Genomic DNA, 57,671 nt, shown 5'->3' on the forward strand with positions numbered 1-57,671 from the left:
AGACTGCAAAAATAATTTGCAGTCAATTTATTCCTCTTTAGAGAAGCCTTCTACTCTCACAATCTTTTTTTGAAAATGATTCTTATCCCACAATCCCGCGCTCTTTCACAACCTCTTTAATATGTTCGACAGCGCGTGGATCCTCAAGTCCAGTAATATCGCCTGTAATCTCTCCAGTCGTCGCGACTTCTTTCAATAAACGACGCATAATCTTTCCGCTGACAGTTTTCGGTAATTCACTAACGACAAGCACTGTTTTGGGCAGTGCAATTTTACCAATATACTCCGCAATATTTTCTCGAACTGCCTGGTGTAACTCTTCCGTTTCCTCAAACCCTTCTGCCATCCGAACGAAAATAAACGGTACTTCCCCTTTAATGGCATCAGGAATACCAATTACCGCAACTTCTGAAACACCTGGAACTTCCAGTACTGCACTTTCCATCTCCATCGTACTTAACCGATGTCCGGCGACATTAAAGGAATCATCGGAACGGCCGACCACCCAAAAATGCCCATCCTCGTCAACAAGGGCGAGATCGCTCGTAAAATAGTTCCCTTTTACTTGACTGTAATATGAACTATAAAAACGATTTGGCTCTTTCCAAAGTGTACGGCATAACATTGGAAACGGTTTTCGAATAACTAAATTACCTAACACTCCAGGCTCAACAGGCTTCCCATTATCGTCAACTACCGCCACATCGACCCCTAAAAACTGAGCACTTGCAGATCCAGCCTTCATCGGTGATAACCAAGCTGCACCAGCAAGCGGGCATCCTGCTGTTTCTGTTTGGCCCCAAGTGTTGTTTACATAGATTTTTTTCTGTCCCAATACTTCATAGGTCCAGTTCCATGTTTCAGGATCGAATGGCTCTCCTACAAGTGTGATGACATCTAAACAATTTAAATCAAATTTTTCTAGCGTCTTATCGCCTAAACTTTTCAACATCCGTAATGCAGTTGGCGCAGTAAACAGCTTATTCACCCGATACTTTTCAATCATCTGATAAAAACGATCCTTGGAAGGATAATCGATTGCCCCCTCATACACTACTGTTGTTATTCCATTTGCGAGTGAACCAACAATCCCCCAAATATGCATCGTCAGCCACCCGATATCAGCTGAGCACCAAAAAACATCATCGTCATGATGATCCATATGGTATTTCGCATACATATAATTTTGAATCACAAAAGCCATTCCTGAGTGAACAACCCCTTTAGGCTTTCCTGTCGTCCCACTCGTATAAAAGACAATTCCTGGATCATTTGCTTCCACTCTTTCTGGTTCACAAATAATCGATTGATTTGAAACTAGATCATGCCACCAATAATCACGGCCCTCTTTCATCGGTATATCTGTTCCTAAACGATTCACGACAACGACCGCTTCCACAGATGGAATATCTTCAACAACCTGGTCTACTTTTTCCTTCAGTGTGATCACATTGCCTCGTCGTGGTGTTGCATCCGTTGTCACAATCACTTTCGGTTCAAAATTGATAAGACGATCCTTTAATGCGTTTTTAGAAAAGCCAGAAAAAATGGCATTGTAGACTGCCCCAATTCGGAAACATGCCAATACTGCAATAAAAGATTCTGCGAGATTCGGCAAATAAATGGCAACCCCATCGCCCTTCTTAACTCCCAACGATCTTAATGCATTGGCAAAACGATTTACTTCAGCAAGGAGCATATTATATGTATAAAACGTTGAATCTCCATTTTCACTCTCCCAAATAAGTGCCGTTCTGTTCCCAGCGCCATTCTCTATATGACGGTCCAATAGATTTATAGAAGGATTGCTAATCCCTCCTATGAAAAATTTAAAATCTGGAAGCTCACCTTGTAATGTTTCTGTCCAAGGTTCATACCACTCAAGCTCTCGTGCTACCTGATCCCAGAATGCAATCGGATCCTCCTGAGATTCTTTCAATAACTTATGATACGCTTCGCTGCTACCAATAGAAGTTGCACCTGATTTTTCCTTGTTCGGAAAAATAAGCTTACTATTATTTACGACTTGTAAAATCCCAGTTTCATCCACAAATAAAATCCTCCCTATCTCTTTTTGATTTTCAAGTAATTATTTATATTTTCTAATTATTATACGGAATATTACGAGTAATGCAAAGTCATGTTGCGATATTATTTAAGGTGGAGTACAGATTTTCTATATGAATGCTTTTCGTTAACAGGCGCCATCCATAATCGATTACTACGCTTCTACTACATTAACAAACTGTCGTGTCATACGGCAGTATCTTAGTTATATAATCTATGATATAAGTTAATGTTTTCTTTCGCTCGCCTAATATGATATTGGCCATAAGCTCCATATTCGTCTGGATGAACTTTTTGATCTCGGTCTGCTTTTTTCTCTTTATAAAACGACCATAAGCACCATAAATAGTCTTGGAAAATTTTATGTAGCATAATCCTTTGTTTCTCTTCGTTTGTTGGCTCACGTTTTAAATAATTTTGTAGAAAAAACATTTCTTCTTCCTCAGTAAATTGAACCGACAAAAAGAATGTTGCTATATCCCACAGTGGATCAAACATTCCACTATATTCCCAATCGATTAAAAATAGTTTCCCATTTTCACCGAGGATGATATTTTCACTTCCAGAATCGATATGGCATGGTACTTCTGTTACTTGAAAAGAGTCATAAACTTTTTTTAAAGCCAATACATCCTTTTTTAAAGTAAATAGCTTCTCAATGATATGTGTATTCTCCTTTTTGACCAGATTTTCATAATGAAAGATTAGAGTAAACAACTCAAAACGATTTTTCATTACTATCTTAGACTGATGGAGATGTTTAAATAAGGCAATAATTTGCTTGGTCATTTTTCTTTCCCTTGCAAATTGAGGGGTCATCAATGTAGGATCTTTAATTTTTCGAGTAATCTTTAGTCCGCTTTGTTCATCAAAATATATCAACTCCGGATTTATACCGAGTTTAGTTCCGAATATTAAATTATTTTTTTCGTTACGTCGATCAATCAGTTCTATTGTTCCCTTACCTGGAATTCTGACAACAAGTTCCTCTCCATTTACAGTAACAAAATAACTAATATTCGTTACCCCGCCAGGTGTTCTTTTTAAATCAGTAATAACGGAATCTGATTTTTTCAACGTATTCTTAATTAAATCTGACATTTTCTTTTTATCCAACCAAATCGCCCTTTCTGATTTTTAGGAGAATCCAATAAAAAAGAGCCTGAGTGGCTCTTAATGCTTTAAAAGTTCTTATATCATAAGGTTGAATTGCTCTTATTATATCATATCTTTTTTCTATCCTAGCAATGTCGACAATTGCTCAACATCTACGTTTCCGCCAGAAATAACACAGGCAACTTTTTTTCCTGTTTCATTTAATTTTCCATTCATCGCAGCTGCAATCGTCACGGCGCTAGAAGGTTCTATCACTTGCTTCATCCGTTCATAAATAAATTTTAGTGCCACACGTATTTCATCTTCACTTACCAACAACAGATCATCCAAGTATTTTTGCAAAACAGGAAACGTCATATCTCCTGGTTGGCTCGTTCGAAGTCCATCCGCAATTGTTGACGTCGGCGGGATACGTGTAATGGTGTTGGCTTTTAATGATAAATACGTATCATTTGCAGTATCTGGCTCTATCCCGATGACTCGTACATTAGGGTTCGATTCCTTCACCGCTGCCAGCACACCAGAAATTAATCCCCCACCTCCTACAGGAACTAGAATCATATCGACGTCCGGTACCTGTTGTAAAATTTCCAGTCCCACCGTTCCTTGTCCAGCCATAATGAATGCATCATCATACGGTGGAATAAACACCCCACCTCTCTCCTCAGCCAATTCTATTGCTCGCGGTATGCGTTCTGCTGACGTTGTACCACATTTTTCAATTTGCCCATTGTATGCCTGTATCGCTTCTATTTTACATCGAGTTGCATCTTCTGGAACAACAATACACGCGGGTATACCGAGCTGATTCGCAATATAAGCAACCGCTTGTCCATGATTTCCTGATGAAGCTGCCGTAATAAATGTTGCTCCTTCCTTTACAGCCTGTTTCACTTTGTTTGTTGCTCCACGAATTTTAAAGGATCCTGTTTTTTGCAGATGCTCTGCTTTTAAAAACATATTATTTCCACAAATGCCATCCAACTGTTCCGATGTAAATATCGGGGTCACCTTCGTAATATCTTTAATACGTTCTCTTGCTTCCTGTACGTTCGCTAATGTAATCACGATTTAACCTCCATTTTTACGTTGTTTTTTCTCACCTATTTTTCGTATTTTAATTGTTTTCAATCTACTTCTTTTCAAAACACATTTCACATATTAATTTGCCGTTATTGCTGAGGTATGCTTTAATTTCTGTCATTCCTTTTATTGTAGGATATTTCATTTTACATATACTTCTTCATTTCCTTTAATATCTTTTCCACAATCCGAAAAATTTGGCCTCATATTAAACATACCTTACTTCCAATACATCCTTCCTGTTGTTGAATTATATTGTACAACTATTCCCCTCTTTTTCAAAAATATAGGAAAACTTGAGCGTGACGGAATGACTAGTGTCTATTCGTTACACTTCTTTCGGAGATCCGCCGAGTTGTGGCATGATTAGCACTTATTCATTACACTTCTTGCAGAGATCCACCAAGTTGTGGCATGATTAGCACTTATTCGTTACACTTCTTGCGGAAGCCCACTGAGTTGTGGCATGATTAGCACTTATTCGTCACACTTCTTCCGCAGATCCACCGAGTTGTGGCATGATTAGCACTTATTCGTTACACTTCTTGCAGAGATCCACCGAGTTGCGGCATGATTAGCACTTATTTGTCACACTTCCTACGGTGATCCGCCAAGTTAGAGTATGATTACTTTCTCATATATAAAACGTACGAATATCTATGTTACAATAAATACTAATCAGATGAGGAGTTTATCACCTCGCTTCTGTTGCTGCAAAAAATGTTAGCAATATAAAAAGAGAGTAGGATAATTAGATGAAAAATGAGTCTGCCATCCAGTTATGGGAGGAATATAAAGAAATAAACCGACAAACACCTGAAGATTACGATGTATGGGCTTTTGGTAATTCAAAAGCAATGGCTGATGAGCTCGCTGAACTCGTATTAAGCGGAATCAAAACCGCAACCGCCTCTAATTATATTTTATATGAACTTGAAAATGAAAAACTGCCTTATCCAGGTCTTTTCAATATCATTTTAAATGGTAATGAAGAAGCAGTCGCCATTATCGAAACAACAGATATTGAAATTATTCCCTTTAATAAAGTAACAGAAGAGCATGCATATTTGGAAGGAGAAGGAGACCGATCGCTAGATTATTGGCGTGATGTACATGAAAAGTTTTTTGAAGAGGAGTTTTCTTCCATAAATCAGACCTTTGATGAAACGATGCTCGTTGTTTGTGAACGATTTAAAGTCGTGTATACGAAAGAAACCAATGAAAATTAAAATCGGGTTTACTATTTTCATATTGCTCGTTGTTATCTTTGCCTTTATCCTCATCAATGACAATCGAAAAGGAGTTGACCAAACCTATTTATTACCGCTGAATTACGAAGGCTGTGTCATCATCTATTATGATATAGAAAATGCTCCTCCTCTTGAAATTGTCGATAATATGATCACCTATGAAGTTCCAAAAGATGGGATCATTGAAACCTCTTCCCCGATGGAATTCGGCTGGGTGAGCAGAAATCATTCCGGCAGCTATCAGTTACATGCATTTTATATCGACAAAAACGGGAACAAAGTTAGAGAATTAACGCACGACGAGATGCCTTTTGGCGCGACAGGTTCCATGGAGAGTGAAGAAAAGGAGCAACATTATTATATGCAATTTTTTGGTCCAGATGGTATTGAAAATAAAGGATGCCCGGCGGCAGAGTTTTAACTGTTATTTCCTCATGATAAAGCTGAGGTGCCGCCCGGTTCCCTTATTCTCTCGGTGTGAGAATCCATCATCACTTTTATAAGTGCACGTAGAATCGATAAATATTTGAGCAGACCAAATACCTTCCATTTCACATTGCTTTTTCACTATTTTTTGATTATCGATATGGTATTTTTTCGTTTGTGCATTATACTTAATGAATTCATCCGCATAGCCAAGTGCGGCAAATTTCTTATTTACATCTTCATCTACTTCAAATTTTTCCTGATTGATCGCCGAACCGATATATACGAAGAATCCTTCTGGATTACAATTTTCCTCTTTAACCAAATGGTGAAACAATTTCCGCGTAATCTCTTTTACCGTCCCTTGCCAACCTGAATGAACTACACCGATTAAACCACACTTCACATGATAAAACATAATCGGAACACAATCTGCTGTAAAACTGGACAACACGATATTAGGTTCTATTGTGTACAAGGCATCTGTATTTTGAATCGCATCTTGCAATGACGTAGTCCCTCTTCCTTTATCTGCTGTTGTCACCTTAGCAAAATTTGCACTATGCGTCTGATTCGCACATACAAATTGATCCAGCTCAACATGTAGAAAATCAGCAAGCTTTTTACGATTGTTTATTACTTGTTCAGGATGGTCTGTTACATGAAGTGCCATATTATTCTCATCGGGTGCTATTAAGTCTTTTAATGTCATACCAGCAACAAAACGGTCATTTTGGACATAAAGCTTCGTTTTCATTTCATCACCTATTCCTTTAATGCTTATCTTCATTCTAACATGGTTTTAAGTATAAAAAGATATTGAATTTGAATGAGACCAACTTTTGTTAGCTAATCAAAGGTCAAGCACACCCAATACTAATACGGTTACTTATTTATATGGGTCATATACTAAATCTGCAATTTCCATTGGTTTTACTATGTCCAAATAATGTTTTTCACCTAACCAATATCTCCTTTGATACTTATTAAGTCTCGTTTCATAAGTCCCTATATATAAATCACGGTTTAATACTCTCTCATGTCTCAATTCCTTGGGGCAGTCTAAATAAATAACAAAGTCATAAAACGTTCTCCATTCTTTTCTTTGTAAAAATATACCTTCAATAAGAACGATGCTATCAAATTCTACGATAATATTTTTAGTCGTAGTTGAATCGGTAGTACTTTTATAAAAAGGTAAAATAATATTGTTGCAACTAGAATGTAGTGGCTCAAATAAATTAGTTATTAAGCTTTTCACATCCCATTGCAAATAATAGTATTCATACCATTCTGTCTGTCCAGTATGATATCGTTTATTTCTTTTAACAATATGGTCGTCTAGATGAAATGTTGCTACCTTGCAGTTATTATTAATTAATGCTTGTTTAATTCTTTTTAGAAAAGTTGTTTTTCCAGCCCCACCCAATCCATCTAATCCAACGATAAAAGGACGATGTATATGTGAACGTTTAGAAAATTGAAATAATATTTTTTTATCATCTCTTCATTCACCATTTACTCCAACCCCCTTAGCTTTTGCACCTCCTTAATTGCATATTAACATAGCTATCCAATCGACTTTTAAATATATTTTTTATTCATCGTTATTTTTATATAAGACATTGGTCATAATACAACTAGGAGGGAGAACAAATGAAACGAATTATTATTAATTTAGCTTCACTCGCGTTACTGTTAACAATCACCGCCTGCGGATATAATAATCAAGGACAGACAGGAACGAATACGAATAACGAGAGAAATGAAAATACGATTAATACGACAGAGGATGTCCGGCCAGATACAATGTCAAACGATGAAGATGCAACTTTTGACTATAATGCTACACAATACAATGACTATATGAAAGAAAAAATGGATGAGTTGAATTTTACCGCTATATCTATAGAGGTAAAATATTCAGACGGGAAAGAATTTGAAGCAAACATTGATCAAGACCGTAACGAGCCGATTGAAGCAGAGTTAGAAGATGAGTTAACGAATAATCACGTAACTGGAAAGGCAGCATTCGATCAGATTTATGTCAAAATAAAGGATTTAAATTTAAAAAGTGATAGCGAACAACAACATGTTATTGATCAAATTCTAAAAGCATTTGATTTACCTAAAGATTATTCGATCATTGATATAGATATTTTATTTAATGATGGGAACAAAATTGATATTGAAAAGAATAAGCAGTAGCACAACAGCTACTGCTTATTTCTCTTAATAGCACCAAGTTAGTGTTAAAACTTTATCATTACGACTAACTTTAGTTGTACTGATGTCACGTTCTTATTATAGTAATTGGGAACCGAATCTATTATTCTGTTGCAAGAATTATCGATTTTCTTAGTTTATCCGTTTTACTCTTTAACTGCTATATTAATCTCCACATCACCATTAGGATAATATTTTTCAAAATCATATGTATAAGCTCGTTTTAATTCTCCCGCTTCTTCCAGTTTCCAAATATGCTCCCAAGCCTTCAGAATACCTTGTTCATCGGAAGAATCCACGCGAAAAACATTATAATTCTCATTCTCAGGCAGTTCTATATCGTCGGAATCACTTTCTTTTACACAGACACTTAAAGAATAATCACCTTGATAATCACTTTCATAGCCATGATACACACCATATGTACTTTTATTATTATTCTCTAATTTAAATGAAGCTTCTTTCCAAAGTTCTTTAATTTTATTCATTATTTCAGGATCATTAAAGTTATTCGTACGAATACTGCTAAGTACTTTTAATTTCACAAGAACATTCCTCCCTTTTTAACCAATCAATTACTTGGTATATTACCATAAATAGGATTTAGTTGAAAGGTTATGCAGAAGTAAATTCAGATATATTCCAAAAATTATTCGTTAAAAAACTAACGAGTGTTAATGATATTACCTTCCTTGTCAATTTCTACATCAAAAGATATCGATTCAAGATATTGGAGCATATCTTGCTTCAAAGTCCCTTCGGCGGGAATGATCTGCCCATTATTGATCAAATACGGATCAAATGCAAGATTAATTTCCTTGCCTCTAAAAGTCGCTATTAGTAATCCGGATTCAGCAGTTCTCCCTGAAACATATGGTGGAAATAAAAAATTACCCAATGAATAAGCAACTGGCATACCGTCATAATATTCAAATCCCTGAAGCCAGTGTGGATGTGAGCCAACAATTAAATCAACACCTATTTCTCGCAATTCCTTTACATATTCAAATTGATAATCGGCAGGAATATTTGTTTGTTCCACACCCCAGTGAAAATAGACAATCACATAATCTGCATCCCCTTTTTGTTCCTGGATCGTCTGTTTTACCTCCTCCAAATCATACCCATTTGGTACACCAGGTTTTGTTTTTGTTGCCGCCCAAGTAAAATTTGGAAAATAGCGGACAAACGTAAAGAAACGAAACTTCTTACCTTTAAGAATTACTTCTTTAGATTGATAAGCTTCTTCTCTGTTTGCTCCTGCGCCAATCACTTCCATATTTGTTGCTTTTGCATGTTTAAGCGTATCAAGCAATCCCGGTTCCATATAATCTAATGTATGATTATTACCGATATTGAGCATTTTAAAACCGGCCCTTTCCATTGCTTCTAATGCTCTTAAATCGGAATTTATCCAGAATAATTGATCTGGATCTTTCGTATGAGGATTTTCCGTAAAAACAGTCTCCGCATTTATAAAAGAATAATCTGCATGTTGAACCGTATCTTTTACATACAAAAACGGATAATCATACCCTTTTTTTTCTAGAATCGGCTTCAGACCCCAATCAAACATTGTGTCACCTGCAAAGACAATCTTTATCTCTTCAGGAACTGCCAGTTTTTCTGGAAAGTCTTTTTTCTGTAATACTCTTTCAGACCCTTGTTGTTCAGAAACAGTCTGATTACTTTGCTTATCGGCATAACTTGTTAAAATGTTCATGTCGAATATAGAAATAGCTAGTAAAATAATGATGATAAAAGCAAGGCCCCGCTTAGTTTGATCTACTAATTTTGTTCTCACCCTTCTTTCTATCATTTTCTTTCCCCCAATTAATCTTTTCTCTTTAGGCATTCCTTGTATCGAAATTTTGGTAATACCTCAATCAACATAAGTATATGAAGGGATTGAAAATAAAGTACTTGAAATGAATTTGAATTAGGTTTCGCCGTACTTGAGAGTGTTAACAAGCATAGATCAATAGGCTACATGGACAACAAAAGGTTTCGATTATAAAAAACAATAATCAAAACCATTTTCTCGCTATATCTTTAAGATTTTTAAGTATGATCACTTAACTTTTTTACGCTAAAACTTTTGTACTTTATTTAAAAACAAACATGAACAGCCCCATGTCTACTGAACATGGGGCTGTTCAATTTAATTTTTCTGTTTTTACATTATTATTCTACTAATTCTAAATCAACTGGAACGAAGTCTTCTACAGGGTTTCCTGCTGCAACTTCTTTTACTACTTCAATTGCTTTTTCACTAATAAGTTTCGGTTGCTGAGCAACTGTTGCTTGCATGCGTCCTTCCTCTACTGCTGCACGAGCATCATCTGTTGCATCAAATCCTACTACGATTACATCATCTAGCATCCCTTGAGCTTCAAGTGCTTCAATTGCACCGAGCGCCATTTCATCGTTATGAGCAAAAACAGCAACGATATCATTATGGTTTTGCAAAATATTTTCCATTACGGAAAGACCTTCCGTACGGTCAAAATTAGCTGTTTGTTTTGCTGCTACTTCAATAGAGTCAATCCCATCAATAATATTGTGGAAACCTTCTCCTCTTTCAGTTGTCGCAAGAACTCCTGGGATTCCTTCAAGCTCAACCATTTTTCCGCCTTCATCGCCAAGTGCTTCGGAAATGAATACTCCTGCCATTTCACCACCAGCAATATTATCAGATGCAATATGAGCTTCTACTTCTCCACCAGCTGCACTTCTATCAATTGTAATTACTGGAATACCAGCATCATTTGCTGCTTCAATTCCTGCTACCACTGCTTCATCATCTGTCGGGTTAACTAAAAGAATGTCAATATCCTGCTGCAATAAGTCTTCAATATCATTGATCTGCTTTGAAGAATCATCTTGAGCATCGGCAATTACGATTTCAATTCCGTTTGCATCAGCTGCTTCTTCAGCTCCATCTCGTAAATCAACAAAAAATGGATTATTTAATGTTGAGATAGAAAAACCAACCTTTGTTCCTTCTGCTCCATCCCCTTTTGCTTCTTCCTGATTTTCAGTTCCTTCGTCCGACTCTTTGTCAGAACCAGAACCTGGTTGATCAGTTGAACATGCTGCAAGTGCAAAAATAAATACGAATGCTAAAATACTTACAAGCCACTTTCTCATACTTTTCTCCTCCTAAAAATTTTGTATATTTTTAATGAGTTTGGGTCATAAGCTAGAAAGAGTTATTGAAATACGAATGATTGCGCTTTTAATGGTCGCTACAGAAATATACTCCGCTTTCCGCCAGCGCTGATAAGCCCCTTTAGGCTTCGCCTTTCAGTGTCTTATCAAGGCTTTTCTTTTGGCAGGAGTCTCCGTATATTTCTTTTGCTACACTAAAATATTGTTCGTGTTTCATATCTCCTATTTTGTTCTGTCCCAACCTCTATTAAACAAATTTGGAAATGTATAAAGATTTAAGACAAAAGGTAGATCTATTAATTCTTTTAATTAGATCGACGGTCTAACATAACCGCAAATAAGATTACTGCACCTTTAACAATCTGCTGGTAAAAAGATGAAACATTTAATAAATTAAGTCCATTACTGATGACGCCGATAATAAGACAACCGATTAATGTTCCGGTAATTCTTCCTCGACCACCCATTAAACTTGTTCCACCAATTACTACAGCTGCAATAGCATCTAACTCATACATGGACCCCGCCGTTGGCTGAGCAGAATTTAATCGGCTCATTAAAATAATTCCAGCCAACACTGACAACATACCAGTGATCGCATATACTCCAATTTTTACATTATCTGTCTTTATTCCAGACAGTGTAGCAGCCTCTTCATTACCTCCGACTGCGTAAACTCTTCTACCGAATACAGTATTGTTTAAAACAAAATAAAGGATGATAAAAACAATAATCATGAAAATTACTGGAACCGGAATCCAAAAGAAATATCCTTTTCCAATCATTTCAAAGGCTGCACTGTCAGATAATCCAGTAATTGGCTTCCCGTCTGTATAGACAAGTGTTGCTCCTCTGAAAATAGTCATTGTTGCAAGTGTTGCAATAAACGGAGCTACTTTTCCTTTTGTAATAATAATTCCGTTAATCGCTCCCAGTACTAGACCTAACATTAATCCTAGACATATTGCTAAAATAGGGTCCATTCCAGTTGTGAGCATTCCTGCTGTTAATGCACTACCTAATGCCAGTAAAGAACCTACCGATAAATCAATACCAGCAGTTAAAATAACAAATGTCATACCAAAAGCAATTAATGCGTTAATGGAGATTTGGCGCAATAAATTTAAAATATTGTTAACGGTTAAAAAGTTATCATTTAAAACAGCTAAGAGAATGATCATTACAATTAGCCCAATGAGTGGACCTAGTTTTCCTATATTTGCACCTAACTTATTCTTCATTATTTACCCTCCCTGTTGCCGCGACCATGATTTTTTCCTGATTTGCTTCTTCGCGATTTAATATTTGAGTTACTTTTCCTTCATGAAGTACCATTATACGGTCGCTTACTCCAAGAACTTCAGGTAATTCAGATGAGACCATAATGATAGCGACACCATTTTCACTTAATTCGTTCATAATCGAGTAAATTTCCCTTTTGGCTCCAATGTCCACTCCACGAGTCGGCTCATCAAGAAGGAGGACTTTTGGTCTGATCCCGATCCATTTTGCAATGACCACTTTTTGTTGATTTCCACCACTTAACCTTTTTACTTCCTGACTCATTCCAGCTGCTCGTACATGTAATTTCTTCATTAATTCACTTACGAGTTTTGCCTCTTTTGAAGTGGAGACAATCCCTTTACTAGAGATAGATTCCATATTCGTTAAAGCAATGTTTTCACGAATGGAGGCATCGATAATAAGTCCTTTATCTTTGCGGTCTTCTGTTACGAATGCGAGTCCTGCACTTATGGCATCAACTGGATGTTTAATGACGAGCTCTTTTCCATTCAAAAATATCTTCCCATTACTTTTCTTTCGGTAACCAAAAATAGTTTCCATTATTTCTGTTCTTCCTGCGCCCATTAGTCCGGCTACTCCAAATATTTCTCCTGCTCTTACTTGAAAGTTAACTTTGTCAAAAAGATTCTCTAATTTTAAGTCTTTTACTTCGAAAACGACCTCGCCAACTTTCGTATTTCTTGTAGGAAATCGCTCCCCAAGCTCCCGACCTACCATCATGCGTACGATTGCATCAAACGATGTCTCTTTAATACTTTCGGTCCCGATGTATTCCCCATCACGCAGGACAGTGATTCGATCACAAATCTGAAAAATCTCTTCCATTCGATGAGATACATAAATGATACTGACTCCACGGCCTCGTAAGGAGTTAATTACTTCAAATAATATTTCAATCTCTCTATCAGTTAGTGCAGCTGTCGGCTCGTCCATAATAATTAATTCTGACTTTGTTGCAAGCGCTCTCGCAATTTCGATCATTTGCTGCTGACCTACAGATAAATTACCTGCAGGCTCATCCGGGTCTATATTTGTTACACCTAATTCTTTTAAACTAGCAAGGGTTGCTTCTTTCATTGCCTTTTTATTCAAAACACCAAATTTTCCATAGGTTAACTCTTTACCAAGAAACATATTTTGCGCAACTGTTAAATGAGAAATAATATTTAGCTCCTGATGAATAATATTGATTCCTCGCTCTTCCGCGTCCTTTGTGTTTGTAAAGGCAACTTCTTCTCCCTTTACTTTCACAGTACCACTACTCCGTGTATAAACTCCCGATAAAATTTTAATTAAAGTTGATTTTCCAGCTCCGTTCTCACCCATTAAGGCATGGACTTCACCTTTTTTGACATTAAAGTCGATATCTTTCAATACATGAACATCAGAGAACGATTTATTAATCTTAGACATTTCGACAAAATACGATTCAGTCATCACTCCACCTCCTCATATAAATAACTTTCGAACATTAGCTACCTTTTCTTCGTACGTTCCTTCCTTTTTATTAAAAAGTTGAGAAGTACCTAGTACAAATATATTAGCTCCTTTATCTACTAGATTAGGAATGGTTTTCTCATTGATATTGCCATCCACTTCAATCAGTGGTGGATGATCCAACTTGGCAATATGCTCCTGAAGTGTATCTAATTTTTCCAAAACTGAATAATTAAATTGTTGTCCAGCGAAGCCAGGATTAACTGTCATCATCAACACCATGGATATTTCTGATAAATAAGGAACAATTTCCTTTACTGGTGTTTCCGGACTAATTGCAATTGCCGGTTGAATATCGTGTTGTTGAAGCAATTGAATATCTTTCCTAACATCTTCAGTTGCTTCAATATGAAAAGATATATATTTTGGCTTAATTGGTGCGAACATTTCGATATACTTCGTTGGATTCACTGTCGCTAAATGGATATCTAACGGTATTGAAGTCGCATCTTTTATTTGCTGTAATACATAAGGACCCATTGCCAAATTGTTTACAAACACTCCATCCATTACGTCACAATGCAATAGTTCAATACTTGCTTTTTCTAAGTTGGACAATTCTTCTCTTAAATCAATTTGATCGGCACACATAATCGAAGCTGCAACTTTATGCATTTGTATGTCCTCTTAAAGAGCGTAATTTAGCAGCATCACTGTTAAACTTTTCGATTGCTTCAATTGCAAGTCCTTTATTTGCCATCGCTTCAAACAGTTCAAAGGATATTGTCGCTGTGTGTGCCCCTGCCGCTAAGATGTGTACAATTTGGTTCGTATTTTTAAAACTGGCAGCTAGTATTTTAGTTTGAATTTGTTGATCATTAAAAATTTGATGGATGTTTGCTATTACTTCATAAGGATTAATATTGTTATTTTCCATTCGATTTACATAAGGAGCAATATATTCACACCCTGCAAGAGCAGCAAGTAAGCCTTGTTCAGCAGAATAAATTGCTGTTGCTAACACATTGACATTTGGATAAGTATCCTTCATTTTACTGATTGCCTGAATCCCCTCAAAATGTGCAGGAATTTTAAGCGCAATGCGATCTGATTGAAATGTGTTTAAAATAGTTTCTGCATCTTTACAGATTTCTTCTACTGTCATTCCTTCTGTTTGAACAAAAACTTCTCCAGTTGTTACGGATAAAATTTCTTGAATCATTTCTTCCCTTTGCTTTCCTTCTTTCAATAATATGGAAGGATTTGTTGTTACTCCATTTAAAATGTTTAGTTGCATCGCTTTTTTCAATTCATCAATATTCGCAGTATCTAGGTATAACATCATTTAGCTCCTTTTTAAGGAAATTTTATTGTCATTTATTTGGTTGTAAATAATTAAGGAAGTTGTTCTCCTCTGTAAAAGCTATAATTTCATCCATCTTTGGGATACCAGCTTGAGCCCCATGCTTGGTAACTTTTAAAGCGGCAACGACATTTGCATAACTTGCAGCTTCTGGTAAACGTAGACCATCAATCAGTGCACTTGCCAATGCACCAGCAAAACAGTCACCAGCGCCAACTGTGTCAATTGCTTGAACATTAATTCCTTCAACAAAAGAAAGTTCATTGGAATCAAAAATATAGGATCCTGCAGCACCTAATTTTAATACACCTTGGTTTACTCCCTTTGCACGGAACATATCTGCTGCTTCTCTAGCAGACTGTTCATCTTTGACACGTATTCCTGTCAGTTCCTCCGTCTCGTGGATATTAGGCAATACTAAGTCGGCATAAGCTAGCATTTCATCTGTTACTTTATTAGCCGGTGCCGGGTCAAGAATAACTTTAATTCCTTTTTCCTTCGCTGTTTTCATCGCTTTTAAAACAGTTTTATAAGGTGTCTCCATTTGGGTTAGGAGTATTTTACAATCTTCTAGACGATGAATCGTTTCAGCAACATAATCGGGATCTAGTTCCCCATTGGCTCCTTCAACGTAAATAATTGTGTTCTCGGCTTCATCGTCTAAAATAATCGTTGTTTGTCCTGAACTGCTATCAGCAAGTCTTTTAATATTGGATGTATCTACATGATTCTTTTGTAAATCATTAATTAAGGAATTTCCATGGACATCTTGTCCTACACAACCAATCAATGTTACTGCTTTATTCTGCCTTGCACAGGCAATTGATTGATTCGCTCCTTTACCTCCTGGGAATTCCATTATTTTTTTTCCAAAAACAGTCTGACCTCTTTCAGGATACGTATCAACTGAAGTAACGATATCCATATTGATACTTCCAACTACACAAATTTTAGCCATGCTTTTTTCCTCCTAAAGGCACCAATCGTAAAATAGCTATCACGATTGTTTACATCATCTCATTGTAGACTCTCTTAATACGAGTTCGACATCTAGCTCATATTTTTTCGGTTCATTATTTTGTCCTTCTATCTGTTTTAACAACTCTTCCATTGCCAGTTCGCCCATATGGTAAGTTGGCTGTTGTATAGTTGTTATTCCCGGAACTGTCAGCCCACTCATATCAATTCCGTCGAAGCCTACAATTGCCAGTTCATTAGGTATTTTCTTTCCCCATTCATATGCAGCTTTTAAAGCTCCAATAGCAATTAAATCGTTCGAACAAAAAATACCATCTATATCTGGGTGGCGGACAAATAATTCTTTTGCCACTTGATAACCACTTTTCACACTGAACTCTGCCTTACCGATCCAGCTAGGATCAAACCAAGACTTATCACTGACAATATCACGGTAACCCCACATTCGATGAGTTGCGTTCAGTTCATCTTCTAATCCGCTAATATGTGCAATACGCGTGCACCCTACATCAACAAGATGCTGTGTTGCCTTCCTTCCACCTTCTCGGTTTTGTACTGTTATGGAAGTGAAATCATGATCGTCCAATACCCTATCCATCATCACTAACGGGATTCCTAACCTATCTAACTTCTGTAAATCTTCTTTTACGATATTATGTGAGCTAATAATCATTCCATCTACATATTGGGAACTTAATGAATTAATATAGTCAATTAATCTATCACGTCTATCATCTGTATTGCATAGAAGCACATTGTAACCATTGTCTCTGGCAATATCCTCAACTGCTCTTGCCATTTCAGGGAAGAATGGGTTAGTAATTGTTGGAACAATTAATGCAACTGCATAAGATCTTCGATTAGATAAACCTCTTGCAACCATATTTGGCGTATATGATAAATCTTTGATCGCCTGTAGCACAATTTCCTCTGTTTCTTTTCTGATTTTTCCCTTTTTGTTTATTACCCGGGATACAGTGGCGACAGAAACACCCGCTTTTTTTGCAACATCACGTATTGTAGCCAATTTTACACCTCCTGTAACCGGTTATACTAAAATACTTTACGTAACCGGTAACAATAAGGTAAACATTGAAATGTAACCGGTTATATTATATAATCTATAGGACAATTTTATTTTTGTCAATAACTTTGGAGGTGGATATCGTGAAGAAAATAGGAATTTTACATAATGAACTGGCGCAAGAGATTGCTAAATCAGGGCATCATGATAAGTTCGTTATCGGAGATGCTGGCCTACCTATACCCCCGGGAGTCAAATGTATTGATCTTGCTTTAATAGAAGGACAGCCAAGTTTTATGACAACATTGAAAGCGGTTTTACAGGAATTACATGTAGAAGAAGCAATTATTGATACAGAAATGGAAGAAGTAAGTCCTCACAAGAAAGAAGAGTTAGCCGAAATTGTAAAAAACAAGTTTCCTATTAAAGCAATTCCACACGCTGAATTGCAAGAAATCGCAAAAGAAGCAAAAGTAATTATTCGTACTGGTGAATTTACACCGTATTGTAATATTGTTTTAATCGCCGGTGTTTTATTTTAAAATCAAAAAACTTAAGGAAAGGATATGATTACATATGAAAATTTTAATAGCTGGAGAAACTTGGATTAAACATATTATTCACGTGAAAGGTTTTGATTCTTTTACAAACTCTGAATACGGGGAAGGGATTGGGTGGTTCAGAGAGGCAATGAAAAGCGGCAATATTGACATGGTTCATGTACCTAGTCATGATGTTGCAGAAAAATTCCCTTCTACATTAGAAGAATTAAAACAATATGATGCCGTAATATTAAGTGATGTTGGAAGTAACACAATACTTATGAACATAAATACTTTCACACACAGTACCGTTCAACCAAATCGGTTAAATTTGATTAAAGAATATGTAGAAGATGGCGGAGCCTTTGCAATGATTGGAGGATATATGTCTTTCCAAGGAATAGATTGTAAAGGTCAATATAAAGATACTGCAATTGAGGAAATTTTACCGGTGAATTTAATGAGCACTGACGATCGCTCTGAGCACCCTGAAGGCGTAAACTTTGAGGTAGTTCAGCCAGACCACCCTATTTTAAAGGGAATTCCGAGCGAATGGCCACATTTTCTTGGATACAATCGTCTAGAAGCAAAAGAGAATGCTGAGGTACTTGCTGAACATAATGGGAATGCATTTATTAGTGTAATGGAATATGAAAAAGGCAGAACTTTGGCATTTGCAAGTGATTGTGCTCCTCATTGGGGACCGAAAGAATTTGTTGAGTGGGAATATTACAACACATTTTGGGTTAATGTAGTCAAATGGCTAGCTAAAGAAATATAATATTGAAGATAAAGAGCTTGCAGAGAACTGCAGGCTCTTTTCATGGTTTGATAAGACTATGTAACATTTTCCCTCTAGTGTTATCTCTCGTCATATGAATTATACCTTTTTCTTTAACTGTTCTTATTATCCCGAACACTTTTTAACAACAATATGGTATCATTTTCATTGGCTATCCATATTACAAATTAAAAAGGTGACAAGATGAGTAAATGGTTTTTTATTAATCTAGTATTTCTGCTAGTTGCTTTATGGAAAATATTTTCGGGCTATATAGGAATTCATATTATTTTTGGTGCACTAGGTCTCTTTTTTTTCCTATATAATTGGACGAGACACGCCGTATTTTCTACCATTCGTTCTGATATAAGCAGAAAGCAAAAAATAAAGTTTGCAAAGCTTTCAAAAAAAGTTTTGCCGATCCATAAATATACTGGTACAGCAGCACTTATTTTCGTACTTATTCATGCCAGTTTCGTCATTTCTCTATTCGGCTTTCAATTTCAAAATCTTAAATTGCTTACCGGATTACTCGCAGGAATAGTGATGATTCTATTAGTTACTTCCGGCTGGATTCGCTGGTTTAAGACAACTTACACAATTCGTATTGTCCATTTAACATTAGGTTTCACACTGTTTGCCCTCGCTCTTCTACATATTATCCTGTAAGTAAAGATCGGAGGTCTATTCTCTAGGATTATCTGATACAATGAAGTTATTAATTTTATACATAAAAAGGAGGAGAGCAAGATTCCATATACACCAATCATTATAATTGCTATTATCGGAGTTATTCTTTTTATAATTGGTACACTTACTAAATTACGCTGGATGAATCTAATTGCTGTTTTTCTACTTTTGGTCGCTATCTGGCTAGTCATCAGTAAATTTTTAACGGGCATATAACTAAATAGCTCAAAGGGTTGTAACGGTGACTAACTTTCTAACTATAAAGAATCTTTTTACAATTCCCACTCATTTTTGTTACTATTGAGATACCATACTTAACTTAGTGAAAGGGGAATGTAATTTGAGGACGAAAATGGAACAGATTCACGAGGAAATAACAAAGTTGGATGGAAATGTTCTCTCCGTATACTTGAACACGAACCCTAGAAGTGAAGATTGGAAAATTCGTTTGAAAAATGGTTTGCGAAAAATGGAGGAGTATGTAGCTGCTTCAAATCCTGAACAAGTTAAGGAATTTAAAAAGATTTGTAAAAAAGTAGACACGACGATCAAAGACAATCAGACTTCTTTTACAAACAGTTTAATCTGTTTCGCTTCTGCAAAACATTTATATATTTATTATTTACAAATTCCTGTGGAAAATGATTTTCAGTGGAAGGAAGGCCCTGCAACAGAACAATTACATCATCTCTTTGAGCAATATTCAAAATCTGGAGTTGTTCTCATGCAGCGGGATAAAATAACATTAATCACCTCTTCACTAGGTGAACTGGTCCATGTTACTCATTACGAGTTTGATTTAGAAAAAGAAGATTGGAAACAATATAAAGGTGTATCTATTGCAAACGTTTACTCTAGCAGCGTGAATCATCGTGATAAATTCGATAGACGGATTCGAGAAAATCAAACGAGATGGTATAAACGAATAGTCCCAAGTATTGAGAAGTATGCACGAACACAAAAATGGAAAGACGTGCATTTAGCCGGACCTGCTGAGCTTACGAATGAAATGAAAAACTTATTAAAATTAAATATTACCGGTGAAACGACACGTAATTATTCTGGAAAATCAGCTTATGCTATATTAGAAAGAACGGTTTTAGCTCCATAACAATTGAAGTCCCACTTTGCTTTAAGAGTGGGACTTCTTTATATGTGAAAGAGCTTTTCATTTCTTAACATATGTACAGTATCAACACAAACAATTATTAATGCGACCATATAGAAACCATATCCGACATAGCTAATTATTTGAGCGGCAATATCGACTCCGCTAAAAATAGACCCAAACACTAATTTCTGAATATCACTTTTAAATATAACTTGAACGATCGTAACTACAATAGACGCAAAAACAATCACAGTTAGCGAAATAAGTATGGAAACATAATTAGTAATCCGTATAAAAATATGATGCAAATAAGCTAGCAAAAATCGTGTTAATGGTCCTGATTTTTCTGCTTCTTTTCTTTTTGCATATTTTTCTATAACAATAAAAAGACGTGGCAAACCAGCTTGCATAAAAATAAAAAATGTAATGTATGCTAGACCAGAATTATAAATTGTGACTAAATTAATGATAAATGTTATCCCAAGCAGAAGAAAAATATACCATCCCTTCACCTCATTCACCTCGATCCTATCATCCTTCGCTAGTCTATCAATTTCCCTTTTAATTGAAAACATGCATTTTACCTATTTATTAACTGAACAAGAAGACCTATTTATGAAATTCTATTCTCTTTTATTAGCAAAATCTCTTAAAATATGACCAGTAATGCAAAAAAGTTAAATATCAATTTCAGTTCAACGAAGGATTTCAGTCAGTTGGCGAATAAACGTAAAATTCGGTATTTATGTTCCTTCATTTAATGCTATTAAGTATTTAATTCATCCTGTCATCAAAAAATAACAAAACGAACGAAAAAACGTAATCCCTATTGAGATTACGCCTTTTTCAGTTTGATGAGTATATCGTTTGGTTTTAAAATTGAAATTTTGCTTAAGGTGCTCGTCCGCCTGTAATTAATCGAATAATTAATACAATTACTGCGATGACGAGTAAAATATGGATCAGATTTCCGGCAATATCAAAAGAGAAACCTAAAATCCAAAGTAGTATTAATATACCAATAATTGTCCAAAGCATAGTTAAAGTCCTCCTTTAATTTGTGCTTTCAATTAGGTAATAATTACATACCTTAAATAAACGAACTTTAAACTTATCATGCTTAAAAAGGTCTACTCTACTATATCAATGTTATTTATTTGATCATTTTGGGTACATAAAAGTGAAGTAACTATTAGAAAAGGAGTTGTATAAAATGCCTTGGGATATGGACGATTATCCTCGTTCCTTAAAAAACTTTGATAAGCCACTTAGAAAAAAAGCAATCGATATTGCTAATGCGATGATTGATGAAGGATATAGTGAAGGAAAAGCAATTCCGATTGCAACCGAACAAGCAAAAGAATGGTATAAAAATGCCAGTGATAAAGAAATCAAGGACTATGAAAAACATGGAGATCCAACGACACATTCTTCTCACTATCATAGCAATCCAAAATTAGCAGATGAACCTGAATGTATTATCCCTCACGAAGATGGCTGGGCTGTCGAAGCAAAAGGAGCAAAAAAAGCTGCGAAAGTATTTAATAATAAACAAGATGCGATTGAATATGGAGAAAAAGTGGCTGCAAATAAAGGTACACAATTAATTATTTATGATGAAGATCGAAACATTTCTGAAAAGAGAGATTGTAAACCAACTCATTAAGAAAGGCAGTTTAAAACTATAGATGTTTAATTGTATAAACATATACATTTTACCCTAGTTTTTATTGCAAAAATTTATTCCAATCTTCACTTTTAAATCCACTCTCCCTTTTTGGAGAGTGGGAACAAGGAATGAGGTAATTATTTATAATTCAAAATAAGCTTTTAACATTAATATGCGCATCCCCCAAATAATAAGGAATCGGATCGAAATGTTATTCGCTCCAATCAGTTTATGGGGAATGCCTTGCTTGCAAAGTAGAAATACAATCTAGTTGCCACTTAGCAATTTTCTTCTTAATAAAAGCTGAGACATAAATAGACTAGCAACCGAAAGGACGAATATTATGTTAGTTAACCATAGAAAAGCGAAGTATATAAATCTAGCATAGTTCGTCTTGTCTTTCGTAAAAAATTGTCCCTGCCTCTATCCTCAATTGATTGACCATATACATGTAAAAATTAATTACCGATATTTTAAAAATACTGTTATTTAGATGCATGAACTGCATAATCTGCTAATAATCTTGCTCCATATCCTGTTGCAGAATTGCCATAGTAGCCACTCTCTTTGCTATCCATTACTCCAGCCATATCTACATGAAGCCACTTACAGTTTTCTGGGACAAATCGACGTAAGAACAATGCTGCCGTAATCGAACCAGCCGTACCTTGATTACTTATATTAGAAAAGTCTGCATAATCGCTTTTCAACGTTTTATCATAGTCTTCAATTAACGGCATTGGCCATACGAAATCACCATTTTCGTCACCAATCTCTTTTATTTCTGCCATTAATTCTTCTTCACCAAACACACCACCGATTTTCGTGCCAAGTGCAAATAAAATTGCTCCTGTTAATGTAGCAATATCAATCACATAGTCTGCTTTAAGTTCACCGGCACGGATCAGTCCATCGGCTAAAATTAAGCGGCCTTCTGCATCTGTATTTCCTACCTGAACGGTTTGCCCAGTCTTATATGTAATTATATCCCCCGGTAAAACCGAATGACGATCTGGCATGTTTTCAACTGTTTGAATAAGCCCCACTACATTTACATTAGCATTTGATTCTGCGAGAAGTTTTACAGCTCCAGCAACAGCTGCTGCTCCACCCATATCCATACGCATATCACTTAAATCACGCGCATTTTTCAAGCTAATTCCACCTGTATCAAACGTAACACCTTTCCCGACCAAAGTGATCAGTGGTTTTGATGCATCCCCTTGATAGTGAAGTTCAATAAATGCTGGATCATACTTACTACCTCGGTTCACTGCCAATAAACCGTTCATTTCCATTTCTTCAAGAGTCGCCTTATCATGAACGATTACTTCTACATCTGTATTCGCAAATTCATCTTTTAAAATCGTTGGAAATGTTTCTGGATTTAACGTTGATGGAATTTCATTTGTCAAATCACGTGAAAACTGTACTGCTTCAGCACGAGTTTTTGCTGTTCCAACCAAGTTTTTCACGTCATTTTCATCTGTAAACGTAAGACTTGTCATTTGTGCAGTTGTTTTCGTCTTATATTTATCAAACGAGTAAGCCCCTAAGTACCACCCTTCAACAAAAGCAATTATCGTTTTATTTTCATTTAATTTGCTAAAAGCCGTCTTAAGATCTGCACCATTTATCTCTGCCTGTTCAATCTTACGCTTTGTTAATTCTCTAGCAATTGAACCTGCAATCATCCGCACTTTATCTAATTTTTGTTTTTTCTCAGTTACTTCTTTCACCATAATATGTATTTCATTATCTGTATAAAGGGTTGCAAATTCTCCTGATGACGTTTTAATAAAGGATTGTAAGTCTTTATTATCGGTTGTAAATAAAATCTTTGCATGTTTACTCATAAAATTGCCTCCTATCAAGTTTATTACTTAAAAGTATGGCTTACTTTCACTCATTTCGCAATGAATCTGCTATTATGTTACGATGATAAAAAGGAGGCTTACAATGAAAACCATTGAAGATCACCTCGGACGAAGTCTAACTTATAATTACCTACCAAAACGAATTATCTCTTTTGCACCCGCAATTACGGACACTTTATACAGTTTGAATCTTGAAAAGAAAATAGTTGGCAGGACGAGGTTTTGTATTCATCCAAAAGGAAAAGTTGAACAAGCCGTAAACGTTGGTGGCACAAAAGATATGAAACTAGATCGTGTTCTTGCGTTGAAACCCGATCTCATCATCGTTGAAAAAGAAGAAAACACAAAAGAAATGGTCCAACAATTAGAAGCATATTTTCCGGTTTTTGTATTCGAAGTACAAACAGTGGCTGACGCATTAAAAATGATCGATGATTTAGGTAAGTTAACCGCCCGTCAACAAGAGGCCACTAACTTAATTAAAAAAATTAAAACCGCTTTTGACCAGCTTCCAACACTTGATGTAAGTAAACGTGCCGCATATATGATTTGGAAAAATCCTTATATGGTCGTTGGGAATAATACGTATATTCAATCATTACTTGAGACATTAGGTTTTGCAAATCCTTTCATAGCATATGAGGGCAGGTATCCATCTGTCACAAAACAAGATATTTTACAAGCTAATCTTGATTATATATTTCTTGCAACAGAGCCATTCCCTTTTCGTGAAAAACATTTACAAGAATTCAAAAAAATAGCGCCACAAGCAAAACCGTTAATCGTAGATGGAGAGATGTTTTGGTATGGCGTAAAAATGCTTAAAGCAGCCCACTATTTTCGAAATGAACTGTTAAGCCACTAAATATAAAACACCCCCGAGGTTAGAGTTTAGTCTAACTTGGGGGTACAATAAGATTAGTATGTTTTCCTTTATTAAGCACTTTCCGTAAACTGACTTCTATATAGATCCGCATAAAAACCGTTCAACTCTAATAACTGTTGATGAGTACCCTGTTCAATTACTGCCCCCTTATCCATAACTAAGATGACGTCTGCACCCAAGATCGTTGATAATCGATGTGCAATAACAAAACTTGTTCTTCCTTTCATTAAATTTTCCATCGCTTCTTGGATAAAAATTTCAGTTCGAGTATCTACGCTTGAGGTTGCTTCATCCAAAATCATAATTGGTGAATTAGCTAACATTGCGCGCGCAATTGTAAGTAATTGTTTTTGTCCCTGAGAAATATTCGTTGCCTCTTCATTCAAAATCGTGTCATACCCCTCTGGTAATCGTTTAATAAAATGATGGGCATGGGCTGCTTTCGCCGCTGCATAAATCTCTTCATCTGTTGCGTGTTCTTTTCCATATGCAATATTTTCTTTAATCGTTCCTTTAAATAACCATGTATCTTGTAAAACCATCCCAAACTTCATTCTTAAATCGTCACGATTCATTTTAGTAATATCTATTCCATCAATCGTAATTCGACCGCCATCTAATTCATAAAAACGCATAAGCAAATTTACTAATGTTGTTTTTCCTGCTCCAGTTGGTCCAACAATGGCTACTGTTTGACCAGGAGAAGCATGTATATTTAAGTCTGTCATTAGTCTTTCTTCCCCATAGCCAAAGTCTACATGTTCAAAACGGACATCACCGTTTGTTTTTCTGTTCTGAATGGCATTGTGAACAGGTTCCTCTTCATTTTCGTCCAATAATTCAAATACACGTTCTGCTGCAGCAATTGTTGATTGAATTATATTCGCAATATTAGCAGTTTGCGAGATCGGTTGCGAAAACTGTCTTGTATACGTGATGAAAGCTTGAATATCCCCGATCAAAATTGTCCGCTTAATAACCAAGATTCCGCCGACAATACTAATAAGCACATAACTTATATTACTGATAAATGACATGAGTGGCATAATAATTCCAGAAATAAATTGCGCTCTACGACCAGAATCATATAACTCCTCATTGACCTTTTTAAACTGCTGAACTGATTTTTCTTCTTGACTAAATGCTTTTACGACTTCATGAGCCGTGTACATTTCCTCAATATGACCATTTAATTCACCGAGTGAACGTTGCTGAACGCCGAAATGCTTTTGCGATCTTTTTAAAAGCGGACGGATTACATATAGAGAAAGTGGAATACTTAACACTGCAATAATTGTCAGCAACGGACTGATCCATAGCATCATAATAATAATCCCGACAATAGTAACAAAAGATGTGATAAACGATGTTAAACTTTGCTGTAAAGTCGTTGCTATCGTATCAATATCATTCGTTACCCTACTTAAAATATCTCCATGAGATTTTCTGTCGAAATAAGACAGAGGCAAATCATTAATTTTTATAAAAACATCTTCCCGTAAGTAATACACCGTTTTTTGAGCGACACTAGCCATAATATATTGCTGAATAAATTGAAATAGACTGGCGACTATGTATAAGCCCGCCAATAAAAGGAGTAGTTGAACTATTTTAGGAAAATCAATAGCCGCTCCTGGTATTCCTTGAAATTTTGCATATGCTCCTTCAAACAAAACAGTAATTGTATCCCCCATTACCTTTGGACCAATGACACTGAAAACAGTCCCAAGTATAGCTGCTCCAAAGACGAGTAATAAACTGTTTTTATGAGGTTTCAAATATGCGAGTAAGCGGCGAAATGTTTTTTTAAAGTTTTTCGGTTTCTCTCCTGCAACTAACATTCCTCCATGTCCCCGCGGACCACTTGAACTATGTTTTTCTTTTGTCATACATTCTCCTCCTCTCCAAACTGAGATTTAACGATTTCCTGATACACCTTATTTTCTTTTAATAACGCTTCATGAGTCCCTATCCCGGCAATTTTACCTTTTTCTAATACGATAATCTTATCCGCATCCATGATCGTGCTGACCCTCTGTGCAACAACAATAACTGCACTTTCTTCTGTCTCTTCTTTCAATGCTTGGCGAAGCTTTTTATCTGTTTTATAATCCAGTGCTGAAAAGCTGTCATCAAAGATGTATATATCCGGTTTTCGAACGAGCGCCCTTGCTATTGATAACCGTTGTTTTTGTCCACCAGATAAATTAGCTCCTCCTTGCTCAATTTCCGAACCATAACCATTGGGCAATTGCTCGATAAAATCTTCCGCCTGCGCAATTTTGGCTGCATGCTTGACTTCGTCTTCTGTTGCATCCTCTTTACCAAAACGAATATTTTCCAATACAGACCCTGAAAACAGCAACGCCTTTTGCGGAACAAGCCCTATTTTACTCCGTATTTCAGTTAACTTTGTATCATTATTTTTTACTCCGTTTATTAAAACTTCACCTGATGTGGCTTCAAAGAAACGAGGAATTAAATTGATTAATGTAGTTTTACCTGCGCCTGTTCCTCCAATAATTGCTGTTACGTTTCCTGCTTCTGCTTTAAATGTAATATCTTCAAGAGCTGGCTCATCTGCACCAGGATAGTAAAAAGTAACCTCTTTAAATTCTACAGTTCCTTTTTCCCTGTCTGCTGACATGTCTCCTTCTGTTACAATGTTTCTATCCATCTCTAACACTTCTTGGATCCGATGTGCCGATACAGTAGCCCGTGGCAGAATGACAAACATCATGGAAGCCATCATTAATGCCATCATCGTTAACATGACATATTGAATAAATGCCATTAAATCACCAATCTGCATATTACCACTATCAATACGTAGTCCACCGAACCAAATTATTAATACAATTGTAGCATTCATTAAAAACATCATTAATGGCATCGTAAACGCCATTAAACGATTTACTTTAATCGAAATCTCTGTTAATTCCGTATTGGCTACTTTTAACCTTTTTTGTTCTACATCTCTTTTGGCAAACGCTCGGATGACACGAATCCCAGTTAAATTTTCTCTAAAAACCATATTCAACCGGTCAAGCCGCTTCTGTACACCTTGAAATAATGGATATCCTTTTTTTAAGATGAATGCAATAGCTAAAACAATAAATGGAATAGCAAATAAAATAACGAGCGATAGTTTTGCATCTTTAGATAATGCCATAATCAACCCACCAATAAGCATAAACGGAGCCATTAAAAACATTCTTAGCATCATAATGGTTGCTTGTTGAATTTGCGTGACATCATTAGTCGTCCTTGTAATTAAGGAAGCAGTTCCGATCATATCAAACTCTTGCAATGAAAATTTACTCACATGGGTAAATACATCTTCTCTCATATCTCGCCCGACACTCATCGCAACAGTTGACGCATAATGGCTGATAATAACGGACATAATCACTCCTACTGCAGCAACAACGAGCATTAATAGACCGATTTTCCAAATATATGGAATGTCACCCGTCACGACCCCATTATCGACAATATCCCCCATCAATGTCGGTAAATAAAGCTGGGATAAAGATTGAATAAAAATTAGAAAAAAAATCAATATGATTAAAAATTTATATGACGATAAATAACTCATTAATTTCCGCATTGGGTGTCACCCTCTTCTATTGTTTTCAATAATTATCTTAGCACACCCTTCTCTCTCTTTGCTCTTAATATGTTCATGTGACCTAGCCTAGAATCAATGTTCTAAGAATCATTTAGAGTTTTAATTCTCTTTTTATTTATCAATCCACAAATCTTTAATAACTCAATATTTTTAAAGCAATTTATGCCATATTTTTTCATTAAAAAGTCAACATTCTCATAAGAAACACAAAATAAAGGCTGTTTCCATCCAAGGAAACAACCTTTATTCAAGTAGAATTATTTTCTTAATTTTCTTGTTTACTTTTAATTGATTAAAACTTTCTATTTACCGGCACGCTTTAATTTAAATGGTGCATAAATAAGTGCGAGGATTAAGAATAATCCTAAATATCCTATTAAAGAATAGAACTTGGCAACTAACGTTGTAAAACCAACAAAACTTAAAATAAATCCTACAATCAATGTAATGATAGTTGCAATATGAGCTTTTTTTGTATCCATTTCAAAAAATCGTGCAACAAATCCATAAAACATACCAAGTGCCGTATTAAAGATCATTCCAAAAAGAATTACCGCCATAAAAATAGCTAAAACTGGAGAAATATCTTCTACAATTTTTAGTAACGGTAAGTCAAACGCAGCTACAACGTCAACTTTAGAGAAGATCGCCAAGTGAGCAAGGATAATCATGATACCGATACCAAGTCCTCCTAGTAATCCACCAGTAGCTGCAATTCGTGAATCTTTTTCCGATCCACCTGCTACAAGTGCCATACCTGCCCCAACCGCAATATTAAAAGATACATAGTTAATTGCAGACACAAACCAGTTAGGGAATGATTTTTCCTGACTTTCTGCAATTGGCTGTAATTCTGAAAAGGATAAGTCCATTGTTGAGAAACTATAAATAGATATGATAACGATAAATAGTAATAAAAAAGGTGTAATACTTGCAATAACCGCAATAACTTTATCTACTTTTAACATCATAGATAATGCGACGACGATTGCCATAATCAAACTTCCAACGAAAACTGGTAACCCAAACTGCTGATTAACGGTAGATCCTGCACCAGCAATCATTACAACTCCAACACCGAATAAAGTAAATACAATGATAGCGTCTACAATTACTCCAAGATAACGTCCACTAATTTCATAAATTGCTGCCTTATGAGACTCTGCCTTCAATCTACTTCCTATATTCACTAATACCATTCCCAAGTATGCGAATAAAGCAGTTGCTACAACAGCAGCTAGCGTACCTTTAAAACCGAAACTAGTAAAATATTGCAAAATTTCTTGTCCAGACGCAAAACCCGCGCCTACAATTACTCCGATAAAAGCGCTTGCAATCTTTAAAGTTCTAAACATAATGGCCTCCATAAATAATAAAGTTTTAGTAAACTAATTTTACAGGTTTTGTAAATAAATGTCGAGCGTTAAATTTTACCAACAAAAATAAACAGATTAATGCGCGGCATCTTTACTTACCAACATGAAAGTAAGTGAAGGACCGCGCAAGATTTGACCTCATATTGTTTAAGAAAGTACTTTGGTCTTTTCAAAACGGTCAAAACGAAGTGGTTCTCTTGGGATAATTGTTTTAGATTTTTCGTTGATAATTTCTTCCATTAATTTACCAGTTCCAGTAGCTAAACTAATTCCATCTCCCTCATGTCCAGCAGCAATATAATAGCCAGGGATTTCTTCCACTTCTGAAACGATAGGTAAATGGTCTTCGGTAAATGGACGAAAACCAGTGTACGCACGGATCATTTTAAAGTCATCCATTTTCGGATAAAAACGTAGAGCACGTCTAGCAATTGTTTGCACGACTTGAATATCAATTGACGCATCATACCCGACAAATTGACGGCTACTTCCAAGTAAGAAGTTTTGACTTTCTGTCGGCTCAAGTACAAGTGCAACCCCATGTTCCGCTGTACGCTTATCAGCAACACGCTCACGACCGAATTTATTCATCAAATAACCGAACTCCATTACATTACGCATCATAACAGGCTGTTGTCTTGAACCTACCAGAATATGACCTTTACGCGGAACGATTGGAATATCAATATCTAACATTTTACCAATAAAAGGCGCCCATACACCCGCTGCGTTCACTACTTTTTTTGCAGTTACATTACCATTACTAGTTTCAATCGTAAAATCTGTGTCTTTCGTAATATTTGTAACTTCAGCAAACGTTTTCACTTCTAATCCGAATGATTTTTTCGCTTTTTCAATTAATGAATAACAGAAAAGATATGGGTTGATCAATGAGTCTGTCTCACACTCTAAACCACCAGGAATATCTTCTGCAAAAAATGGCGATTCATTACGAATATCTTTTTGATCCAACACATTGAACTTCAAACCAGCTTCACTTTGAGTTTTCACCCAGTCTACTGCCGCTTGCATTTCGTCATCATTATCACAAACTAAAATACTTCCATGCTTTCTATATTCAAACGGAATATCCAGTTTCTGATGAAGATCTTCGATAAGTTCCTGACTGACTAAAGACATATGGCTGTCGAAACCTGGGTCTTTATCAACAATCGTGACGTTACCATCACAGCGAGAACTTGTACCACTTGCGACATCATTTTTTTCGATCAAAATACAGTCAAGCCCAGATTCAGCAACATAATAAGCAACCGCACAACCGACAATTCCGCCACCTATTACAGCTACTTCATAGTTTTTATTACTCATAAGCTAAAACCTCCAGCCCAAGAAAATTAAGAAAAATGTAACTCTTTATTTATAATAACATAAAATTAAACAAATTTTGTGTTAGAATATATTTATTGGTATATATTTATTTAAATTCTTGTGTAAGGAGGCCTATGATGCGAGATTTAATCATATGTCGTTGTGAAGAAGTTTCTCTAAAAGATTTAGAAGAAACAGCCAAAAAATACAATTGTTCTGCCCGTGAACTGAAACTTAGAACACGAGCAGGTATGGGCTTCTGTGGAGGGCGTACTTGTCGACCTGCAGTTGACAAAGTACTTACCCATATGACAAAAGAAGATCCTACCAATGCTATTCCATTAAAAGTACAACCTCCAGTACGACCATTATCATTAACAGATTTAGGGGGTGCTTCTAATGACGACTAAACGAATCGTAAATCATCCAGTTTTAGGAGAGTTGGACAAACAGGAAAAAGTTACTTTTCAATTTGATGGTAATACATACGAAGGGTATGAAAATGATACGATTGCCTCTGCTTTGCTTGCCAACGGGATTCGCACCCTTCGTAAACATGAAGAAACTGGAAATCCACGTGGCATCTACTGTAATATTGGCCATTGTTATGAATGCCGTGTCACTGTTGATGGCGCATCAAACATACGTGCTTGTCTAACACCAATTAAAGCAAATATGGTTGTAGAGAGCGGTAAAGTTCAGCCTTCTCCATTAGATCCATCAAACGAAGGTGAACTCCCAAAAACGTATGCAGAATTTAAGCGACGGGAGGAACAACAAAAGAATGCAAAAAAATGATGTCGTAATAATCGGAGCAGGCCCAGCTGGCTTATCTGCTGCAATCCAATGTAGAGAAAATGGATTAAGTGTAACCGTTTTAGATGAATTCCCTAAGCCAGGAGGCCGTTTACTTGGACAGCTTCATGAAGAGCCAAGCGGTGAATGGTGGAACGGAATTAAAGAAACAAATAGTTTATTAGAAAAAGCTGAAAAAAATAATACTACGATTAAGTGCGGAGTTTCTGTCCATCATGTAGAAACGCTGGAAAATCATTTTGTAGTTCATACAAATAAAGGGTATTTCGCTGCCGACAATGTATTAATTGCTACTGGTGCAGCCGAATCTGCAGCACCGATTCCTGGTTGGACACTTCCGGGCGTTATGTCAATTGGTGCAGCACAGGTAATGACCAATGTACATCGTGTAAGCGTTGGCGAAAAAGGAATCGTTGCTGGCGTTAACGTACTTTCGGCAGCGATTACACGGGAATTACAGCTTGCTGGTATAGATGTAGTCGGCATGGCATTACCATCCCGTAATATCGTCTCGGAAGATCAAGCGAACCCACGTGAAGTAATGGAACGTATGGTTCGAATTGCACATTTAGCACCGTCCAAATTTATTCAATTCGGAAGTAAGTTTGCGACATTTAAGTTTGTTCAAAATCTTGCTTTGCAATTTTTCCCTAAAGGCGGGATCAAAATGTGGGATATGCCAATTCACCTTCGCAAGGCAATTAAAGAAATTAACGGAACCGATAAAGTAGAATCTGTCACGATGGTAGATGTTACTATGGATGGCGATATCATTCGTGGCACAGAAGAAACGATATCGGTTGACTTTGTATGTATCGCAGGCGGATTGTACCCATTAGCTGAACTTGCTGCGGTAGTCGGATGTCCATTCCAGTATTCAGAAGAATTAGGTGGACATGTCCCAATACACAGTGAGGCAATGGAAACTCCAATTGAGGGTATTTTCGTAGCTGGTAATATTACTGGAATCGAAAGTGCAAAAGTTGCAAGAGAACAAGGAACAGTTGCAGGACTATCGATCGCTAAAAAAGTAACTGGCAACAAAGAAATTGATTCGAAGTTACAAGATGCTATAACTAATGTAAAAGCAACACGTAATGCGGCCACTATTCAATTCCATCCGCGTATTGATGAAGGACGTGCAAAGATTTCACAAGCTTTTAATGAAATATCATAACGATGAAAAGGAAGTAATGGTGTAAAAATGAATAGGTCTCTTCATTCCGTGCGAGAAAAAAGTCTCGTTTTTATTGGGTTTATGGGGGTTGGTAAAACAACCGTAGCACAACTTGTTGCTAAGAAATTATACCGAGATTTCGTAGATATCGATCATGAAATTGAAAAAGAATATGGTATGCCCACAACAGAAATCTTCAAGTCAATCGGGGAAGCTAAATTTCGTACGAAAGAAAAAGAATATGTGCTACGCTATTGTAAACAACCTTTGAAAGTTATTTCACTTGGAGGCGGTGCCTTCATGCAAGAAGATATTCGTAAATCCTGTCTTGAACATAGCATTGTTTTTTACTTGGATATTTCATGGGATTCTTGGAAAGAACGTTTGCATATGTTGGTCGACAGTCGTCCCGTTTTACAAAATCGTTCATTAGAAGATATTGAAACATTGTTTAATGAACGAAAATCAACGTATGAAGACCATAATTCCAAACTGATGACTGATCATATTAACGAAGAAGAGGTCGCTGACTATATTATCGATTCAGTGAAACTCGCATGGGAACTATATAGTTAAAGAATAACAACTTTCTTTCAAAGCAAACAAAAAGATAGGTGAAAATTCATTTAGAATTTCCACCTATCTTTTTTCAAATGGTTATCCAAATACTTTCAATCCTACCGCTCCTGTAATAATACAGGTTAAAAACACAATCCGTAATAAACTTGCTGACTCCCTAAAGAAAAATATCCCCATAAGCACTGCTCCTGTTGCGCCTAATCCAGTCCAAATCGCGTAGGCGGTTCCTAAAGGAATTTCCCTCACTGCGAGTGATAAAAAAACAAAGCCAAATCCAAAAGTCAATATGAGAATGAATAACCAGAGAACACTTTTCCGCTTTAAAAACATATTAATACTGGCGACGCCAAAAATTTCACCAAAGCTTGCGATAACAAGATATACCCAGGCCAATCAATTCCCTTCCCTTCTAGGTAGATGTTTCTCTCTTCCTTCCACTTTCGCTGTCGTTAATTGGATTCCAACTACGCCAACAATGATTAATCCGATAAACATCCCTTTTGCATATGTAAATTCCGCACCTAGTAATGTAAAATCGATTATCGCTATTGACGCTGCTCCCATTCCTGTAAAAACAGCATACACCGTTCCTGAAGGTAACAACTCACACGCTTTAATAATTAAATAAAAACTAATAATAATTGAAATAACCGTACCTGTCCACATGAGAAATGTAGTAGAATATTTTAAGCCTAATACCCAAAACACTTCAACAACCGCTGCCAAAAACACATACAACCAGCCCACACTACTTCCTCCTCAAAAACAACCGATTAAAAGCTAGTTATACTTAAAAAGATAAAAAATCAGTGGATTTATTTTTTCGTTGTCAATTATGATAATGATTTTATAATCGGCATAATTTCACGTAATCTTCCCACTTCATATGTTGGTGTTACTTCCGTCAATTCTCTGTTGTGATGGTTAATCCAAATGGAATCAATCCCAATCTTTGAAGCGCCTAAAATATCTGTTAGGGGATTATCTCCGACCATAATTGCTTCATCTTTTTCCACTTTCAATAAACTTAGCGCATAATTAAAAATATCAACACTAGGCTTACCTTGCCCAAAGTCTCCAGAAATAACAATATGATCAAAATATGGCTCTAATTCCGGAGATAATGATAGTTTTGTATGTTGTAAATGAGGCGATCCGTTTGTCAGCATTAGTAATTGATATTTATCTTTTAGCAAATCTAATATTTCTAACGTTTCTTCATATAAATATACGTGTTTTTTTCGTTCTTCTGGAAAAGTGATGGCAAGTTCTTCTGCTAACTTTTCATCCTCAATATCTAAATCCTGCAATGCTTGAAGCCAAGCCTGTTTTCGGTATTTTGGAGCGGTTTCTCTAAGTCTTTTAAAGTCCTCTCCCTCATCTTGAAACTCTCCCCACATGCCCTCGAATGTTCCTATCCCGATATTACTTACAAATTTATATGTTTCATACGTAGGATATAGGGCTTCTGCATGCTGACGTACTTTCTTTTCTAATTGCTCAGGGTCTATATTATATTTTTTCACTACTTTTTCACAGGTAGATTTAAATGCTTCTTGAACGCTTTTATAATCCCATAGCAGCGTATCATCTAAATCAAATATAATTGCTTTTAACATAAATTCAACTCTTCCTTTATATTTACTAATAACTTTCCAACTTATATCTTATCGACATATGCTCAAAAAGTCCATTATAAACTAAAAGACTATCAATATGAAAGTACTTTACATACTAGCTTTAATAATCATTGGCACGTTTTGTGTTTAATTAATTAATAGATTATTATAATTAGAGGGAATATTCTATTAATTAGTGTACACTAATGTAAAAAGATAGGAGGCATATACTGTGAAAGTCGTATCTTTACATAGATATCCGGTGAAATCTATGATGGGTGAAGAGCTTAATGCGTGTGACATAACACCAAGAGGAATTTACGGTGACAGGATGTACGGGGTTGTTGACTCTGAAACTGGCAAACTCGCAAATGCAAAAAAACCCCAAAAATGGCCGACGATGTTTTATCATTGTTCTGTCTATGCTCGTCCCGTCAAACGAAGCGATCAGCTGCCACCAGTCCGAATAACATTGCCTAATGGAGAAATAATCCAAAGTGATTGACCCATCCATTCATTCTCGTTTATCGGAAAGCTTTAATCGAGATGTTACATTATGCTCACCCTCACCGGCTCCAATTAAATTCGAAAGTTATGTATCAAAGGAAATTGAAGAGTTAGAAAACAGAGGTTCTATTTTTTCCAGAGAATCACCTTCAGAAACATTTTTTGATATCGCATATGTTCACATTATAACAACTTATACCATTGATACCGTTAGGGAACTTGCTTCTGATAGCAGAATCGAAGCACGTCGATTTAGACCTAATATTATTATTGATGTTCCAGAGGAAAAGGATTTGTCGAAGAAGGATGGGTAGGGAAAACGATTCAACTTGGTAACGAAGTCGAACTAAAAATTATCCAACCAACCCAAAGATGCGTGATGACAACGCTCGCTCAAGTAGATTTACCAAACGATATTAATGTATTAAAAACGTTAGTAAGGGAAAATAACGGTAACTTTGGAGTGTATGCTGAAATTAAGCGACCGGGACATTTAAAAGTTGGAGATGAAATGAACATTCAATAAAAAGAAGCAGGTTTTCATCCTTGAAAACCTGCTTTATTTCATATTAGAACCATCCACGTCTTCTACGACATCTGCAGCGAGAACGGCATCCGCATCCAAATTGACCATATCCTGCTCCAGCTACTCTACCATCGTAACTGGCTCCTCTGACGTTGTTATTATAATCGCCAAAGCCACCTACTCCTCTACCTGGACCTTCACTAACTCCTCTTACATCCACTTCACGTACTCTGTTTTCAAAAGAAGTGGAATGCGGGAATAAATGCTCGTTACGAATCGTATGATTATTGATTACTTTCGTATGAGAGGGACGAATGTGTCGTACTGTTTCGTTTGAATACGTGCATTTGACTTCTTTTCTTGTTGGATAAACAATATCTCTAACATTTCCACATTGGCATTTGCCTTTACATCCACAATTGCTCATATTTTTTCTCCTTTCTTTTGCTTACTCATTTTTAATGTATGTCATATATGCATTTGTGTATAAGCTATTACCTACATTACACTTCCACTTTTGTCACATTTTTTTCACAAAATATTCTCTGTTTGTCTATTTACCTTCTCAATAAGTATGTTATTCTATGTTTGAGATTGTTTAAATACACCATACTTAAAGCATGGTTGATTTTCTACATAAAAATAACAGAACAGGATGATGCAAATGAGAAAGTGGATTAATTTATCCTTAATATTGACTTTGGTAGTTATTCTTGGAGCTTGTGGTGGAAACAAAGTGGAAACGAATATGTCGGATCCAGTAGAAGATTTTAGTGCTACCACTCAAGATGGAAATACTTTAACACGTGATGATTTAGAAGGGAAATGGTGGGTTGCAGACTTTATTTTTACGAATTGTACAACTGTATGCCTTCCAATGACGAGTAATATGAAAAAATTACAGGATAAGTTAGACGAAGCTGGTGTTAAAAACTATCACCTAGTCTCTTTTTCAGTTGATCCTGAATTTGACACCCCAGAAGTTTTAACCGAATATGCAGAACAATATGAAGCAGATTTATCCACATGGAGTTTCTTAACTGGCTATGATTTTGATTATATTAAAGACTTGTCTGTCAATTCATTTAAAAGTTTGGTCGCTCCACCACCCGAAGGCGAAGATCAAGTAAGTCATGGTACTTCATTCTTCCTTGTTAATCCGGAAGGAGAAATTATTAAACATTATAAAGGAACAGAAGCGGATCAAATGGATCAAATTGCCGAAGATTTAAAAAACCTGCAATAAATCCAATAATTTATTTTAAATTAGTTAAATAGTTATTAATACCGACATCATACATAGTCATTATGTATGATGTTTTTTTTTCTAAGATTCGTTAATATATAAAGGTAGTAGATTAAGTGAACTCATAAATTTTACCTAAATAATTTGGAGGCGAGTATAGTGAAGAGAACTGGTGAAATTACATTAATAATTATTGGGGCAGTGTTAAATTTATTAGGTATTATAGGTTTTGGTTTATTTACCTCATTTAGTCAAACCGACTTTTTCTTGTATAATGTCCTAGACGGATATGGAAGTCCTGAAGAGCTTTTCGTAATTAATATCATGACTGGCATTGGCTGGTTCTTAGCAATCCTATCTTTCTTTGCTCTTATTGCAGGAATTATAGCTCTATTCTTTTTTAAAGGCAATAAAAAACCAAAACCTGCGAGTATTATACTGATTATCACTTCAGTCATTGTTCTATTAGGTACGTTTGGAATGGGCTTCTTTGCTTTCTTATGCTATTTAGTTGCTGGAATTATGGGCTTAGTCCGTAAACCACCACATGTGGAAGTAGAAGAAGCGGTCACTGATCCATCAGTTGACCTATAATTGAGTACACATACTAAGAAGTTTGAATAAACTGTTCTAAATATATGAAAAAGCAATTGATGTAAACGCCCACTATACATCAATTGCTTTTTTATTACTAAGAATAAATTTTAGTTTATAGTCATTTCTTTGATTATGGTTAGAAGACTAATAGCTGCACCCTTATTACATTGAAAGGCTGAGATAAAAGTATTTTTATCAAATAAAGGACGAACTGTGCTAGATTTATGACAGTTTCGAAATTATGCTTCGCATTCCACTGGCACGGAAAAAGTTGTGGATACCTGGGACGTATTTGCTTTTAGCCGACGAGGAGTCTACATTTATTCCTTATTTTAACTAATATAATTATTCGTCCTTCAATTGCTGGTTTTAATTATCTCACGGCTTCACTTATTTATACTTCTCTACATCTACACACTAGTTCACGACGGCGGCGTCGATGACACCCACACCCGCCACGATGGTGGTCACCCCTAACTTCTCGACATTCGCAAATAAATCTGTCACGTCTTCTTCGGTCTCTTTCCCCTCTTATAAATTCACGCTCAAAACTCATAGACTTAACCCCCAATATTCAAATTAAAGCCAGCCAGCCTTAATATATTATACGGAGAGCTATTTATTTTGATTGGACAATCTGTCTGATTAAAATGTCTTTTTTTCGCAATAAGATAACACCATGTTAACGAATTCTGAAGAAAAATTGCATGAACACCGCCTATTACTTATTAGCAAAAATCAACAAGCCCATTAACACTATAAAGCTAAACGTACCGATTGTAGCCATTCGATTGAAGATTTTATTAATATTTACTTTAGTTTTAAATAACTTATGAAATACCAAGTATAATCCAATTCCTATAATTCCACCTAATGTATTTCCGATGAAATCCGTTATGTCAGTTGCACCAATCGCAAATATGAATTGAAGTACTTCAAACAACAAACTTACAATTGATATAGGAGCTACCTTTTTTAAAAATGCCCAATCTGGTTTTAGCATGCTTACATAAACTCCAAATGGAATAAAAATGAGTATATTATTAATAATTTCATCAAAATCAATCTGGTTGTTAATGATAACTGAGCCAGCAAAAGGAATTAAGTTAATTTCTCTAATATGTGGCAACTCTTGTAGTGAAAAAACCATTTTAAATAAAATTATCCAAATTAATGCTAGCAAATATACGACTAATAAACTTTTAGTTAATATTATTTCATTTCTTATAATTTTATTAGAATAATTTGGACGAGTATTTTCTCTATTTACTTTTCTCATAATCCCCCTCCTCTTCCCATCTTACAATAAGGAGGGAATATAAACCATAATAAATAACGTCTATTGCGAGTTTATTAACAAAAAAGACAAGAGTTACAATTCTACTGTAACTCTTGCCGTGTATAAGTTTAATGTTAGCGCGCCCGAGAGGATTCGAACCCCCGACGCCTGGTACCGGAAACCAGTGCTCTATCCAACTGAGCTACGGGCGCAATTTTACATACAAACGATATTATACCTTGACTCTTATATTTAATCAAGCCTTAATTTCCTAATAAGCCTGCCTAGAGTTTCGCGAGCAGCCTTCCCTGTTCTTTATTATTTAATTTTATAAAGAGCATGGATGACATCTAATTTCGCACAAAAAAATAAACTCAAATTCTTTTATTTATCATTCGAAATTAACAGTCACAAGCTGTTAATATTCTCCAAAGCAAGTAAATTTCCATAGTTTATTTTTGCTGACAATTACGTTATACTTTTCATAACTAGAAATTTTTTCTAGAAAAAATCACCTAATACTGTTTAAGAAAAAGCTGAATGGTAATGATATAATCTGTATGATCTTTTAAATACATATTGTTTGACCTTTTTTGACCATAGCGGTAAGATAATTACAGGCTCAAAAAATTAGGTGATTAGATAAATAAAGGAGGATTTTAATATGGTTTTAATACCAACAGTAATTGAACAAACAAATCGCGGTGAACGCGCATATGACATTTATTCCCGATTATTAAAAGACCGAATTATTATGTTAGGTAGCGCTATTGATGACAATGTTGCAAACTCAATTGTGGCACAATTATTATTTTTAGAAGCAGAAGACTCTAACAAAGATATTTCATTATACATTAACTCTCCAGGTGGTTCCATCACAGCTGGAATGGCAATTTACGATACCATGCAGTTTATTAAATCAGATGTTTCCACAATTTGTACGGGGATGGCCGCATCTATGGGTGCATTTTTACTTGCAGCTGGTGCAAAAGGTAAACGTTATGCTTTGCCGAACAGTGAAGTCATGATTCACCAGCCACTTGGTGGAACACAAGGTCAGGCATCGGATATTGAGATCCATGCTAAACGTATCATTCAGATGAGACAAAAATTAAACCAAATACTATCAGAAAGAACTGGTCAGCCACTTGATGTGATTGAAGCAGATACAGATCGTGATAACTTTATGTCAGCAGATCGAGCAGTTGAGTATGGATTAATCGACAAAGTTTTAGAACGCAAAGAAGAACAAAACTAAGTTTCGTAAAATGAACCCTTATCCAGCATTGGAATAAGGGTTCTTTATTTTCAATCCCGTTATGTAAGCGTTAACATATTTAGTCAGTAATAAAGCACGGTTACCGTGCAATAATTTCTATTGTAGAATAAAAAGGCGAAATAATAACTTATGTACTTCGCTCCTCCAACCTCTTATTCCTTAGATGTAATAAAGGATTCAAGCTCATTTAGTGCAATTTCTTCATCTGGACCATCAGCAATCAATGTGATCGTTTCACCTTTAGTAATTGCTAAACTCATAAGTCCCATGATGCTCTTTGCATTTATTCGTTTACCTTCTTTTTCCAAAAACAAATCTGCTGTAAATCGATTCGCCTCCTGGACAAACTGTGCCGCAGGCCTTGCTTGTAATCCTGATTCAAGTGAAACTTCTATTGATTTTTCCACCATCTTGATTCATCCTTTCTCATATCTATTAATGGATGTGATCTCAACTTAAAATAAATCGTACATGTAAATTAATTTTTTAAAATTAACGTTATTATATCATTTTATTATTTGAAAATAAACTTTACAAACTAATTGACTTCGTTACTTGTCCTTAAAGAGTCAGCAATTTGTTCAATCTTTTTTAATCGATGATTAACTCCTGACTTAGATAATTTACCTGTAGGTAATAACTCACCTAATTCTTTAAGTGTTACTTCAGGGTTTTCTAAGCGTGTCTGAGCAATTTCTTTTAATTTGTCTGGTAAAATATCTAGACCAGCAACATCTTTAATATATTTTATACTTTCTACTTGTCGAACAGAAGCACTGATCGTCTTATTCAAATTAGCTGTCTCACAATTCACTATCCGATTTACCGAGTTCCGCATATCCCGTACAATTCTTACATCTTCAAATTTAAATAAAGCAACATGCGCTCCGATCAAACTTAAAAATTCTGAAATTTTTTCTGCTTCTTTTATATAAACAATATACCCATTTCTTCTCTGTAGTTCACGAGCTTTTAATTCAAATTCATTCATTAAATAACATAGTAGATGATTATGATCTTGATCTAAATTAAACATTTCCAAATGATATGAGGACGTTTCTGGATTATTTATTGAACCTCTAGCAATAAAGGCGCCTCGTAAGTATGCTCGTTTACAGCATTCCGAATCAAACGAAAGTTCCATCTGTGCAAAACCATCCTGCTCATACTCTATTTGCAAAGTTTGTAAAAGGATTGTCACCCCATGCTTTACCCGAACAATATAAATATTATTTTTCTTTAATTTCATTTTTTTACGAACGAGTAATTCTACAGGACCATTAAAGATTGTTTTTAAAAGAGTAAAGATTCTTCTCGCAATAGCTGCACTCTCCGTCTGAATATCTAGCATATCGCTAGGTTTGACTGCTGAAATGACTCCATTCATACGAATTATCGCTGCCAATTCCGCTTTTAAACAACATTCATTTTCATCTAAATTAATAAGCTCTTTTTTTATTTCAGAAGTAAATGACAATTCCCTTCATTCCCTTTACCCTATTTTTTATTTAACGCCAAATGAAATAGCATTTCTGCTAGTCTTTTTGTATTATGTCGAACCATTGGGTGTGATTCATAGTCGAGAATATCTTCTTCTATCACACTCAAACCGAGTTGGGATAGTTTCTCTAGATCATATGTAACTGGAGAAGACTGCTGCTTACGATAGATTTCTAATATATCTCCTCGAATCAATTGGTTATGCACAATAATCGAATCTAATGAATTTGTACCAATATGATTATAGATCGCTTGAACATGATCTGCGGCGTCATAGTCATTTGTCTCTCCATTCTGAGTCATAATATTACACACATATACTCTTTTTGCTTTCGTATCTTGAAGTGCTTTTCCAACATCATTAATAATTAAATTAGGTAAAATACTCGTATATAAACTTCCTGGTGATACAACAACCAAGTCAGCATGAAGGATAGCTTCAACTACTTCCGGTATCGGTGATAAATTATTTGGTGTCAAAAAAACACGTTTTATCTTTTTATTTTTCATCGGAATTTGCGATTCGCCAGAAACGATCGTGCCATCATTCATCTCGGCGTGTAAAGTAACGGATTCATTAACGATCGGATAAATTTTCCCCTTCACATTGAACATATCGGATACTTCTTTTACAGCTGTATAAAAACTACCGGTAATAGAGCTCATAGCCACTAATACAATATTGCCTAAAGAATGCCCCGAAAGACCATTCGATACATTAAAGCGATGTTGAAATAATTCATGCAGCTCATCGTCTACATTAGATAATGCTGCAATCACATTACGAATATCTCCTGGAGCAGGTGTTTCAATATCTTTTCGTAATCTACCGGTACTGCCACCATCATCAGCAACTGTAACAATTGTTGATAAATCAATAGGATATTTTTTTAGACCACGCAGTAAGACTGGCATTCCGGTTCCCCCGCCTAAAACGACAATTTTAGGCTTTCTATGATTTGTCATATTAATGACCCTTTCTTTTATTTATATCTCGATGAGTAATATGGGTTGGGAAGTTATCGGAAAATTCTTTTGCATAATATTCACTTAGTGCCACAGACCGATGTTGTCCTCCTGTACAGCCAATTGCTATTACGAGCTGAGACTTTCCTTCTTTTTTATATTGTGGAATAATAAATTGTAATAAATCTACCATTTTTTCATTAAATTTAGCGGTTTCTGACCATTTAAATACATAATCCGAAACTTCCTTATCTAAACCTGTTAATGGTCGCATATGTTCTACGTAAAATGGGTTTGGCAGAAAACGAACATCAAATACTAGATCAGCATCAATTGGAATACCATATTTAAAGCCGAACGAAACAAAATGTACAGAGAACACCACTTCTTTTTTCTCGGAATAAAATTGATGGATTTTTTCACGAAATTCTTTTGGCTTTAAATCAGTTGTATCAATAATTTTCTGAGCACGACCTCTAAGTTCATCTAAAATTTTTCGTTCTTTTTTTATTCCATTTAAAGGAAGACCGCTCAAATCAAGTGGATGAGACCTTCTCGTTTCTTTGTATCGACTTACTAGCGTTTCATCTGTAGCATCTAAAAAAATAATATGCTCTTGTAACCAGTCTTCATCCCCTATAATATCCAATGATTCATATAAGGCATCAAAGAACTCTCTTCCTCTTAAATCGATAACTAGCGCAACTTTTTGAATATTATTCGTTGAATCTTTCATCAATTCTAGAAATTTAGGTATAAGGGTTGGTGGTAAATTATCCACACAATAATAGCCTAAATCTTCAAAGCTTTGTACTGCGACCGTTTTACCGGCTCCCGACATCCCAGTAATAATAATAAGTTTTGTCTCCGTCCCTGACATTTATTTTCCTCCCCAAACAAATCATATCTATATTCATATATTTACTCTCTGTTTTTCATTTTGAACTAACTGTTCATACTATATACTCTCATTATACCTTAAAGCAAGAACAGCAACAAAAGTAAGATACCGCAGAAATAGAGACAAATCTTTATGATAAAAAAAAGCACAGGTCATAACAACCTGTGCAAGTAACTAATTTATTAAAGGGGGTCAATTAGTTTAAATACATTATACCTAACGAATATTTCGTCTTGATTACAAACGTATTAAAAGCCAATAACTTTTATTTTTTAATGAAAATTACTTTACTTTTTCCGCTAGTTCTTCGATATATTTCTGCGATTGTTCAGCTGCAATACTTCCATCACCTGTAGCTGTTACAATTTGTCGTAAATCCTTCACGCGAATGTCTCCTGCAGCAAAAATTCCTGGGACTGTCGTTTCCATATTTTCGTTTGTTGGAATATATCCTTCTTCATCAACAATTCCTAATGATTTAAACGGTTCACTCAGTGGCACCATACCAATGTAGATGAAAACACCATCTGTTTCAAATTCACCAGTTTCTCCTGTTTTTACATTTTTAATAGAAAGTGATCCGACCTTACCGTCTTTTCCATTAACTTTCTCCACTACTGTGTCCCAAACAAACTCAATTTTTTCATTATTAAACGCACGATCCTGAATAATTTTTTGAGCACGCAGTTTATCTCTTCGGTGTATGATGGTTACTTTTTTCGCAAATCGAGTAAGGTAAATCCCTTCTTCAACCGCCGAATCTCCCCCACCTACAACGACGATTTCTTTATCCTTATAAAATGCACCATCACAAACGGCACAATAGGATACTCCCCGACCAGTTAATTCAACTTCACCCGAAATATTTAGCTTTTTATACTGTGCACCCGTAGTGATGATAAGCGCTCTAGTCTTATATGTCTTACTTCCCGCATTAACTTCTTTATAATCACCAAAATCTTCTACACCTTTTATATCTCCATAAGCATATTCAGCACCAAATTTTTTGGCATGTTCGAACATCTTAGTAGATAATTCTTGCCCTAAAATATTCTCATATCCTGGGTAATTCTCAATATCTTCTGTATCGACCATTTGGCCTCCAGGAATACCTCGTTCGAGCATCAATGTATCTAAATTAGCCCTTGAAGCATAAACTGCTGCAGTCATTCCAGCCGGGCCTGCTCCTGCGACAATTACATCATAAATACGATTATCACTCATACCAATACCTTCCTTCCAAGATTGTAATATTTGTGTTCATTATTGAATTTAATTATTAACTCTCTCTCTCTACTTATAGCTTATAAGAAGGTAAAGATTCCGTCTATTGTTTTGCTCACATTTGCACAAACTAGGCTTCCCATCATTATCTATTATATAACTTTTATAAAAAGTTCTTGATCCTTTATCTCGAGAGATTGTTCTACTAATTTCGCAAATTTGCACAACTACATAGAGCTAACCAAAATGAATAGTCAAGTGCAGTCTGTAATCGCTATTCGGTTGTACCAGCTTTTCGTTGTTCCATTTCCTCTTTTGTGTAAATTATTTTTATTGGATTGCCACCTACAAATGCTCCTGCAGGAACGCTTTTATTAACAAGCGAAGCAGCAGAAACAATTGCATTGTCTCCTATTGTTACACCAGGTAAAATAGTTGTATTTGCTCCAATCAACACATTATCTCCAATAATGACATCACCAATCCGGTACTCCTCTATTAAATATTCATGAGCTAGTAACGTTGTATTGTACCCTATAATACTATTTGTTCCGATTTTGATTCTTTCCGGAAACATAATATCTGGCATCACCATTAAGGCAAAAGAAGTCTGTTTTCCAACTTTCATTCGTAGAAAAGTTCGATACAACCAATTTTTCACACTTAAAAAGGGAGTATAACGTGCAATTTGAATGACAATAAAGTTCTTCATTACTTTAAAAAAAGATACCGTTTTGTATATTCGCCATAATGAATTAGCATCCTCTACTTTATATCTTTCCGTTTTTCGCATTTTTACACTCCTACAATTGGTAGTAAGTCCCTCATATCCTCGATCATATATGTCGGTTTAAAATCCTGTAAGTATTCCTTACCTTTTAAACTCCAAGCAACTGCAACAGTTTGTAAGCCCGCATTTTTTCCAGATTCAATATCATGGTAATTGTCACCAACCATAATAGCAGATTCAGTATCCCCGTCTAAATTTCTTAATCCTTTCAATACTGGCTCAGGATGAGGTTTGGGATTCTGAACGTCGTCTACCGACACAATGGTATCAAAATAAGAATCAATTCCTGTAACTTTCAACCCTAATTGAACACCAGGTCGCATCTTAGCAGAAACGATCCCCATCTTAATTCCTGCTTGATGAAGGGTTGCTAATGTTTCTTTTACATTTGGAAATAACTGTACATAATCATTATGATGTTCTAAATTATGTTTTCGATAGGTAGTTATCATTTCTTCAGCTAATTCAGGATTTAAGTCAGTAAACGTTTGAATTAAAGGAGGTCCATTAAATTGTAATATTTCCTCTCTTGTAAACGAATATCCATAATGAGTAAAAGTATGTTCAAAAGAATTGTGGATTAATTCATTTGTGTCTATTAATGTGCCATCTAAATCAAATAAAATTGTTTTAATGCTCATAAGTAACTTCTCTTCTCCTTCGTTCATCTAATCGTTTCCAAACAAATGCAACGATCATCGTTAAAACAATCGCTGTAGTTAAGCGAATTACTAACAATGGCCAGACCGGAATCCCTAATGGAATAAAAATCACCGTGTCTTCTACTACTGCATGACAAGTAACTAGGAAAATAAGCGCTAATATCATGTCTTTCTTGCTTACTCCATCTTCTTTAACTGCTTGAATCATTACTCCAGCTCCAAAAGCAAGGCCAATCGATAATCCTGTTACGAGAGTAAACGATGTATTCTCTTTCATTCCTAATAATCGAGTACAAGGAGTAAATGCTTTCGATAAAAGTTTCATCCAACCTAGATCACGTAAAAACTGCATGATAAGCATAAGTGGAAAAATAACCATTGATAATTGTAGAACAGCTATTGTTGCCGTTTTTAACCCGTGTAAGAAAATTTCTCGCCAACTGGTTAATTCAATACTGGCTGAGGCGATAAACCCATACTGTGCAGGTTCTCCTCCTCCATTCCATAATAAATTAACCATAAATGCCGCAAATAAAGCTAGAATAATCCGGATTCCCGAAATTAACCACCAGCTTACACCAACACGGGATGCAACTGCAGATTCAATAAATAAATTATGAGAAAATGAAAGCATGATTGCCAATATAAATACTTCTTTAACTGTAAAATCAAACGAAACTATTGCACCAATACCAGCATATAAGTTCAATGCATTCCCTAGCACAAGTGGCATAGCCGCTTCCCCTGGAAGTCCAATTAAAGCCATGATTGGTGAAACAAGTTTAATAAACCAAGGTAAGATCGGGGTATATTGTAAAATGGTTACGGCGATCGTTATCGGAAAAACGATCTTGCCTAATGTCCATGATACATTTAGTCCTTGTTTCAAACCCCGTAATATAATGTTTTTCAAGATTAGACCTTCTTCCCGCTACTTACTTATTGACCCATCATATTTTCTATCAACTCTATTTATTTTTCTGCGATAAATGATTAAGATGATTGCGCCAATAATTAATAATAGTGATAAAAACTGTGCTTGCTTTATTGGACCTAAAAACAAGCTATCCGTTCGCATGCCTTCAATAAAAAATCTTCCTATTGAATATGTAGCAATATAAGTTAAGAATAACTCACCACGAAGCGGATTATATTTTCTAATCATAATTAAAAGAATAAACACAAGAATATTCCATACGGATTCATATAAAAAAGTTGGATGATATAGTGTGCCACCAATGCACATTTGATTCATAATAAAGTCAGGAAGATATTGATAAAAATTTTGATAAGCCGCTTCAGAAATCGGGCCTCCATGTGCTTCCTGGTTCATAAAATTTCCCCATCGCCCAATTGCTTGCCCAAGAATCAAACTTGGGGCAACAATGTCGGCTAATTGCCAAAACGAGACTTTCTTAACACGAGCATAAACAATTGCCGTTAATACCGCTCCAATTAAAGCACCGTGAATCGCAATACCACCTTCCCAAACAGCGAAAAGTTTCCAAAATGGTGCGCCTTGATAGTTCTCCCACTCAAAAATGACATAATAAATTCGTGCAAAAATAATCGCAATAGGTGCGGCAAACATAATTAAGTCGACAATAAGATCTTTCTTTAACCCAAGTCTGTCTGCCTCTTTTGTCGCTAACCATAAACCTAAAAAAAGCCCGGTTGCAATAATGACGCCATACCAATAAATCGAAATTGGTCCGGCTTGTAAAAACACCCGATTTAATGCTTCGGCATTACAATTCAAATAAATCACTCCTGAAAATTAATCTCTACTAATTACCATCATTACTTTGTTGAATCATAGTTGTTAATTGATCTGAAAAATCTTCTGCTGCATTTACTCCCATTCGTTTTAGTCGGAAGTTCATCGCTGCCACCTCGATAATTACTGCTAAATTTCGGCCCGGTCGAACCGGAATCGTAGCTTTTGGAATTCGGACATCCATAATTTTCATCGTCTCTTCTTCAATTCCTAGACGCTCATATTGCTTTTTATCATCCCAGATTTCCAGTTGAACAATATATGAAATACGCTTATAACTCTTAACCGCTCCAGCTCCAAATAAAGTCATCACATTTAAAATGCCTAGCCCACGTATTTCTAATAAATGTTCAATGAGAGGCGGAGAATTTCCAATTAGCGTATCATAATCCTCTTGTCTTATTTCCACGCTATCATCTGCTACCAATCGATGTCCTCTTTTTACTAATTCTAAAGCTGTTTCACTTTTCCCTACACCACTTTGCCCCATAATAAGTACTCCAACACCATAGATATCAACTAGTACTCCGTGTACAGCTGTGGTTGGTGCAAACTTTGATCCTAAGTAATTTGTTATTCGTACAATAACTCGATTTGTTGTCCTTGGTGACTTTAAGATAGGAACACCTGCATCATTCGCAGCGTTTAGTAGAACTTGTGGTACTTCCATCCAATTTGTAACAATTAAACCAGGTGTAATATCAGTACATAATCTTTCTGCTCTGTCCTTCTGTTCTTCTTCAGTTAAATTCAAAAAATAATTCATTTCGGTTTTACCGATAATCTGGATTCGTTCTTTTGGATAATATTCAAAAAAACCTGTCATTTCAAAGCCAGGTCTTGATATATCATTCGAAGTGATCTCTCGGTGTATTCCATCAGCACCTGCGACCACTGTTAAGTTAAAATTATCCAACAAATCTTTGGTCCGTACAACTCGCATCTTACGTTCCCCCTCAGATAAGCTGCAATGATTAGAGCGAATTTTTAAAACAGTTCATTCTTAATTTTACCGTTTATACTAGAATTTATCTATTAATAACGTTTAAATTTAGGTTTAAAGATAAAAAAGACGGAATGAGGTATTTAATTTTTTTAAATATGATAATATTAGGGAAAGAAACCCCTTTTCCTCAAAGTTGAAAAAGGGGGTTTCTACTGAATCTATTTGATTAAGAAATCTTACTACTCACTAATTTCCGTTTCGAGCGAAGGCTCCTTGTGATAGAAAGCATTAGTTTAATACTTACTTAACTTTCGCACCATCTATATTAATTTCAGGAAACCGCTGCGGAAATATGTTTCGCTTTCACCACGGGCATAAGAGCGACATCTGTTCGAGCTGCGCTTACGCTTGCTTTCACAGTGTCTCCTTTACCATAGGAGTCTCCACATATTTCCTTCGCTAAGAAGGCCCGAAAGTCAATTAAGGAATGGATCTCTCCCCCCCTACTACCCTAGGTTAATTTATCTATTTCACGCTACGAAAGTTGAGTTACTGAGATAAAAGGACACAGAAAAGCTTTACCCTTTTCTGTGTCCAATATTACTAATTCAATTGTCGGCGTAGGATCTGTCACCACCTCGATTTTTTAAAAAATCAGTATTACTCCTTTTCGTCTAACTTTATTTTGATTGTTTAGCTGTATCTCCAATTAGCTTGTGTAAAATTAAGCTAATCAGTGAGATTAATATTGATGCTAACAACGCGATACCAAATCCATCGATTACAAATGCATTGCCCATTAATTTTTGAGCGAGCATTAATGTAATCGCATTGATAACTAGAATAAATAAACCCAATGTCATCACAGTAATCGGTAGCGTTAATAAAATTAATATTGGTCTAACAATAAAGTTTAATATCGAAAGAATGATACTTGCAAGCAGTGCGGTTTTAAAATTTTCGATATAAAAAGATTCGAATAACTGATCAACTATTAATAAAGCTATAGAATTAAGAAAAATAGACGTAAACCAACTTAGAAAAGTTCGCATTTTTTTCTGTCTCCCAGTTTTTATTAGTACTTTACCCAAGAGATACCTTTAATTAAACTCCCAAATAAAAAAGCGTTCTTTACCTAACCTTTCCTTTAAACCTGCAATATATATTTTTAACTCATCCGGCATATCTTGTAATTTTTTAAGCATGCCTTCTGCTTGTGATTTATGTCTCATAATCGCTTTTAATTTAAAGTCAAATTGTTCATCATCCAATGGAATCACTACATCCGGTTCACCAAGCACTCGTTCAAAATCCTGTGTTATTGCTGAGGCCCATAATGTTGGACGTTTATCTTCATCCATCAGACGAACCGCTTCAATTGTCGCAGCACCAAGCGCATTATGATCTGGATGGACACCATGTCCAGGATAATGGGTGATTACTAATGTCGGCTTTATCTCTTCCAATACTTCTTTAATATGAGTTGCTACTTTTCTTTGATTTTCAAATTCAATCGTTTTGTCTCGATATCCTAATAATTGATAGTCAATATCTAAAAACTCACATGCATCTTTTAATTCCTGTACGCGAATATTCGCCAGCGTTTCCCGATTGGCAAATTGCGGAGTTCCCATATTTCTACCCATTTCACCTAATGTACCACATAAATAGGTTACTGGTACTCCTTGTTTCCGAAATTGATAAATTACCCCTGCAGCTCCAAATGATTCATCATCCGGATGCGGATAAATAATAACAACATGCTTTTGATTTTTCATTTTATCCCCTCATTTTACTCTATTTGAAAGGTGTTTCACTAATTTGCAAAGCTACCATTAATCGTCCATCCTGGTCATGTCCGGCTAATAAAAGATGTTTCCCTTCATACATCTCCCAATCAGTCAGTCCCTCTGCATAAACCCAGCCGAATTCTGTTTTCAGTCCAACCCGATATCCAACGTCTCCTTTAATTACTGCTTCTGTAAACGTAACTTGAGCATTTCGTATATAGGCACCAACATTGACACCTTTATTTCCAAAATGACTAGCATAAGCACCGTTGGTCGTTTCTAAATGCAGGTACACAACTTTATTTTTAAATGAGTCTAGTTCTTTTTGGACTTTACTTATTTCAATTGCTTCCACTCGATGACCTCCTCCATTCTTCCTCTTTTTAGCTTACAAACAAACTGAACCCACGTCAAAATTTATGATTGTTGAAAACCCTTTATAAATTATTTTTCTTTGCGAAAAATATATGCCACTGGAAAATAAATGTGTTGGCGAGAAACTGTAACATTTCATTTTTAATAATTTTGGTTGCCAATAATCCAATATAGACGAGAGAATTTTTATTAAAAAACCTCCCTAAATCCTCTCTTATTATAGTGAATTATTCGCTTTTAAGGTTAGAGTTAAGACTCATGCCATTGCCTCCATTAATTTATTGAAGCGCTGTCCCGTTTTTAGTCCAGAATAAAAAGGCTACCATGTTTCGGTAACCTTTCTAAGTTATGCTTTTTTAATTGTTTCTTGAATTACTCTATCGATTCGTTTACGATCTCTCTCCATAATTTGTTTCAAATATTGGCCAGTATATGATTCTTTTACATCAGCTATTTCTTCAGGGGTTCCGGTAGCGATAATTTGCCCTCCGCCATTTCCACCTTCAGGTCCAAGATCAATGATATTATCCGCAGTTTTGATAACGTCCAAATTATGCTCGATAATGATGACTGTATCTCCATTATCAACTAGGCGTTGTAGTACGGCGATTAAACGTTTAATATCATCCGTATGAAGCCCTGTTGTCGGTTCATCCAAAATATATACCGTTTTTCCATTGGAGCGCTTATGGAGCTCACTCGCTAATTTTACACGTTGAGCCTCTCCTCCGGATAATGTAGTTGCAGGCTGACCTAATTTAATATAACCTAAGCCAACATCAAAAACTGTTTGTAATTTACGTTTAATTTTCGGGATATTACTAAAGAAATCTAATGCCTCTTCAATTCTCATTTCTAATACATCGGCAATATTTTTTCCTTTAAATTTAATTTCTAAAGTTTCTCTATTGTATCTTTTACCTTCACAAACTTCACAAGGTACATATACATCAGGTAAAAAGTGCATTTCAATTTTTAATATTCCATCCCCACGACAAGCTTCACAACGGCCACCTTTAACATTAAAGCTAAATCGACCTTTTTTATATCCGCGAATTTTCGCTTCATTTGTCTGTGCAAATACATCTCGAATATCATCGAATACTCCTGTATAAGTTGCTGGGTTAGAGCGTGGTGTACGGCCAATTGGTGCCTGATTTATATCGATTACTTTATCAATATAGTTAAACCCTAAAATCTTTTCATGTTTACCAGGACGATATTTTCCAGTATATAAATGTTTCGCTAATGACTGATATAACACTTCATTTACAAGTGTACTTTTACCTGAACCTGATACACCTGTTACAACTGTCATCACGCCAATCGGAAAACGCACGTCTACCTTTTTTAAATTATTTTCTTCCGCACCTATAATTTCAATATACCGCTCATCCGTTTCCCGTCGTTCTTTCGGAAGTGCAATAAACTCTTTTCCAGATAAATATTTCCCAGTTAATGATTTACTATTTCTAATGATACTCTTCGGTGTTCCATCAGCAACAATTTTTCCACCATGTTCACCAGCACCTGGACCAATATCAATAATCCAATCTGCTGCAAGCATAGTATCTTCGTCATGCTCTACGACAATAAGTGTATTATCCAAATCTCGCATATGATGTAATGTTTGAATCAAACGGTCATTATCACGTTGATGAAGTCCAATCGAAGGTTCATCAAGTACATATAACACACCTGTTAAAGCCGAACCGATTTGAGTTGCTAAGCGAATACGCTGTGCCTCTCCACCCGATAATGTTCCCGATGATCGTGCAAGCGTCAAATAGTTTAAACCAACATTCATTAAAAACAATAAGCGGTCATTAATTTCCTTCAACACCATATTGGCAATTTGCGCGTCTTTTTCACTTAATTGAAGTGAATTGAAAAATTTATACGCTTCCGTAATGGATAATTGAACAACTTTCCCAATATGCTTATCTGCAATAAATACAGCTAAAGCTTCTTCATTCAATCGGTATCCATCACATGTTGGACAAGCATTTTCGGCCATAAATTTTTCTAATGTTTCTCTAATAAAATCAGAGGAAGTTTCTCGGTAACGTCTAGCAATATTAGAAATAACCCCTTCAAACTGAATGCGATTATTTTTTTCCCTACCGAAATCATTCACATAGTGGAAAGTAATATACTCCTTGCCACTACCATATAAAATTTTATTCATTTGAGGCTTAGGAATATCTTTTACTGGAATATCCATATCAATCCCATAATGAGAACACACACTTTTTAATAGCTGTGGATAATATTGAGAACTGATTGGTGACCAAGCAGCAATCGCATTTTCATTTAAGGACAGTGTCCAATCAGGAATGACCAAATCAAGATCCACTTCCAAGTTTGTACCTAATCCATCACAAGTTGGACAAGCCCCGAAAGGACTATTAAAAGAGAAAAGCCTTGGTTCTAATTCATCGATTGAAAATCCACACTCCGGACATGCATGATTTTCGTTCATGACAACTTCTTCTCCATCGATGACATCAATAATTACACGGCCTTCACCGAGCGGAAGTGCAGTTTCCAATGAATCTGTTAATCGACCTTCTACTCCCTCTCTTACAATAATTCTGTCTACAACGACTTCAATGGAATGCTTTTTATTTTTGTCCAACTTTATTTCTTCAGTAACTTCTCGCATCTCGCCGTCAACACGAATTCGGACATATCCTTCTTGCTGAAGATTCTCAAGCAGTTTTACATGCTCTCCTTTTCTTCCAGAAACTACAGGAGCCAATAATTGAATTCGTGTACGTTCTGGATAATTCATAATTTGATCAACCATCTGCTGGACGGTTTGCGATGAAATCTCAATTCCATGAATTGGACAAACAGGACGACCAATTCGCGCATAGAGTAAACGTAAATAATCATATATCTCTGTCACTGTCGCTACAGTTGAACGAGGATTTTTACTCGTCGTTTTTTGATCAATGGATATTGCTGGAGATAATCCTTCGATCGTATCGACGTCTGGCTTATCCATCTGCCCTAAAAATTGCCTTGCATAAGCAGATAACGATTCAACATAACGACGCTGACCTTCTGCATAAATAGTATCGAAGGCCAACGAAGATTTTCCTGAACCGGATAAACCAGTAACGACTACTAATTTATTTTTCGGTATATCTATATCAATGTTTTTTAAGTTGTGGGCTCGAGCACCACGAATTTTAATCTTTTTTCCAGGCATTATCTGTTCATCCTTCCAACCTTTAGCCTTCTACTTTTAGTTCGAAAATGATATCTCGTAATTCAGTTGCGCGTTCAAAATTAAGTTCTTTTGCTGCTTCACGCATCTCTTTTTCCATCTTTTCAATAACTTTTTCACGATCTTTCTTCGGCATTTTAGTTATTTCAATTAAGTTTTTATCATCGTACTCGTATTCTTCTTCATTTTCAGCGGCATGCGTAGCTCTAATTAATTCGCGAACATCCTTTTTAATTGTAGTAGGAGTTATTCCGTGTTCGATGTTAAATGCTTCTTGGATTTCACGTCGTCGGGTTGTTTCATCAATTGCAACTTGCATAGACTGTGTAATTTTATCAGCATACATAATTACTTGCCCGTTTTCATTACGAGCTGCCCGACCCATCGTCTGAATTAAGGAACGTTCAGAGCGAAGGAAACCTTCTTTATCGGCATCTAAAATAGCAACGAGCGAGACTTCTGGAATATCAAGCCCTTCTCTAAGTAGATTAATTCCGACAAGCACATCATATTTTTTAACCCGTAAATCTCGAATTATTTCGATACGTTCCAACGTTTTTACTTCCGAATGTAAATAGGCAACTTTCAAATCCAATTCTTTTAAATAATCTGTTAAATCTTCTGCCATTCGTTTCGTTAACGTAGTAATTAATACCCGTTCATTGCGTTCGATACGCCCGTTAATCTCTCCGATTAAATCATCAATTTGTCCTTCGATCGGACGAACATCTATTTTTGGATCTAGTAATCCAGTTGGACGGATTATTTGCTCAACCATTTCATCCGTATGTTCCATTTCATATGGTCCAGGCGTTGCTGAAACGTAAATGTTTTGCTCAGCTTTCTTTTCAAATTCTTCAAATTTAAGCGGACGGTTATCTAATGCAGATGGCAATCTAAATCCATGGTCAACAAGCATTTGTTTTCGTGCTCTGTCCCCGTTGTACATTCCACGAACTTGCGGTAATGTAGCATGAGACTCATCAATTACAACGAGATAATCAGCCGGGAAAAAGTCGAGCAATGTATATGGTGTAGAACCCGGCTCTCTTAATGTAATATGTCGAGAGTAGTTCTCAATTCCCGAACAAAAACCCATTTCCCGCATCATTTCTAAATCATATTTCGTTCTCTGTTCTAATCTTTGAGCTTCTAATAGTCGATTATCCGCTTTTAATTCTGCTAGCCGTTCTTCTAATTCCTTTTCAATGCTTGCGATCGCCAGCTTCATTTTCTCTTCACCGGTAACGAAGTGAGATGCAGGAAAAATAGCGACATGTTCTCGGTCACCGATTATTTCTCCCGTTAATGCATCTACTTCCCTAATTCGGTCAATTTCATCCCCAAAAAACTCAATTCGCATACAATGCTCTTCTTTTGATGCAGGAATAATTTCAACCGAATCGCCTCGGACACGAAAAGTCCCACGTTTGAAATCAATATCATTACGTGCATATTGGATACCTACTAATTCACGTAACAACTGGTCCCGTTCAATTTCCATTCCCATTCGTATGGAAAGCACTTGATTCTTATATTCTTCCGGCGAACCTAACCCATATATACATGACACACTTGCAACGATTAATACGTCACGACGTTCAAATAAAGCTGATGTTGCGGAGTGTCTTAATTTATCTATCTCATCGTTAATACTTGCATCTTTCTCGATAAACGTATCTGTAGATGGAACATACGCTTCTGGTTGGTAATAATCGTAATAACTAACAAAATACTCAACCGCATTATTAGGAAAAAATTCTTTAAACTCACTATATAATTGACCTGCTAACGTTTTATTATGAGCAATGACTAGGGTCGGACGATTTATTTCCTGGATTACATTGGAAATAGTGAATGTTTTACCTGTACCTGTTGCCCCTAATAACGTTAAATGGTTTTTGCCTTTATTGACTTGATCAACGAGCTTTTTAATCGCCTTTGGTTGATCTCCACGTGGCTCATAAGATGAAACAAGTTCAAACTTTTCCGCCATAATTTGCTCTCCAATCTATTTTCTTTCATTTTTTTCCACATAGTAATTGTATCATAAAACCGAACTAACATTCCATTTTTCTGATTAAATATCCATTTAAACAAAAAAACTCGCCTATTAATTGACGAGTTTTTTCTATTTAATTTGTTTTAGCTAATAAGGTTGCTCTTTGTTCTAGTGCCGGGCTTTCCGGGAAAATAATTCCTAATTCATAATGATCCTCTTCATAAAATGGACTGTTAATAAAACGGATTTCTCCATTAATATCAATGACATCGAGTTTAAAAAATGCGCCACTATTCTGAAGTGCTTCATAAAACTGGTTAGAGTTTATTACATATCTTCCATTCACTTTTAATATAGTTTCTCCTACTAATATACCTAATCTATCAGCGGGGCTATCGGGTATCATTGCTAGTACTTTGATTCCTTTATTTAATGGTGTAAATAATGCAGGATGTTTTTTGTTGCGCATGCGGTTTTGATACATAATCCATTCTTTTCCTACGATACCTACGATGATAGCTACAAATGAAAGGTACGGGA

62 protein-coding genes and 1 tRNA gene (1 of these 63 running past the window's edge) are annotated in these 57,671 nt (G+C 35.8%); 19 read left to right on the plus strand and 44 right to left on the minus strand.

The features are described 5' to 3' along the window. Positions 1–82: 82 nt before the first annotated feature. From SPD48_RS17060 to SPD48_RS17070, 3 genes are all read right to left on the minus strand, one after another. A complete protein-coding gene (locus SPD48_RS17060; protein WP_336259334.1) occupies positions 83–2,050 on the minus strand; it encodes an acetate--CoA ligase in 1,968 nt (655 codons plus the stop codon). 218 nt (positions 2,051–2,268) lie between these two features. Further along, positions 2,269–3,183 carry a choline kinase family protein gene (locus SPD48_RS17065; protein WP_336259335.1) on the minus strand — a complete coding sequence of 305 codons (915 nt, stop codon included), beginning with the start codon at positions 3,181–3,183 and terminating at the stop codon, positions 2,269–2,271. A 120-nt stretch (positions 3,184–3,303) separates the two neighbouring features. Next, the gene (locus SPD48_RS17070; protein WP_336259336.1) at positions 3,304–4,251 is read right to left on the minus strand and encodes a threonine ammonia-lyase; all 948 of its coding nucleotides are present in this window, start codon (positions 4,249–4,251) and stop codon (positions 3,304–3,306) included. Positions 4,252–5,021: 770 nt separating this feature from the next. Between SPD48_RS17070 and SPD48_RS17075 the strand changes: the two genes are divergently transcribed. Together SPD48_RS17075 and SPD48_RS17080 are read left to right on the plus strand one after the other, a co-directional pair. Beyond that, positions 5,022–5,495 (plus strand): ASCH domain-containing protein, encoded by a 474-nt coding sequence (locus tag SPD48_RS17075; RefSeq protein WP_336259337.1) that lies wholly within the window; start codon positions 5,022–5,024, stop codon positions 5,493–5,495. Continuing rightward, positions 5,485–5,937 (plus strand): DUF6843 domain-containing protein, encoded by a 453-nt coding sequence (locus SPD48_RS17080; protein ID WP_336259338.1) that lies wholly within the window; start codon positions 5,485–5,487, stop codon positions 5,935–5,937. The genes SPD48_RS17075 and SPD48_RS17080 overlap by 11 nt, the downstream gene beginning before the upstream one ends. A 3-nt stretch (positions 5,938–5,940) precedes the next feature. Here SPD48_RS17080 and pgeF read toward each other — a convergent pair whose 3' ends face one another. Together pgeF and SPD48_RS17090 are read right to left on the minus strand one after the other, a co-directional pair. Beyond that, positions 5,941–6,699, minus strand: a complete 759-nt coding sequence (gene pgeF, locus SPD48_RS17085) for a peptidoglycan editing factor PgeF (RefSeq protein WP_336259339.1) — start codon at positions 6,697–6,699, stop codon at positions 5,941–5,943. A 132-nt stretch (positions 6,700–6,831) separates the two neighbouring features. Then, positions 6,832–7,434, minus strand: a complete 603-nt coding sequence (locus SPD48_RS17090) for a kinase (protein ID WP_336259428.1) — start codon at positions 7,432–7,434, stop codon at positions 6,832–6,834. A gap of 164 nt (positions 7,435–7,598) precedes the next feature. Between SPD48_RS17090 and SPD48_RS17095 the strand changes: the two genes are divergently transcribed. Next, positions 7,599–8,150 (plus strand): YusW family protein, encoded by a 552-nt coding sequence (locus SPD48_RS17095; protein ID WP_336259340.1) that lies wholly within the window; start codon positions 7,599–7,601, stop codon positions 8,148–8,150. 164 nt (positions 8,151–8,314) lie between these two features. Here the strand turns inward: SPD48_RS17095 and SPD48_RS17100 are convergent, their stop codons facing one another. The 9 genes from SPD48_RS17100 to SPD48_RS17140 all read right to left on the minus strand — a co-directional run bounded on the left by SPD48_RS17100 (position 8,315) and on the right by SPD48_RS17140 (position 17,449). Continuing rightward, positions 8,315–8,713, minus strand: coding sequence for a GyrI-like domain-containing protein (locus tag SPD48_RS17100; protein WP_336259341.1), 399 nt, complete (start codon positions 8,711–8,713; stop codon positions 8,315–8,317). Positions 8,714–8,832: 119 nt separating this feature from the next. Next, complete coding sequence (locus tag SPD48_RS17105) at positions 8,833–9,891, minus strand: CapA family protein (protein ID WP_442962172.1); 1,059 nt, start codon at positions 9,889–9,891, stop codon at positions 8,833–8,835. A 461-nt stretch (positions 9,892–10,352) separates the two neighbouring features. Then, positions 10,353–11,318, minus strand: coding sequence for a D-ribose ABC transporter substrate-binding protein (locus tag SPD48_RS17110; protein WP_336259343.1), 966 nt, complete (start codon positions 11,316–11,318; stop codon positions 10,353–10,355). A 326-nt stretch (positions 11,319–11,644) separates the two neighbouring features. Then, positions 11,645–12,580: an ABC transporter permease subunit gene (locus SPD48_RS17115; protein WP_336259344.1), complete on the minus strand. Its 936-nt coding sequence runs from the start codon at positions 12,578–12,580 to the stop codon at positions 11,645–11,647. After that, positions 12,570–14,081 (minus strand): sugar ABC transporter ATP-binding protein, encoded by a 1,512-nt coding sequence (locus SPD48_RS17120; RefSeq protein WP_336259345.1) that lies wholly within the window; start codon positions 14,079–14,081, stop codon positions 12,570–12,572. The genes SPD48_RS17115 and SPD48_RS17120 overlap by 11 nt, the downstream gene beginning before the upstream one ends. A gap of 12 nt (positions 14,082–14,093) precedes the next feature. Next, a complete protein-coding gene (locus SPD48_RS17125) occupies positions 14,094–14,756 on the minus strand; it encodes a ribulose-phosphate 3-epimerase (RefSeq protein WP_336259346.1) in 663 nt (220 codons plus the stop codon). Continuing rightward, a complete protein-coding gene (locus SPD48_RS17130; protein ID WP_336259347.1) occupies positions 14,749–15,423 on the minus strand; it encodes a transaldolase family protein in 675 nt (224 codons plus the stop codon). Before SPD48_RS17130 ends, SPD48_RS17125 begins: the two co-directional genes overlap by 8 nt. Positions 15,424–15,454: 31 nt before the next feature. Next, complete coding sequence (gene rbsK / locus SPD48_RS17135; protein WP_336259348.1) at positions 15,455–16,402, minus strand: ribokinase; 948 nt, start codon at positions 16,400–16,402, stop codon at positions 15,455–15,457. Between the two features lie 54 nt (positions 16,403–16,456). Beyond that, positions 16,457–17,449 carry a LacI family DNA-binding transcriptional regulator gene (locus tag SPD48_RS17140; RefSeq protein ID WP_336259349.1) on the minus strand — a complete coding sequence of 331 codons (993 nt, stop codon included), beginning with the start codon at positions 17,447–17,449 and terminating at the stop codon, positions 16,457–16,459. 140 nt (positions 17,450–17,589) lie between these two features. Between SPD48_RS17140 and rbsD the strand changes: the two genes are divergently transcribed. The 4 genes from rbsD to SPD48_RS17160 all read left to right on the plus strand — a co-directional run bounded on the left by rbsD (position 17,590) and on the right by SPD48_RS17160 (position 20,570). Further along, a complete protein-coding gene (gene rbsD, locus SPD48_RS17145; RefSeq protein WP_336259350.1) occupies positions 17,590–17,988 on the plus strand; it encodes a D-ribose pyranase in 399 nt (132 codons plus the stop codon). 34 nt (positions 17,989–18,022) lie between these two features. Then, positions 18,023–18,769, plus strand: coding sequence for a glutamine amidotransferase (locus SPD48_RS17150; RefSeq protein ID WP_336259351.1), 747 nt, complete (start codon positions 18,023–18,025; stop codon positions 18,767–18,769). 204 nt (positions 18,770–18,973) lie between these two features. Continuing rightward, on the plus strand, positions 18,974–19,438 hold the full coding sequence (locus SPD48_RS17155; protein WP_336259352.1) for a hypothetical protein: 465 nt from the start codon (positions 18,974–18,976) through the stop codon (positions 19,436–19,438). A gap of 361 nt (positions 19,439–19,799) precedes the next feature. After that, positions 19,800–20,570, plus strand: coding sequence for a VLRF1 family aeRF1-type release factor (locus tag SPD48_RS17160; protein WP_336259353.1), 771 nt, complete (start codon positions 19,800–19,802; stop codon positions 20,568–20,570). Positions 20,571–20,608: 38 nt separating this feature from the next. Here SPD48_RS17160 and SPD48_RS17165 read toward each other — a convergent pair whose 3' ends face one another. Further along, on the minus strand, positions 20,609–21,091 hold the full coding sequence (locus tag SPD48_RS17165) for a hypothetical protein (protein ID WP_336259354.1): 483 nt from the start codon (positions 21,089–21,091) through the stop codon (positions 20,609–20,611). A 370-nt stretch (positions 21,092–21,461) separates the two neighbouring features. Next, entirely contained in the window at positions 21,462–21,608 is a 147-nt protein-coding gene (locus SPD48_RS17170) for a lmo0937 family membrane protein (protein ID WP_336259355.1), read from the minus strand. Between the two features lie 175 nt (positions 21,609–21,783). Between SPD48_RS17170 and SPD48_RS17175 the strand changes: the two genes are divergently transcribed. Then, a complete protein-coding gene (locus SPD48_RS17175; protein WP_336259356.1) occupies positions 21,784–22,236 on the plus strand; it encodes a DUF2188 domain-containing protein in 453 nt (150 codons plus the stop codon). A gap of 488 nt (positions 22,237–22,724) precedes the next feature. On the opposite strand, the gene SPD48_RS17180 is transcribed toward SPD48_RS17175, so the two are convergent. Continuing rightward, positions 22,725–24,095, minus strand: a complete 1,371-nt coding sequence (locus SPD48_RS17180; protein ID WP_336259357.1) for a leucyl aminopeptidase family protein — start codon at positions 24,093–24,095, stop codon at positions 22,725–22,727. 103 nt (positions 24,096–24,198) lie between these two features. Between SPD48_RS17180 and SPD48_RS17185 the strand changes: the two genes are divergently transcribed. Then, entirely contained in the window at positions 24,199–24,981 is a 783-nt protein-coding gene (locus SPD48_RS17185; protein ID WP_336259358.1) for an ABC transporter substrate-binding protein, read from the plus strand. Positions 24,982–25,052: 71 nt separating this feature from the next. On the opposite strand, the gene SPD48_RS17190 is transcribed toward SPD48_RS17185, so the two are convergent. From SPD48_RS17190 to SPD48_RS17205, 4 genes are all read right to left on the minus strand, one after another. Then, a complete protein-coding gene (locus SPD48_RS17190) occupies positions 25,053–26,891 on the minus strand; it encodes an ABC transporter ATP-binding protein (protein ID WP_336259359.1) in 1,839 nt (612 codons plus the stop codon). Then, on the minus strand, positions 26,888–28,612 hold the full coding sequence (locus tag SPD48_RS17195) for an ABC transporter ATP-binding protein (RefSeq protein WP_336259360.1): 1,725 nt from the start codon (positions 28,610–28,612) through the stop codon (positions 26,888–26,890). The genes SPD48_RS17190 and SPD48_RS17195 overlap by 4 nt, the downstream gene beginning before the upstream one ends. 323 nt (positions 28,613–28,935) lie before the next feature. Further along, a complete protein-coding gene (locus SPD48_RS17200; RefSeq protein WP_336259361.1) occupies positions 28,936–29,988 on the minus strand; it encodes a YkvI family membrane protein in 1,053 nt (350 codons plus the stop codon). 168 nt (positions 29,989–30,156) lie between these two features. Continuing rightward, positions 30,157–31,338, minus strand: a complete 1,182-nt coding sequence (locus tag SPD48_RS17205) for an NAD(P)/FAD-dependent oxidoreductase (protein ID WP_336259362.1) — start codon at positions 31,336–31,338, stop codon at positions 30,157–30,159. Positions 31,339–31,475: 137 nt separating this feature from the next. Between SPD48_RS17205 and SPD48_RS17210 the strand changes: the two genes are divergently transcribed. From SPD48_RS17210 to SPD48_RS17225, 4 genes are read left to right on the plus strand one after another with little or no spacing between them, the layout of a single operon-like run. Continuing rightward, positions 31,476–31,748, plus strand: a complete 273-nt coding sequence (locus tag SPD48_RS17210) for a (2Fe-2S)-binding protein (RefSeq protein WP_336259363.1) — start codon at positions 31,476–31,478, stop codon at positions 31,746–31,748. Further along, positions 31,738–32,136: a (2Fe-2S)-binding protein gene (locus SPD48_RS17215; protein WP_336259364.1), complete on the plus strand. Its 399-nt coding sequence runs from the start codon at positions 31,738–31,740 to the stop codon at positions 32,134–32,136. Before SPD48_RS17210 ends, SPD48_RS17215 begins: the two co-directional genes overlap by 11 nt. Beyond that, positions 32,123–33,331, plus strand: coding sequence for an NAD(P)/FAD-dependent oxidoreductase (locus tag SPD48_RS17220; protein ID WP_336259365.1), 1,209 nt, complete (start codon positions 32,123–32,125; stop codon positions 33,329–33,331). The genes SPD48_RS17215 and SPD48_RS17220 overlap by 14 nt, the downstream gene beginning before the upstream one ends. Positions 33,332–33,358: 27 nt before the next feature. Next, entirely contained in the window at positions 33,359–33,907 is a 549-nt protein-coding gene (locus SPD48_RS17225) for a shikimate kinase (RefSeq protein ID WP_336259366.1), read from the plus strand. 81 nt (positions 33,908–33,988) lie between these two features. On the opposite strand, the gene SPD48_RS17230 is transcribed toward SPD48_RS17225, so the two are convergent. The 3 genes from SPD48_RS17230 to SPD48_RS17240 all read right to left on the minus strand — a co-directional run bounded on the left by SPD48_RS17230 (position 33,989) and on the right by SPD48_RS17240 (position 35,529). Then, positions 33,989–34,303 carry a DMT family transporter gene (locus SPD48_RS17230; RefSeq protein WP_336259367.1) on the minus strand — a complete coding sequence of 105 codons (315 nt, stop codon included), beginning with the start codon at positions 34,301–34,303 and terminating at the stop codon, positions 33,989–33,991. Continuing rightward, on the minus strand, positions 34,304–34,657 hold the full coding sequence (locus tag SPD48_RS17235; protein ID WP_336259368.1) for a DMT family transporter: 354 nt from the start codon (positions 34,655–34,657) through the stop codon (positions 34,304–34,306). Positions 34,658–34,743: 86 nt separating this feature from the next. Beyond that, positions 34,744–35,529 carry an HAD family hydrolase gene (locus SPD48_RS17240; protein WP_336259369.1) on the minus strand — a complete coding sequence of 262 codons (786 nt, stop codon included), beginning with the start codon at positions 35,527–35,529 and terminating at the stop codon, positions 34,744–34,746. Between the two features lie 232 nt (positions 35,530–35,761). Between SPD48_RS17240 and SPD48_RS17245 the strand changes: the two genes are divergently transcribed. From SPD48_RS17245 to SPD48_RS17255, 3 genes are read left to right on the plus strand one after another with little or no spacing between them, the layout of a single operon-like run. Then, on the plus strand, positions 35,762–36,034 hold the full coding sequence (locus SPD48_RS17245) for an MOSC N-terminal beta barrel domain-containing protein (RefSeq protein WP_336259370.1): 273 nt from the start codon (positions 35,762–35,764) through the stop codon (positions 36,032–36,034). Beyond that, positions 36,027–36,350 carry a hypothetical protein gene (locus tag SPD48_RS17250; RefSeq protein ID WP_336259371.1) on the plus strand — a complete coding sequence of 108 codons (324 nt, stop codon included), beginning with the start codon at positions 36,027–36,029 and terminating at the stop codon, positions 36,348–36,350. Before SPD48_RS17245 ends, SPD48_RS17250 begins: the two co-directional genes overlap by 8 nt. Before the next feature lie 41 nt (positions 36,351–36,391). Beyond that, entirely contained in the window at positions 36,392–36,562 is a 171-nt protein-coding gene (locus SPD48_RS17255) for an MOSC domain-containing protein (protein ID WP_336259429.1), read from the plus strand. Between the two features lie 43 nt (positions 36,563–36,605). On the opposite strand, the gene SPD48_RS17260 is transcribed toward SPD48_RS17255, so the two are convergent. After that, positions 36,606–36,989 (minus strand): CotD family spore coat protein, encoded by a 384-nt coding sequence (locus SPD48_RS17260; RefSeq protein WP_336259372.1) that lies wholly within the window; start codon positions 36,987–36,989, stop codon positions 36,606–36,608. 237 nt (positions 36,990–37,226) lie between these two features. On the opposite strand from SPD48_RS17260, the gene SPD48_RS17265 reads away from it, so the two are divergent. Both SPD48_RS17265 and SPD48_RS17270 read left to right on the plus strand, forming a co-directional pair. Next, positions 37,227–37,808, plus strand: coding sequence for an SCO family protein (locus SPD48_RS17265; protein WP_336259373.1), 582 nt, complete (start codon positions 37,227–37,229; stop codon positions 37,806–37,808). 159 nt (positions 37,809–37,967) lie between these two features. Further along, a complete protein-coding gene (locus tag SPD48_RS17270) occupies positions 37,968–38,402 on the plus strand; it encodes a DUF4064 domain-containing protein (RefSeq protein ID WP_336259374.1) in 435 nt (144 codons plus the stop codon). A gap of 397 nt (positions 38,403–38,799) precedes the next feature. Here the strand turns inward: SPD48_RS17270 and SPD48_RS17275 are convergent, their stop codons facing one another. From SPD48_RS17275 to SPD48_RS17285, 3 genes are all read right to left on the minus strand, one after another. Beyond that, a complete protein-coding gene (locus tag SPD48_RS17275) occupies positions 38,800–38,961 on the minus strand; it encodes a hypothetical protein (protein ID WP_336259375.1) in 162 nt (53 codons plus the stop codon). Positions 38,962–39,126: 165 nt separating this feature from the next. Next, on the minus strand, positions 39,127–39,684 hold the full coding sequence (locus SPD48_RS17280; RefSeq protein ID WP_336259376.1) for a VanZ family protein: 558 nt from the start codon (positions 39,682–39,684) through the stop codon (positions 39,127–39,129). Between the two features lie 138 nt (positions 39,685–39,822). Further along, positions 39,823–39,896 (minus strand) — tRNA-Arg (locus SPD48_RS17285). 452 nt (positions 39,897–40,348) lie between these two features. Between SPD48_RS17285 and clpP the strand changes: the two genes are divergently transcribed. Beyond that, the gene (gene clpP / locus SPD48_RS17290) at positions 40,349–40,942 is read left to right on the plus strand and encodes an ATP-dependent Clp endopeptidase proteolytic subunit ClpP (protein WP_336259377.1); all 594 of its coding nucleotides are present in this window, start codon (positions 40,349–40,351) and stop codon (positions 40,940–40,942) included. 173 nt (positions 40,943–41,115) lie between these two features. Here the strand turns inward: clpP and SPD48_RS17295 are convergent, their stop codons facing one another. The 16 genes from SPD48_RS17295 to SPD48_RS17370 form a co-directional block, all read right to left on the minus strand. Beyond that, positions 41,116–41,373 (minus strand): HPr family phosphocarrier protein, encoded by a 258-nt coding sequence (locus SPD48_RS17295; RefSeq protein WP_336259378.1) that lies wholly within the window; start codon positions 41,371–41,373, stop codon positions 41,116–41,118. Between the two features lie 128 nt (positions 41,374–41,501). After that, the gene (gene whiA, locus SPD48_RS17300) at positions 41,502–42,440 is read right to left on the minus strand and encodes a DNA-binding protein WhiA (protein WP_336259379.1); all 939 of its coding nucleotides are present in this window, start codon (positions 42,438–42,440) and stop codon (positions 41,502–41,504) included. A 20-nt stretch (positions 42,441–42,460) separates the two neighbouring features. Next, positions 42,461–43,429 carry a gluconeogenesis factor YvcK family protein gene (locus tag SPD48_RS17305; RefSeq protein ID WP_336259380.1) on the minus strand — a complete coding sequence of 323 codons (969 nt, stop codon included), beginning with the start codon at positions 43,427–43,429 and terminating at the stop codon, positions 42,461–42,463. Between the two features lies 1 nt (position 43,430). Then, a complete protein-coding gene (gene rapZ / locus SPD48_RS17310; protein WP_336259381.1) occupies positions 43,431–44,309 on the minus strand; it encodes an RNase adapter RapZ in 879 nt (292 codons plus the stop codon). Between the two features lie 303 nt (positions 44,310–44,612). Continuing rightward, a complete protein-coding gene (gene trxB / locus SPD48_RS17315) occupies positions 44,613–45,554 on the minus strand; it encodes a thioredoxin-disulfide reductase (protein WP_336259382.1) in 942 nt (313 codons plus the stop codon). Positions 45,555–45,828: 274 nt separating this feature from the next. Continuing rightward, positions 45,829–46,347 (minus strand): acyltransferase, encoded by a 519-nt coding sequence (locus SPD48_RS17320; protein WP_336259383.1) that lies wholly within the window; start codon positions 46,345–46,347, stop codon positions 45,829–45,831. A 2-nt stretch (positions 46,348–46,349) separates the two neighbouring features. Beyond that, complete coding sequence (gene ppaX / locus SPD48_RS17325) at positions 46,350–46,985, minus strand: pyrophosphatase PpaX (protein WP_336259384.1); 636 nt, start codon at positions 46,983–46,985, stop codon at positions 46,350–46,352. Continuing rightward, positions 46,975–47,919, minus strand: a complete 945-nt coding sequence (locus SPD48_RS17330; protein WP_336259385.1) for a nucleoside recognition domain-containing protein — start codon at positions 47,917–47,919, stop codon at positions 46,975–46,977. The genes ppaX and SPD48_RS17330 overlap by 11 nt, the downstream gene beginning before the upstream one ends. Before the next feature lie 18 nt (positions 47,920–47,937). After that, entirely contained in the window at positions 47,938–48,765 is an 828-nt protein-coding gene (lgt, locus tag SPD48_RS17335; RefSeq protein ID WP_336259386.1) for a prolipoprotein diacylglyceryl transferase, read from the minus strand. A gap of 28 nt (positions 48,766–48,793) precedes the next feature. Then, positions 48,794–49,726 (minus strand): HPr(Ser) kinase/phosphatase, encoded by a 933-nt coding sequence (hprK, locus tag SPD48_RS17340; RefSeq protein WP_336259387.1) that lies wholly within the window; start codon positions 49,724–49,726, stop codon positions 48,794–48,796. 683 nt (positions 49,727–50,409) lie between these two features. After that, a complete protein-coding gene (locus SPD48_RS17345; RefSeq protein WP_336259388.1) occupies positions 50,410–50,781 on the minus strand; it encodes a phage holin family protein in 372 nt (123 codons plus the stop codon). Between the two features lie 48 nt (positions 50,782–50,829). Then, complete coding sequence (gene bshB2, locus SPD48_RS17350) at positions 50,830–51,507, minus strand: bacillithiol biosynthesis deacetylase BshB2 (RefSeq protein ID WP_336259389.1); 678 nt, start codon at positions 51,505–51,507, stop codon at positions 50,830–50,832. A gap of 19 nt (positions 51,508–51,526) precedes the next feature. Then, positions 51,527–51,874: a YojF family protein gene (locus SPD48_RS17355; RefSeq protein WP_336259390.1), complete on the minus strand. Its 348-nt coding sequence runs from the start codon at positions 51,872–51,874 to the stop codon at positions 51,527–51,529. A gap of 366 nt (positions 51,875–52,240) precedes the next feature. Beyond that, on the minus strand, positions 52,241–55,111 hold the full coding sequence (gene uvrA, locus SPD48_RS17360; protein WP_336259391.1) for an excinuclease ABC subunit UvrA: 2,871 nt from the start codon (positions 55,109–55,111) through the stop codon (positions 52,241–52,243). A gap of 22 nt (positions 55,112–55,133) precedes the next feature. Further along, positions 55,134–57,125 (minus strand): excinuclease ABC subunit UvrB, encoded by a 1,992-nt coding sequence (gene uvrB, locus SPD48_RS17365; RefSeq protein WP_336259392.1) that lies wholly within the window; start codon positions 57,123–57,125, stop codon positions 55,134–55,136. A gap of 139 nt (positions 57,126–57,264) precedes the next feature. Further along, positions 57,265–57,671: the end of a PDZ domain-containing protein gene (locus tag SPD48_RS17370; RefSeq protein ID WP_336259393.1), read on the minus strand. Its footprint extends 802 nt past the window's final position; 407 of the gene's 1,209 nt are visible here — the last part of the coding sequence; its start codon lies off the right edge, out of view; the stop codon is at positions 57,265–57,267.

Source organism: Pseudogracilibacillus sp. SE30717A (assembly GCF_037071985.1).
GTDB lineage: Bacteria > Bacillota > Bacilli > Bacillales > Amphibacillaceae > Pseudogracilibacillus.

Bases quoted from the DNA above. Each gene is read 5' to 3' on its own strand.
- SPD48_RS17075 (WP_336259337.1), top strand. From the start codon at position 5,022: ATGAAAAATGAGTCTGCCATCCAGTTATGGGAGGAATATAAAGAAATA.
- SPD48_RS17080 (WP_336259338.1), top strand. From the start codon at position 5,485: ATGAAAATTAAAATCGGGTTTACTATTTTCATATTGCTCGTTGTTATC.
- pgeF (WP_336259339.1), bottom strand. From the start codon at position 6,699: ATGAAAACGAAGCTTTATGTCCAAAATGACCGTTTTGTTGCTGGTATG.
- SPD48_RS17095 (WP_336259340.1), top strand. From the start codon at position 7,599: ATGAAACGAATTATTATTAATTTAGCTTCACTCGCGTTACTGTTAACA.
- SPD48_RS17105 (WP_442962172.1), bottom strand. From the start codon at position 9,891: ATGAACATTTTAACAAGTTATGCCGATAAGCAAAGTAATCAGACTGTT.
- SPD48_RS17110 (WP_336259343.1), bottom strand. From the start codon at position 11,318: ATGAGAAAGTGGCTTGTAAGTATTTTAGCATTCGTATTTATTTTTGCA.
- SPD48_RS17115 (WP_336259344.1), bottom strand. From the start codon at position 12,580: ATGAAGAATAAGTTAGGTGCAAATATAGGAAAACTAGGTCCACTCATT.
- SPD48_RS17120 (WP_336259345.1), bottom strand. From the start codon at position 14,081: ATGACTGAATCGTATTTTGTCGAAATGTCTAAGATTAATAAATCGTTC.
- SPD48_RS17125 (WP_336259346.1), bottom strand. From the start codon at position 14,756: ATGCATAAAGTTGCAGCTTCGATTATGTGTGCCGATCAAATTGATTTA.
- SPD48_RS17130 (WP_336259347.1), bottom strand. From the start codon at position 15,423: ATGTTATACCTAGATACTGCGAATATTGATGAATTGAAAAAAGCGATG.
- rbsK (WP_336259348.1), bottom strand. From the start codon at position 16,402: ATGGCTAAAATTTGTGTAGTTGGAAGTATCAATATGGATATCGTTACT.
- SPD48_RS17150 (WP_336259351.1), top strand. From the start codon at position 18,023: ATGAAAATTTTAATAGCTGGAGAAACTTGGATTAAACATATTATTCAC.
- SPD48_RS17155 (WP_336259352.1), top strand. From the start codon at position 18,974: ATGAGTAAATGGTTTTTTATTAATCTAGTATTTCTGCTAGTTGCTTTA.
- SPD48_RS17170 (WP_336259355.1), bottom strand. From the start codon at position 21,608: ATGCTTTGGACAATTATTGGTATATTAATACTACTTTGGATTTTAGGT.
- SPD48_RS17175 (WP_336259356.1), top strand. From the start codon at position 21,784: ATGCCTTGGGATATGGACGATTATCCTCGTTCCTTAAAAAACTTTGAT.
- SPD48_RS17180 (WP_336259357.1), bottom strand. From the start codon at position 24,095: ATGAGTAAACATGCAAAGATTTTATTTACAACCGATAATAAAGACTTA.
- SPD48_RS17185 (WP_336259358.1), top strand. From the start codon at position 24,199: ATGAAAACCATTGAAGATCACCTCGGACGAAGTCTAACTTATAATTAC.
- SPD48_RS17190 (WP_336259359.1), bottom strand. From the start codon at position 26,891: ATGACAAAAGAAAAACATAGTTCAAGTGGTCCGCGGGGACATGGAGGA.
- SPD48_RS17195 (WP_336259360.1), bottom strand. From the start codon at position 28,612: ATGCGGAAATTAATGAGTTATTTATCGTCATATAAATTTTTAATCATA.
- SPD48_RS17200 (WP_336259361.1), bottom strand. From the start codon at position 29,988: ATGTTTAGAACTTTAAAGATTGCAAGCGCTTTTATCGGAGTAATTGTA.
- SPD48_RS17205 (WP_336259362.1), bottom strand. From the start codon at position 31,338: ATGAGTAATAAAAACTATGAAGTAGCTGTAATAGGTGGCGGAATTGTC.
- SPD48_RS17210 (WP_336259363.1), top strand. From the start codon at position 31,476: ATGCGAGATTTAATCATATGTCGTTGTGAAGAAGTTTCTCTAAAAGAT.
- SPD48_RS17215 (WP_336259364.1), top strand. From the start codon at position 31,738: ATGACGACTAAACGAATCGTAAATCATCCAGTTTTAGGAGAGTTGGAC.
- SPD48_RS17220 (WP_336259365.1), top strand. From the start codon at position 32,123: ATGCAAAAAAATGATGTCGTAATAATCGGAGCAGGCCCAGCTGGCTTA.
- SPD48_RS17225 (WP_336259366.1), top strand. From the start codon at position 33,359: ATGAATAGGTCTCTTCATTCCGTGCGAGAAAAAAGTCTCGTTTTTATT.
- SPD48_RS17240 (WP_336259369.1), bottom strand. From the start codon at position 35,529: ATGTTAAAAGCAATTATATTTGATTTAGATGATACGCTGCTATGGGAT.
- SPD48_RS17260 (WP_336259372.1), bottom strand. From the start codon at position 36,989: ATGAGCAATTGTGGATGTAAAGGCAAATGCCAATGTGGAAATGTTAGA.
- SPD48_RS17265 (WP_336259373.1), top strand. From the start codon at position 37,227: ATGAGAAAGTGGATTAATTTATCCTTAATATTGACTTTGGTAGTTATT.
- SPD48_RS17275 (WP_336259375.1), bottom strand. From the start codon at position 38,961: ATGAGTTTTGAGCGTGAATTTATAAGAGGGGAAAGAGACCGAAGAAGA.
- SPD48_RS17280 (WP_336259376.1), bottom strand. From the start codon at position 39,684: ATGAGAAAAGTAAATAGAGAAAATACTCGTCCAAATTATTCTAATAAA.
- clpP (WP_336259377.1), top strand. From the start codon at position 40,349: ATGGTTTTAATACCAACAGTAATTGAACAAACAAATCGCGGTGAACGC.
- SPD48_RS17295 (WP_336259378.1), bottom strand. From the start codon at position 41,373: ATGGTGGAAAAATCAATAGAAGTTTCACTTGAATCAGGATTACAAGCA.
- SPD48_RS17305 (WP_336259380.1), bottom strand. From the start codon at position 43,429: ATGACAAATCATAGAAAGCCTAAAATTGTCGTTTTAGGCGGGGGAACC.
- rapZ (WP_336259381.1), bottom strand. From the start codon at position 44,309: ATGTCAGGGACGGAGACAAAACTTATTATTATTACTGGGATGTCGGGA.
- trxB (WP_336259382.1), bottom strand. From the start codon at position 45,554: ATGAGTGATAATCGTATTTATGATGTAATTGTCGCAGGAGCAGGCCCG.
- SPD48_RS17320 (WP_336259383.1), bottom strand. From the start codon at position 46,347: ATGCGAAAAACGGAAAGATATAAAGTAGAGGATGCTAATTCATTATGG.
- ppaX (WP_336259384.1), bottom strand. From the start codon at position 46,985: ATGAGCATTAAAACAATTTTATTTGATTTAGATGGCACATTAATAGAC.
- hprK (WP_336259387.1), bottom strand. From the start codon at position 49,726: ATGCGAGTTGTACGGACCAAAGATTTGTTGGATAATTTTAACTTAACA.
- SPD48_RS17345 (WP_336259388.1), bottom strand. From the start codon at position 50,781: ATGCGAACTTTTCTAAGTTGGTTTACGTCTATTTTTCTTAATTCTATA.
- bshB2 (WP_336259389.1), bottom strand. From the start codon at position 51,507: ATGAAAAATCAAAAGCATGTTGTTATTATTTATCCGCATCCGGATGAT.
- uvrA (WP_336259391.1), bottom strand. From the start codon at position 55,111: ATGCCTGGAAAAAAGATTAAAATTCGTGGTGCTCGAGCCCACAACTTA.
- uvrB (WP_336259392.1), bottom strand. From the start codon at position 57,125: ATGGCGGAAAAGTTTGAACTTGTTTCATCTTATGAGCCACGTGGAGAT.